General features: G+C 62.5%; 56 protein-coding genes and 1 tRNA gene (1 of these 57 running past the window's edge). 35 read left to right on the top strand and 22 right to left on the bottom strand.

Annotation, left to right across the window (positions count from 1 at the left end):
- Window positions 1-101 precede the first annotated feature (101 nt).
- Complete coding sequence (locus tag RCH14_RS09005) at window positions 102-2,078, top strand: hypothetical protein (protein ID WP_343025790.1); 1,977 nt, start codon at window positions 102-104, stop codon at window positions 2,076-2,078.
- A gap of 1 nt (window position 2,079) precedes the next feature.
- Here the strand turns inward: RCH14_RS09005 and RCH14_RS09000 are convergent, their stop codons facing one another.
- Entirely contained in the window at window positions 2,080-2,535 is a 456-nt protein-coding gene (locus RCH14_RS09000; protein WP_183554882.1) for an Lrp/AsnC ligand binding domain-containing protein, read from the bottom strand.
- Between the two features lie 213 nt (window positions 2,536-2,748).
- Here RCH14_RS09000 and putA point away from each other — a divergent pair, with 213 nt between their 5' ends.
- A complete protein-coding gene (putA, locus tag RCH14_RS08995) occupies window positions 2,749-6,420 on the top strand; it encodes a trifunctional transcriptional regulator/proline dehydrogenase/L-glutamate gamma-semialdehyde dehydrogenase (protein WP_343025789.1) in 3,672 nt (1,223 codons plus the stop codon).
- A gap of 128 nt (window positions 6,421-6,548) precedes the next feature.
- A complete protein-coding gene (gene ald / locus RCH14_RS08990) occupies window positions 6,549-7,664 on the top strand; it encodes an alanine dehydrogenase (RefSeq protein WP_343025788.1) in 1,116 nt (371 codons plus the stop codon).
- Here the strand turns inward: ald and RCH14_RS08985 are convergent.
- The gene (locus RCH14_RS08985) at window positions 7,661-8,428 is read right to left on the bottom strand and encodes a 5'-methylthioadenosine/adenosylhomocysteine nucleosidase (protein WP_343025787.1); all 768 of its coding nucleotides are present in this window, start codon (window positions 8,426-8,428) and stop codon (window positions 7,661-7,663) included. The two genes, ald and RCH14_RS08985, sit on opposite strands and share 4 nt — an antisense overlap.
- Before the next feature lie 1,157 nt (window positions 8,429-9,585).
- On the opposite strand from RCH14_RS08985, the gene RCH14_RS08980 reads away from it, so the two are divergent.
- The 18 genes from RCH14_RS08980 to RCH14_RS08895 all read left to right on the top strand — a co-directional run bounded on the left by RCH14_RS08980 (window position 9,586) and on the right by RCH14_RS08895 (window position 25,351).
- Complete coding sequence (locus RCH14_RS08980; RefSeq protein ID WP_343025786.1) at window positions 9,586-10,398, top strand: alpha/beta fold hydrolase; 813 nt, start codon at window positions 9,586-9,588, stop codon at window positions 10,396-10,398.
- Between the two features lie 65 nt (window positions 10,399-10,463).
- Window positions 10,464-11,234 carry a TSUP family transporter gene (locus RCH14_RS08975; protein ID WP_343025785.1) on the top strand — a complete coding sequence of 257 codons (771 nt, stop codon included), beginning with the start codon at window positions 10,464-10,466 and terminating at the stop codon, window positions 11,232-11,234.
- Window positions 11,235-11,433: 199 nt separating this feature from the next.
- The gene (gene mnmG / locus RCH14_RS08970; RefSeq protein WP_343025784.1) at window positions 11,434-13,365 is read left to right on the top strand and encodes a tRNA uridine-5-carboxymethylaminomethyl(34) synthesis enzyme MnmG; all 1,932 of its coding nucleotides are present in this window, start codon (window positions 11,434-11,436) and stop codon (window positions 13,363-13,365) included.
- Window positions 13,362-14,033 (top strand): 16S rRNA (guanine(527)-N(7))-methyltransferase RsmG, encoded by a 672-nt coding sequence (gene rsmG, locus RCH14_RS08965; protein ID WP_343025783.1) that lies wholly within the window; start codon window positions 13,362-13,364, stop codon window positions 14,031-14,033. Before mnmG ends, rsmG begins: the two co-directional genes overlap by 4 nt.
- Window positions 14,034-14,174: 141 nt before the next feature.
- A complete protein-coding gene (locus tag RCH14_RS08960; RefSeq protein ID WP_343025782.1) occupies window positions 14,175-14,945 on the top strand; it encodes an AAA family ATPase in 771 nt (256 codons plus the stop codon).
- Window positions 14,946-14,968: 23 nt separating this feature from the next.
- On the top strand, window positions 14,969-15,847 hold the full coding sequence (locus RCH14_RS08955) for a ParB/RepB/Spo0J family partition protein (protein WP_343025781.1): 879 nt from the start codon (window positions 14,969-14,971) through the stop codon (window positions 15,845-15,847).
- Between the two features lie 262 nt (window positions 15,848-16,109).
- Window positions 16,110-16,445: an ATP synthase subunit I gene (locus tag RCH14_RS08950; protein ID WP_343025780.1), complete on the top strand. Its 336-nt coding sequence runs from the start codon at window positions 16,110-16,112 to the stop codon at window positions 16,443-16,445.
- A gap of 1 nt (window position 16,446) precedes the next feature.
- Window positions 16,447-17,283, top strand: a complete 837-nt coding sequence (gene atpB, locus RCH14_RS08945; protein ID WP_343025779.1) for a F0F1 ATP synthase subunit A — start codon at window positions 16,447-16,449, stop codon at window positions 17,281-17,283.
- A gap of 87 nt (window positions 17,284-17,370) precedes the next feature.
- Window positions 17,371-17,616, top strand: a complete 246-nt coding sequence (gene atpE, locus RCH14_RS08940) for a F0F1 ATP synthase subunit C (RefSeq protein WP_183554857.1) — start codon at window positions 17,371-17,373, stop codon at window positions 17,614-17,616.
- Window positions 17,617-17,692: 76 nt separating this feature from the next.
- Complete coding sequence (locus RCH14_RS08935; RefSeq protein WP_183554855.1) at window positions 17,693-18,163, top strand: F0F1 ATP synthase subunit B; 471 nt, start codon at window positions 17,693-17,695, stop codon at window positions 18,161-18,163.
- A gap of 2 nt (window positions 18,164-18,165) precedes the next feature.
- Complete coding sequence (locus RCH14_RS08930) at window positions 18,166-18,699, top strand: F0F1 ATP synthase subunit delta (protein ID WP_343025778.1); 534 nt, start codon at window positions 18,166-18,168, stop codon at window positions 18,697-18,699.
- 77 nt (window positions 18,700-18,776) lie between these two features.
- A complete protein-coding gene (atpA, locus tag RCH14_RS08925) occupies window positions 18,777-20,318 on the top strand; it encodes a F0F1 ATP synthase subunit alpha (protein ID WP_343025777.1) in 1,542 nt (513 codons plus the stop codon).
- A gap of 56 nt (window positions 20,319-20,374) precedes the next feature.
- Window positions 20,375-21,250, top strand: a complete 876-nt coding sequence (atpG, locus tag RCH14_RS08920; protein ID WP_343025776.1) for a F0F1 ATP synthase subunit gamma — start codon at window positions 20,375-20,377, stop codon at window positions 21,248-21,250.
- 135 nt (window positions 21,251-21,385) lie between these two features.
- On the top strand, window positions 21,386-22,792 hold the full coding sequence (gene atpD, locus RCH14_RS08915) for a F0F1 ATP synthase subunit beta (RefSeq protein WP_343025775.1): 1,407 nt from the start codon (window positions 21,386-21,388) through the stop codon (window positions 22,790-22,792).
- 27 nt (window positions 22,793-22,819) lie between these two features.
- Entirely contained in the window at window positions 22,820-23,242 is a 423-nt protein-coding gene (locus RCH14_RS08910) for a F0F1 ATP synthase subunit epsilon (RefSeq protein WP_343025774.1), read from the top strand.
- Between the two features lie 302 nt (window positions 23,243-23,544).
- Complete coding sequence (locus RCH14_RS08905) at window positions 23,545-23,973, top strand: CoA-binding protein (protein WP_343025773.1); 429 nt, start codon at window positions 23,545-23,547, stop codon at window positions 23,971-23,973.
- A gap of 67 nt (window positions 23,974-24,040) precedes the next feature.
- A complete protein-coding gene (locus RCH14_RS08900) occupies window positions 24,041-24,634 on the top strand; it encodes a glutathione peroxidase (protein WP_343025772.1) in 594 nt (197 codons plus the stop codon).
- Between the two features lie 114 nt (window positions 24,635-24,748).
- On the top strand, window positions 24,749-25,351 hold the full coding sequence (locus tag RCH14_RS08895) for an OmpW family outer membrane protein (protein WP_343026027.1): 603 nt from the start codon (window positions 24,749-24,751) through the stop codon (window positions 25,349-25,351).
- Here the strand turns inward: RCH14_RS08895 and pabB are convergent.
- The 5 genes from pabB to argB form a co-directional block, all read right to left on the bottom strand.
- On the bottom strand, window positions 25,339-27,165 hold the full coding sequence (pabB, locus tag RCH14_RS08890; protein WP_343025771.1) for an aminodeoxychorismate synthase component I: 1,827 nt from the start codon (window positions 27,163-27,165) through the stop codon (window positions 25,339-25,341). The two genes, RCH14_RS08895 and pabB, sit on opposite strands and share 13 nt — an antisense overlap.
- A gap of 9 nt (window positions 27,166-27,174) precedes the next feature.
- Window positions 27,175-27,753 (bottom strand): nucleoid occlusion factor SlmA, encoded by a 579-nt coding sequence (gene slmA, locus RCH14_RS08885; protein ID WP_343025770.1) that lies wholly within the window; start codon window positions 27,751-27,753, stop codon window positions 27,175-27,177.
- A 25-nt stretch (window positions 27,754-27,778) separates the two neighbouring features.
- Complete coding sequence (locus RCH14_RS08880) at window positions 27,779-28,507, bottom strand: pyrimidine 5'-nucleotidase (RefSeq protein WP_343025769.1); 729 nt, start codon at window positions 28,505-28,507, stop codon at window positions 27,779-27,781.
- Between the two features lie 39 nt (window positions 28,508-28,546).
- A tRNA-Thr gene (locus RCH14_RS08875) sits at window positions 28,547-28,621 on the bottom strand.
- A 42-nt stretch (window positions 28,622-28,663) separates the two neighbouring features.
- Window positions 28,664-29,593 carry an acetylglutamate kinase gene (argB, locus tag RCH14_RS08870; RefSeq protein WP_183554827.1) on the bottom strand — a complete coding sequence of 310 codons (930 nt, stop codon included), beginning with the start codon at window positions 29,591-29,593 and terminating at the stop codon, window positions 28,664-28,666.
- Window positions 29,594-29,676: 83 nt separating this feature from the next.
- Between argB and RCH14_RS08865 the strand changes: the two genes are divergently transcribed.
- Window positions 29,677-29,955 carry a cysteine-rich CWC family protein gene (locus RCH14_RS08865; protein ID WP_343025768.1) on the top strand — a complete coding sequence of 93 codons (279 nt, stop codon included), beginning with the start codon at window positions 29,677-29,679 and terminating at the stop codon, window positions 29,953-29,955.
- A gap of 4 nt (window positions 29,956-29,959) precedes the next feature.
- Here the strand turns inward: RCH14_RS08865 and RCH14_RS08860 are convergent, their stop codons facing one another.
- Window positions 29,960-31,036 (bottom strand): PHB depolymerase family esterase, encoded by a 1,077-nt coding sequence (locus RCH14_RS08860; protein WP_343025767.1) that lies wholly within the window; start codon window positions 31,034-31,036, stop codon window positions 29,960-29,962.
- A 315-nt stretch (window positions 31,037-31,351) separates the two neighbouring features.
- Between RCH14_RS08860 and RCH14_RS08855 the strand changes: the two genes are divergently transcribed.
- Both RCH14_RS08855 and RCH14_RS08850 read left to right on the top strand, forming a co-directional pair.
- Window positions 31,352-31,546, top strand: coding sequence for a DUF1289 domain-containing protein (locus RCH14_RS08855; protein WP_343025766.1), 195 nt, complete (start codon window positions 31,352-31,354; stop codon window positions 31,544-31,546).
- 88 nt (window positions 31,547-31,634) lie between these two features.
- Window positions 31,635-32,588 carry a nitronate monooxygenase family protein gene (locus tag RCH14_RS08850; protein WP_343025765.1) on the top strand — a complete coding sequence of 318 codons (954 nt, stop codon included), beginning with the start codon at window positions 31,635-31,637 and terminating at the stop codon, window positions 32,586-32,588.
- Window positions 32,589-32,820: 232 nt separating this feature from the next.
- On the opposite strand, the gene RCH14_RS08845 is transcribed toward RCH14_RS08850, so the two are convergent.
- Window positions 32,821-33,417, bottom strand: coding sequence for a hypoxanthine-guanine phosphoribosyltransferase (locus RCH14_RS08845; protein ID WP_343025764.1), 597 nt, complete (start codon window positions 33,415-33,417; stop codon window positions 32,821-32,823).
- A 145-nt stretch (window positions 33,418-33,562) separates the two neighbouring features.
- Here RCH14_RS08845 and RCH14_RS08840 point away from each other — a divergent pair, with 145 nt between their 5' ends.
- From RCH14_RS08840 to RCH14_RS08805, 8 genes are all read left to right on the top strand, one after another.
- Window positions 33,563-35,416 (top strand): aminopeptidase P family protein, encoded by a 1,854-nt coding sequence (locus tag RCH14_RS08840; RefSeq protein WP_343025763.1) that lies wholly within the window; start codon window positions 33,563-33,565, stop codon window positions 35,414-35,416.
- Window position 35,417: 1 nt separating this feature from the next.
- A complete protein-coding gene (locus RCH14_RS08835) occupies window positions 35,418-35,684 on the top strand; it encodes a hypothetical protein (RefSeq protein ID WP_343025762.1) in 267 nt (88 codons plus the stop codon).
- Window positions 35,685-35,734: 50 nt separating this feature from the next.
- Window positions 35,735-36,313, top strand: coding sequence for a DUF924 family protein (locus tag RCH14_RS08830; RefSeq protein ID WP_343025761.1), 579 nt, complete (start codon window positions 35,735-35,737; stop codon window positions 36,311-36,313).
- Between the two features lie 25 nt (window positions 36,314-36,338).
- On the top strand, window positions 36,339-37,169 hold the full coding sequence (locus tag RCH14_RS08825) for a Rossmann-like and DUF2520 domain-containing protein (protein WP_343026026.1): 831 nt from the start codon (window positions 36,339-36,341) through the stop codon (window positions 37,167-37,169).
- A 43-nt stretch (window positions 37,170-37,212) separates the two neighbouring features.
- The gene (locus tag RCH14_RS08820) at window positions 37,213-37,590 is read left to right on the top strand and encodes an MAPEG family protein (protein WP_343025760.1); all 378 of its coding nucleotides are present in this window, start codon (window positions 37,213-37,215) and stop codon (window positions 37,588-37,590) included.
- 121 nt (window positions 37,591-37,711) lie between these two features.
- Complete coding sequence (locus RCH14_RS08815; protein WP_343025759.1) at window positions 37,712-38,074, top strand: hypothetical protein; 363 nt, start codon at window positions 37,712-37,714, stop codon at window positions 38,072-38,074.
- A gap of 57 nt (window positions 38,075-38,131) precedes the next feature.
- On the top strand, window positions 38,132-38,728 hold the full coding sequence (locus tag RCH14_RS08810) for an alpha-ketoglutarate-dependent dioxygenase AlkB (protein WP_343025758.1): 597 nt from the start codon (window positions 38,132-38,134) through the stop codon (window positions 38,726-38,728).
- A 178-nt stretch (window positions 38,729-38,906) separates the two neighbouring features.
- Window positions 38,907-39,479, top strand: coding sequence for a porin family protein (locus RCH14_RS08805; protein WP_343025757.1), 573 nt, complete (start codon window positions 38,907-38,909; stop codon window positions 39,477-39,479).
- Window positions 39,480-39,640: 161 nt separating this feature from the next.
- On the opposite strand, the gene ettA is transcribed toward RCH14_RS08805, so the two are convergent.
- Window positions 39,641-41,308, bottom strand: coding sequence for an energy-dependent translational throttle protein EttA (gene ettA / locus RCH14_RS08800; protein ID WP_343025756.1), 1,668 nt, complete (start codon window positions 41,306-41,308; stop codon window positions 39,641-39,643).
- 116 nt (window positions 41,309-41,424) lie between these two features.
- The gene (gene rarD, locus RCH14_RS08795; RefSeq protein ID WP_343025755.1) at window positions 41,425-42,306 is read right to left on the bottom strand and encodes an EamA family transporter RarD; all 882 of its coding nucleotides are present in this window, start codon (window positions 42,304-42,306) and stop codon (window positions 41,425-41,427) included.
- A 168-nt stretch (window positions 42,307-42,474) separates the two neighbouring features.
- Between rarD and RCH14_RS08790 the strand changes: the two genes are divergently transcribed.
- Together RCH14_RS08790 and RCH14_RS08785 are read left to right on the top strand one after the other, a co-directional pair.
- Window positions 42,475-44,352: a potassium transporter Kup gene (locus RCH14_RS08790; protein WP_343025754.1), complete on the top strand. Its 1,878-nt coding sequence runs from the start codon at window positions 42,475-42,477 to the stop codon at window positions 44,350-44,352.
- A gap of 139 nt (window positions 44,353-44,491) precedes the next feature.
- Window positions 44,492-44,923, top strand: coding sequence for an FKBP-type peptidyl-prolyl cis-trans isomerase (locus RCH14_RS08785; RefSeq protein WP_343025753.1), 432 nt, complete (start codon window positions 44,492-44,494; stop codon window positions 44,921-44,923).
- A 444-nt stretch (window positions 44,924-45,367) separates the two neighbouring features.
- On the opposite strand, the gene RCH14_RS08780 is transcribed toward RCH14_RS08785, so the two are convergent.
- From RCH14_RS08780 to RCH14_RS08740, 9 genes are all read right to left on the bottom strand, one after another.
- On the bottom strand, window positions 45,368-45,835 hold the full coding sequence (locus RCH14_RS08780) for a GNAT family N-acetyltransferase (protein WP_343025752.1): 468 nt from the start codon (window positions 45,833-45,835) through the stop codon (window positions 45,368-45,370).
- A 42-nt stretch (window positions 45,836-45,877) separates the two neighbouring features.
- Window positions 45,878-46,924, bottom strand: a complete 1,047-nt coding sequence (locus tag RCH14_RS08775; protein WP_343025751.1) for a histone deacetylase family protein — start codon at window positions 46,922-46,924, stop codon at window positions 45,878-45,880.
- A 52-nt stretch (window positions 46,925-46,976) separates the two neighbouring features.
- The gene (gshA, locus tag RCH14_RS08770; RefSeq protein WP_343025750.1) at window positions 46,977-48,572 is read right to left on the bottom strand and encodes a glutamate--cysteine ligase; all 1,596 of its coding nucleotides are present in this window, start codon (window positions 48,570-48,572) and stop codon (window positions 46,977-46,979) included.
- 78 nt (window positions 48,573-48,650) lie between these two features.
- Complete coding sequence (locus tag RCH14_RS08765; RefSeq protein ID WP_343025749.1) at window positions 48,651-50,675, bottom strand: DUF885 domain-containing protein; 2,025 nt, start codon at window positions 50,673-50,675, stop codon at window positions 48,651-48,653.
- Between the two features lie 58 nt (window positions 50,676-50,733).
- On the bottom strand, window positions 50,734-51,555 hold the full coding sequence (prmC, locus tag RCH14_RS08760) for a peptide chain release factor N(5)-glutamine methyltransferase (RefSeq protein WP_343025748.1): 822 nt from the start codon (window positions 51,553-51,555) through the stop codon (window positions 50,734-50,736).
- A complete protein-coding gene (locus RCH14_RS08755; RefSeq protein WP_343025747.1) occupies window positions 51,552-52,037 on the bottom strand; it encodes a disulfide bond formation protein B in 486 nt (161 codons plus the stop codon). Before RCH14_RS08755 ends, prmC begins: the two co-directional genes overlap by 4 nt.
- Window positions 52,038-52,165: 128 nt before the next feature.
- Window positions 52,166-53,242 carry a peptide chain release factor 1 gene (prfA, locus tag RCH14_RS08750; RefSeq protein WP_343025746.1) on the bottom strand — a complete coding sequence of 359 codons (1,077 nt, stop codon included), beginning with the start codon at window positions 53,240-53,242 and terminating at the stop codon, window positions 52,166-52,168.
- A gap of 110 nt (window positions 53,243-53,352) precedes the next feature.
- Entirely contained in the window at window positions 53,353-54,627 is a 1,275-nt protein-coding gene (gene hemA, locus RCH14_RS08745) for a glutamyl-tRNA reductase (protein WP_343025745.1), read from the bottom strand.
- 70 nt (window positions 54,628-54,697) lie between these two features.
- Window positions 54,698-55,387 (bottom strand): response regulator transcription factor, encoded by a 690-nt coding sequence (locus tag RCH14_RS08740; protein ID WP_332531809.1) that lies wholly within the window; start codon window positions 55,385-55,387, stop codon window positions 54,698-54,700.
- 230 nt (window positions 55,388-55,617) lie between these two features.
- On the opposite strand from RCH14_RS08740, the gene RCH14_RS08735 reads away from it, so the two are divergent.
- Window positions 55,618-56,181, top strand: a complete 564-nt coding sequence (locus RCH14_RS08735; RefSeq protein WP_343025744.1) for a hypothetical protein — start codon at window positions 55,618-55,620, stop codon at window positions 56,179-56,181.
- A 172-nt stretch (window positions 56,182-56,353) separates the two neighbouring features.
- Here RCH14_RS08735 and minE read toward each other — a convergent pair whose 3' ends face one another.
- Together minE and minD are read right to left on the bottom strand one after the other, a co-directional pair.
- Window positions 56,354-56,605, bottom strand: coding sequence for a cell division topological specificity factor MinE (gene minE / locus RCH14_RS08730; RefSeq protein ID WP_183554769.1), 252 nt, complete (start codon window positions 56,603-56,605; stop codon window positions 56,354-56,356).
- A 1-nt stretch (window position 56,606) separates the two neighbouring features.
- On the bottom strand, window positions 56,607-57,047 hold the 3' portion of the coding sequence (minD, locus tag RCH14_RS08725; protein WP_343025743.1) for a septum site-determining protein MinD. 375 nt of this gene lie beyond the right edge of the window; 441 of the gene's 816 nt are visible here — the last part of the coding sequence; its start codon lies off the right edge, out of view; it ends in the stop codon at window positions 56,607-56,609.

The following is a 57,047-nucleotide window of genomic DNA, read 5'->3' as shown; positions in this document are numbered from 1 at the left end:
GTGCATACCGCATCCGCGCATACATGGAGATGACGATGCGCAATTTATCGACGGGCCCAAACGGGGTGTCTGCGACGATGCTGTTGCTTGTGCTCATGCTCATGCTTGCACTATCCGGCAGCGCCAGAGCGGCTGTGGACGATGGCGCCACCGGTACCGAACGTGTTGGTGGTGATTTCTATAGGATCGTCAATCTCGCCGCACCGACGAGCTACATCGGCTTTGTCAACGCACATGGTCAGGCGGCATTCGAGTACCTGGGGCCGGACGATCGCACGCAGGTGGCGTTCTTCAATGGCGATCGCATTGTCGATATCAGTCCTCCAGGCAATGAACGTACGTTTGTCGGCGGTCTGAACGAACAAGGTGAGGTGATTTTCAACGCACGCTTTCTTGACGCGCAAAGCCCCGGCGGCTTGCGGTACCAGCCGTCGCGCTGGTCGGCCGCGCGGGGCGCGGTCGTGCTACCGTCGCTCAATGTGCGCGAATACTCGTCCCTGGACGCGATCAACGAGCATGGTCAGATCGCAGGTTTGTCCGCCACATCCAGCGACAACAGCAGTGTGCGGGCAGTGCGCTGGACGTCGGCAAATCGCCTGTCATCACTGCCTGGCGTCACCGGCTTCGTTCCAGGCGCTGCCTACGGCATCAACGATCTCGATGCCGTCGTCGGCTCGGGCAGCGCTGTCAATGGCGACACGACCACGCTGGTCTGGAACGCGGATGGCCGTCCCACGAATCTGGGAACCTTCGGGGCACGCAGTGCGTATGGTATCCGCATCAATAATCAGGGCGACATTCTCGGTTGGCGAATCGTCGACGCTGCAACCAGGGGCTTCTTCTTGTCGAGCCCCGGAAAACCCGCAGTCAGCATCAATGCCGCCTATCCCACGACACTCAATGAAGCGGGTGAGGTCATCGGCGCCGTGCGGGGCCCGACCACGAGCGAGTTTCGCGCCTTTCGTTACTCGCGTGCGCGCGGCTTTCTCACCCTGCATCCGGCCGGGATGTTCACATCAGAGGCCAACGCACTGAACGATGATGGCGTGAGCGTGGGCCTGGTTCGCTCCAGCATGCTCGACGCAGGCCGTGCGTATCGCTGGTCGCGTACGGGCGTGGCAACCGATCTCAATCTGCGCCTGCACAAACCGCCAACGGGCTTGGTGGTGACCGAAGGCCTTGGTATTGCAGCCAACGGTGACATCCTGGCCCAATCGAACGCCGGGCTGGTGTTCCTGCGCCGCGGTGGCGGCGGTACCGATGCGCCTGTGCTGGGTCCGATACAAATCCCGACGCCGCGCGAGAACGAACCTGCCAGGCTCACGCTGTCATTTCGCGACCGCAATGTCCGCGACACCCATACCGCCACCGTCGACTGGGGCGATGGCAGCGGGCCGCTGCCGGCGGTCGTGCGCGAGCGCAATGGCACCGGCACAGTTCTCGCTGAACACACGTTTGGCGTTGCAGGAGATTACCGCGCGAGCGTGATCGTCACCGATTCGGCGCGCAGGCGTACGACGATGTCTGCATTCGTCCGGGTTGGCGTCACCGACGGCGCGCAACTGGTGGGCGAAGGCATGCTCCAGTCGGGTGTGTCCGCTGGCAGCGGCTTCAATCCGCCTGCCGCCAGAACATCGTTCCGGCTGGCAGCGCCACTCACGCTCAAGACAGGGGTTGGTACGCCGTTCGTGTTTCGTCTGCTGGGCCGCACGTCATTCAAAGGTGAGACGCTCGATCGGATCGTGCTCGACGGCAACCGGGTCAGGCTGGAAGGGACGGGGCAACTGGACAATCGCCCGGGTTATCGCTTCGTGATCGATGCCGTCGCGGGTGAGGGCGCCGGGCCAGCCAGCGCCAGCAGGATGGCGGTGCGCATCGAAGAAGACAATGGAATGGGCGCGATGCACAAGGCAACGTTCGAAGCAGGCCGCGACGCCGCTACGCCGCAGGATAGCAATCAGGCCGCCAATCAGGCCGCCAACCAGGCCGCGCAAGCGCCGCCAGCCAGCATTCTGTACCGTGGCGCGCTACGCCTGACTGGTCAGACCAACAAGACCGGCCAGACCACGCAGCCCTGACTCAGCGAATCGGCAGCTTGGTGGAATTTTTCACTTCTTCCATCACCGCATAGGTGTGCGTCTCGCGCACACCTTTCTGCAGCAACGTCTTGCCCAGAAATTCGCGGTAGGCCGCCATGTCTTTCACGCGCGCCTTGACCAGATAGTCGAAGCCGCCGGCCACCATATGGCATTCGAGCACTTCGGGAATCATTTGCACGCTCTGCTTGAAGGCATCGAACACTTCCGGTGTGGTGCGGTCGAGCACGACTTCGATGAACACCAGCAGTGACACATCCAGCAACTGCGGATTGAGCTGGGCGGTATAACCCATGATGTACCCTGATTCGTGCAGCTTGCGCACACGCTCCAGGCAGGCGGCCGGCGACAGGTTCACGCGCGCTGCCAGTTCAACATTGCTGATGCGGCCGTCGTTTTGCAATTCAGCCAGAATCTTTTTGCTAATCTTGTCCAGCATGCTACATCTCCTTGTAAATTTTATTTGGTCAGATTGTCGCATCAAAAACTATCTATTGCCAGTATCGGTTAAATCCAGAATAAATCCAGAAGAAATCCTTCTACAATCGAATCATTTCCACCAAGTTCCAATCTGCGCCGGCTGTTGCGAACAGCACGGCGCTTTTGCTGTACGGTGGCCTTCGTTGTGTATTTTTCTTTTGACTAGATAGCCATGCAGATTGCTGCTTCCCCGGCCTCCACTTTCGTGCCGTTCGACGCCCTTCACGCTGAAATCAAGCGCGACCAGACTCCCCTGCGCGCCGCCATCACGGCCGCCTACCGCCGCGCTGAAACCGAGGCAGTGCAGTGGCTGCTGGCCCAGGGTTCCGGCGCCAGCCACGATGCCCAGGCCCTGGCGCACCGCCTGGTCGCCGCCGTGCGTGAAAAACGCACCCGCTCATCGGGCGTGGACGCCCTGATGCACGAATTTTCGCTGTCATCGGAAGAAGGCGTCGCGTTGATGTGTCTGGCCGAAGCGCTGCTGCGCATTCCGGACAGCGAAACGGCCGACCGCCTCATCGCCGACAAGATCAGCAAGGGCGACTGGCGCAAGCACCTGGGCGAGTCGCCGTCGCTGTTCGTCAACGCGGCCACCTGGGGCCTGCTCATTACCGGCAAGCTGGTCTCGACCAATAGCGAGCAGGGGTTGGGCTCGGCGCTCACGCGCATGATCGCCAAGGGTGGCGAACCGCTGATCCGCAAGGGCGTCGACATGGCGATGCGCATGCTGGGCAACCAGTTCGTCACCGGCCAGACCATCGACGAGGCACTCAAGAACAGCCGCGAGAACGAAACGCGCGGCTACCGCTATTCGTACGACATGCTGGGTGAAGCAGCGCTGACCGAGCTCGATGCGCAACATTACTACGCGTCGTACGAGCAGGCGATCCATGCGATCGGCACGGCCTCGAATGGCCGCGGCATCAAGGACGGACCGGGCATCTCGATCAAGCTCTCGGCGCTGCACCCGCGCTACAGCCGCGCACAATCGGCGCGCGTGATGGGCGAACTGCTGCCGCGCGTGCGCAGCCTCGTGCTGCTGGCCAAGCGCTACGACATCGGCATCAATATCGACGCCGAAGAAGCCGACCGCCTCGAGATCTCGCTCGATATGCTCGAGGTGCTGGCGTTCGATCCCGAGCTGGCCGGCTTCGAAGGCATCGGCCTGGTGGTACAGGCCTACCAGAAACGCTGCCCGTACGTCATCGATTATGTGATCGACCTGGCCAAACGCAGTGGGCGCAAATTCATGGTGCGACTGGTCAAGGGCGCCTATTGGGACGCCGAGATCAAGCGCGCCCAGGTCGACGGCATGCCCGGCTACCCGGTCTATACGCGCAAGGTCCACACCGACGTGTCTTACCTGATCTGCGCGCGCAAGCTGCTCGACGCGGCCGATATCCTGTACCCGCAGTTCGCCACCCACAACGCGCACACGCTGTCGGTCATTTATACCTGGGCGCGCCTGGGCAACATCAGCAACTACGAATTCCAGTGTCTGCACGGCATGGGCGAGACGCTGTACGACCAGGTCGTGGGCAGCAAGAACCTCGACAAGCCTTGCCGTATTTACGCGCCGGTCGGTTCGCACGAAACGCTGCTTGCCTACCTCGTGCGCCGCCTGCTGGAAAACGGCGCCAACTCGTCGTTCGTGAACCAGATCGTTGATGAGAGCGTTGCCATCAACACCCTGATCACCGATCCGTTCGAGCTCGCCCGCGCCAGCGGTGGCAAGCCGCATCCGGCAATCGCGCTGCCGGTGGACATGTTCGGCCACGAGCGCAAGAACTCCGCCGGCATGGACCTGGTCAACGAAGACATCCTGGGCGTACTGGCCGACGGCTTGTCGCAACGGCGACGTTACGTCGCCGCGCCCCTGACCGCCGCAAAGGTCGAGTCCGGTCCGCTCGCCAACGTGGTCAACCCGGCCCAGTCAGCCGATATTGTCGGCATGGTGCAGGAAGCCTTGCGCGCTGACGTCGACGCCGCGCTGGCAGCGGCCAGCGCCTTTGCCGGCGAGTGGGCCGCTACCAGCACGACCGAGCGCGCCGCGATCCTGGAACGCACGGCCGATCTGTTCGAGCACCATGGCGTCGAGCTGATGGCCCTGGCCGTGCGCGAAGCGGGCAAATCGCTGCCGAACGCGATTGCCGAACTGCGCGAAGCGGTCGACTTCCTGCGCTACTACGCAGTGCAGATCCGCGGTGCAGCAGATGGCCAATCGAATGCCCAGCCAAGCGCCGAGGCACTGGGGCCGGTCAGCTGCATCAGCCCATGGAACTTCCCGCTGGCGATCTTCACGGGTCAGGTCGCAGCCGCACTGGCCGCCGGCAACGTGGTGCTGGCCAAGCCGGCCGAGCAAACGCCGCTGATCGCCCACCGCGCGGTGGAACTGTTCCTCGAGGCCGGTACGCCGCGCGCCGCGCTGCAACTGCTGCCGGGCCGCGGCGAAGTGGTCGGCGCCGCACTCACGGCCGACAGCCGCATCAAGGGTGTGATCTTCACCGGGTCGACCGAAGTCGCTCAGCTGATCAACCGCACGCTGGCCAAACGCGCGGAACAGGAAGGCATCGACATTCCACTGGTGGCCGAAACGGGTGGTCAGAATGCGCTGATCGTCGACTCGTCGGCACTGCCCGAACAGGTAGTGGGCGATGTGTTGAGTTCGGCCTTCGATTCGGCCGGCCAGCGCTGCTCGGCACTGCGCGTGCTGTTCCTGCAGGAAGACATCGCCGACAAGACCATCAAGATGCTCAAGGGCGCGATGCAGGAACTGCGCGTAGGCAGCCCGGATCGTCTGGCGACCGATATCGGTCCGGTCATCGATGCAGAAGCGCAGCGCAACCTGCTGGCGCACATCGAACGCACGAAGGCCACGGCGCGCAGCCACTTTGCGCTCGAACTGCCCACCGCCATCACCAGCTGCGGCACCTTCGTGCCGCCGACGGTGCTTGAAATCGCGTCGCTGTCGGAACTCAAGCAAGAGGTGTTCGGCCCGGTCCTGCACATCGTGCGCTACCGCCGCGCCGACCTGCCAAAGGTGATCGCGTCGATCAATGCAACCGGCTTTGGCCTGACGCTGGGCGTGCACTCGCGCATCGATGAAACGATCGACTACATCGTCCACCATGCGCACGTCGGCAATATCTACGTGAACCGCAATATCGTCGGCGCAGTCGTCGGCGTGCAACCGTTCGGTGGCGAGGGCAAGTCCGGCACCGGTCCGAAAGCCGGCGGCCCGTTGTACATCAAGCGCCTGCAGCGCGGCGCAGCGCCCTTGATGGCCCACGTCCGTCAGCCGGACGCCGCGCTGGAAGCGCTGATCGGCTGGCTGCGCATGAGCAACCAGCAATCCGTGGTGGCGCTGGCCGAAGGCTATGCGCGCACATCCTTGAATGGCGTCTCGATCGACTTGCCGGGGCCGACCGGCGAGCGCAATCACCTGTCGTTCACGCCACGCGGCGTCGTGCTGTGTGCATCGGGCACGCCGGCAGGTCTGCTCAATCAAGTGGCAGCCACGCTGGCCACCGGCAACCGCGCACTGGTGCTGACCATGTCACCGGAGGCGATCCCGGCCAACCTGCCGCAGGCGGTCAAGGAGCGTGTGCGCTTCATCGGCAAAGATGAAGTGGATGCGGGTGAATTCGCAATCGCCCTGGTCGAATCGGGTCTGGCCGGCTCGCTGCGCACGCAGCTGGCGGCGCGCAGCGGCGCCATCGTCGGGGTGGTCGATACCGAACCACAGGCAGCAGTCGATCTGTGGCGCCTGGTGGCCGAACGCGCCGTCTGCATCAATACGACGGCGGCCGGTGGTAACGCCAGCCTGATGACGCTGGGCTTGTAAATCAACACCACATCGGCGACTTCGGTCGCCGATGTGCTTTTTGGCCCACACGCACTACCTGCTTCACCAACCAGCAGGAGCATCAAAAGAAGTTGCAGGGAACCACACCAACAACAAGGAGACTCACCATGCTTGTAGGCGTTCCAACCGAAATCAAGAACAACGAATACCGCGTCGGCCTCACGCCGGCGTCGGTCCATGAACTGGTGGTGCAAGGCCACCAGGTGCTCGTCCAGCAAGGCGCCGGCAGCGAGATCGGCTTGTCCGACGCGCAGTACGTCGCCGCCGGCGCCAGCATCGTGGCGAGCGCGCAAGAGGTGTTTGCGCGGGCCGCCATGATCGTCAAGGTCAAGGAGCCCCAGGCAGGCGAATGCACGATGCTGCGCGAAGGCCAGATCCTCTTCACTTATCTGCATCTGGCGCCCGATCCCGATCAAACGGCAGCACTGCTGCGCTCAGGGGCCATCTGCATCGCCTATGAGACCGTCACGGGCCCTGGCGGCGGCTTGCCGCTGCTCGCGCCGATGAGCGAAGTGGCCGGGCGCATGTCGATTCAGGCGGGCGCGGCGCACCTGGAGAAATCCAGGGGCGGCATGGGCCTGCTGCTGGGCGGAGTCCCGGGCGTGGCCGCGGGCCACATCGTCATCATCGGCGCCGGCGTGGTGGGCACCAATGCATTGCAGATGGCCGTGGGCACGGGCGCGCGAGTGACGGTGCTCGACAAGAACGTCGATCGCCTGCGACAGCTTGATCTGGTCTATGGCAACCGCATCGCCACGCTGCATTCCAACGTGCAGACACTCGAGGAAGCGGTGCTGTCGGCCGACCTGGTCATCGGCGGCGTGCTGGTCCCGGGCGCCGCAGCGCCAAAGCTCGTCACGCGCAGCATGGTGTCACGCATGAAGAAGGGCGCGGTCGTCGTCGATGTGGCGATCGACCAGGGCGGCTGCATTGAAACGTCGCACGCCACCACCCACGCCGATCCAACCTTCGTCGTCGACGGCGTGGTGCATTACTGCGTGGCGAACATGCCCGGTGCGGTGGCGCGCACATCCACGTTTGCACTCAACAACGCCACGATCGGTCACGCGCTGGCCTTGGCCAACAAGGGCTGGCGGCGCGCGCTGGCGGACGATCTCCACCTGCGCCATGGCCTGAATGTCTGCCAGGGCAAGGTCACGTTCGAGGCTGTGGCGCGCGCACTGGGCTACGACTACATACCGGCAGAATCGCTGCTGGACTAGAGCGGCGCCTGAGCCAGATCCCGGCACAGGCGCCGGGTGATGTGAAACGCGTATTGCGCGGCCACGGTTTTGACGAAGCCCATGAAGTCGTGCGCCGCATGTTCGTTGGCGTTATCCGAGATCGCGCGGATGACGGCGAACGGCACGTTCAATTCGTGACATACCTGCGCCACCGCAGCGCCTTCCATTTCCACCGCCACCAGGCCAGGCAGCGCGGCATTCATCGCATCGATCTGCGCGGCGTCCTGCACGAACTGGTCGCCGCTGGCAATCAGGCCACGATGTACGCGCGGTAGCGTCAAGCCGAATCTCTCTCGCTCGGCCTGGGTAATCGCGTGCGCCAGATCGTCTTCGAGAAATGCATGCGCGGCACTGGACACCCGCAGCGACAGCTGGGCGTCCGGCTGAAAATGTGTTTGCCCTGTCAATGGCACCTCAAAGCGCGGAAACAGGGGACTGGCGTCCATGTCGTGCTGGACAAGCGATTCGGCCACCACGATGTCGCCAACCCGGATCGTCACGTCCCCGGCGCCAGCCACGCCCGTGAACAGGATGTGCGTAACTCCGAACTTTTCCACAAGCGTTGTCGCTGTCATGGCAGCGGCAACCTTCCCAATTCGCGACAGGACGCACACGGCGTCGATTCCCCACAGCTGTCCGAGAAAGTACTCACGCCTGCCATGAATGAGCGTGGCGGGCCCTTGCAAGGCTTCCACGAGCCCTGCCTGTTCTTCGTGCAACGCGCTGATGATGCCTAAACGCATTTTTTTGCTGGGCCGTTGTGCATAAGCGGCGGATTGTACACAGCATTGCCGGGCGTTGGAGACAAATATCGTGGCCTTGATGTTCGTTCTGGAAAACCGGTTTTTTGCCGGCGAAGTTGTTTACTTATTTAATTAAGAGATATGTATACAAATTTAGTAGTAGTAAGTAAACGCGGGTTTTTCTGTGGATAAGGTTTGTTTACTCAACAGAATCAGCGTGTTAAGTGGCGTTTTTTGAGCGGGACAATCCTTGCGTGAGTCAGGCATGGATCGGGGACAAAAAATGGGAAGCATAAAAAAGCCTGGGTTCTGCACATCTGATCCTGTGGATATGCAGCAGCTTGTCCACAAGCGGTTTGGGGTTGGCGCTGTTTGACGCCGGTCTGCGCTGGTTCGCGCTGGTTTGCGTTGAACCAAAAGGTTGGGCCATCTTGGATATCCGGACGACGTGGATCCCACGGTCGCTCTTTTTTGAAAAACGTTTTTCAGGACGATCTGTCGTCGTGTTGCTGGTCAGCGATCTTGAGCGCGCAAGTTATGCAGCTTGTTTACTTAAAAGCTTGTATACAAAATAGTAGTAATAGTAAACGCGTCATATTCTGTGGATAAGCGCAGATTTTTCCACAACATCAACGGTTTACCTGGTCGCGAACTGGCTGGAGAACCATGGTGATCGTGGTGCAGCGAAGGTGGATAGAAATCCCGAACGTCGTTCAAAACAGGTTTGTGCACATTTCGCCCTGTGGATATGCAGCGGGTTCTCCACAGACCTGCGACGTCGTTTGCCAATATCAGATGCTGCTGATTTGCGACGGACGAATTTTTTTTTGAAAACAGGCATCTCAGGTTTACAACCAATAACTGTATACAACATTGATAGTAATAAGTAAGGGTAGCCACTTTCTGTGGACAACCCGGTTAACCAGAACAGAATCATCCACTTACGCTGCGCATAAGCCAGTGCACTAGTTGCCTGGCTTCCTGGTGGCAAATCTGGACAAGATTTTCGCTTGTGTACAAAAGCGTAGTTCTGCACAAACCATACCTGTGGATATCCATTTGCTTATCCACAGGGGGGCTCTGGACAGGCGTTTACGTTCTGGTAAGCTGTGTTTCATCGAGTCAGCGTCAAGGGGAAGCGCATGGAATTTGCGTCGTTGTACGCCAGGGTCAATGGCCTGAACATGCACTACGTGACAGCTGGCGAAGGCCCACCGGTCATCCTGCTTCACGGTTTTCCCGATACGCACGAGATCTGGCGCCGTCAGATTCCCGCGCTTGCTGAAGCGGGCTTTCGGGTCATTGCACCTGACCTGCGTGGCTACGGTAAAACCGACATGCCGCAAGACGTTGGCGCGTACGCCTTATCGTTCCTGGCCGATGATGTGCTGCAATTGATGGATGCGCTGGGAATCGAGAAGGCCGTCGTCGTCGGCCACGATTGGGGCGCATTGATCGGTTGGCACCTGGCCATGCATGCGCCGCAGCGTATTGTTCGATACGTCGCCTTGTCGGTTGGCCATCCCAAGGCAATCGCCGCATCAAGCCTGGGTCAGAAACTGCGCTTCTGGTACATGCTGGTATTCAAGACGCCCGTGGTCGCGGAAGCCTTGCTGAAAGCAGGGGACTGGGCTGCACTGCGAAAAATGATCCGCAGTCGCGAGCAGCAAGAGATCTGGATCGCGGCACTTGCGCCGGCAGGTCGCCTGACGGCAGCACTGAACTATTACCGCGCCAATTTCAAACTATCATCAGCGCGATCCTGGTCGCCAGTAAACGTGCCAGTCATGGGCGTTTGGAGTGAACATGATCCGGCGCTCGGTGAGCAACAGATGCTCGATTCGCGTGATCAATGTACTGCGGGTTTTCGTTATGAACGCATCGATGGTGTCGGTCATTGGTTGCAGCTCTCGGGCGCAGATCGCGTGAATGCGTTGCTGCTCGATTTCGTGAAGGCGCCGACGGCCTGATCGTCAGGTGAGTACGTACGGCATGCCGTAAAATTGCATCTCGTACATTCCTGCTGAATTCTTCCATGATTGATGTTGTCTGGCTCGGCGGCGCTGCGTTCGCCGCTGGCCTGGTCGATGCCGTTGTCGGTGGCGGCGGCCTGGTCCAGCTTCCCGCCATGTTCTCTTTGTTGCCAAAAGAAGTCCCGGCAACCATTCTCGGTACCAACAAGTTCGCAGCAATCTTCGGCACCGGTTCGGCGGCAGTGGAATACGCGCGTCGGGTTAAGGTAGCCTGGAGTACCGCCGCGCCGGCAGCTGCTGCCGCGTTTTTACTCTCCTTCGCCGGCGCCTGGACAGTGACGCGCGTACCCGCCGATTTCGTACGTGCTTTATTGCCGATCATTCTGGTCGCCGTGGCGGTCTACACCTTCAAGAAAAAAGATCTGGGTTCGGTGCACGCACCGTTGCACAGCGGTCTCGCCGAGCGATATTGGGCGATTGGGATCGGCGCCGCGATCGGGTTTTACGATGGTTTTTTTGGCCCTGGCACCGGCAGTTTCCTGATCTTCCTGTTCGTGCGGTTTTTCGGCTTTGATTTTCTCAGTGCTTCGGCCGCAGCCAAGATCGTCAACGTCGCCTGCAATTTTTCTGCGCTCATGTGGTTTGGTTACAGCGGCCATATTTTGTGGCAGCTCGGACTGTTGATGGCCGGTTGCCAGATTGCGGGGTCGTTGTCTGGTACGCGACTCGCGCTCAAGTATGGCAGCGGCTTCGTGCGCAAGGTGTTTCTGTTTGTCGTCAGCGCGTTGATTGTGAAGACCGCCTACGATGCGTTCACAAAGCTGGGTTGGTAGTTTGGATTGTTCCACGTGAAACAACACAAGCCGGCTTAGACCGGCTTTTGCTTTTGACGTTCCACGTGAAACAATCGCCTGGCCAGAGTGGGGCGGACGTTCCACGTGAAACAAATTCGTCGTTTTCTGGCGGTCGAAGAATCTGGCAGCGGAAAAGAATCTATAATCGCGCATTAGTCTCCTCGCCTCACATCCCATCATGCTATTTCCTACTGAATTCGATGTCATCGTTGTCGGCGGCGGCCATGCCGGCACCGAAGCTGCACTCGCGTCCGCACGCACCGGTCAAAAGACGCTGCTACTGACCCACAATATTGAAACCCTTGGCGCTATGTCTTGCAATCCGTCCATCGGTGGCATCGGCAAAGGGCACCTGGTCAAGGAAGTCGACGCCCTTGGCGGGGCGATGGCCATCGCAACGGATGAAGCGGGGATCCAGTTCCGGATCCTCAATTCCTCAAAGGGGCCGGCCGTGCGCGCGACCCGCGCGCAAGCCGACCGCGTCCTGTACAAGGCGGCGATCCGCTCGCGCCTGGAAAATCAGTCGAACCTGTGGCTGTTCCAGCAGGCAGTCGAAGATCTGATCGTCGAAGGTGACCGTGTCGTGGGTGCTGTCACGCAAGTGGGACTGAGCTTCCGCGCGCGCGCCGTCGTGCTGACGGCAGGTACTTTCCTTGATGGCAAAATCCACGTGGGCCTGCAGAATTATGCCGGCGGTCGCGCGGGCGATCCACCAGCGAATTCCTTGTCGGCACGCCTGAAGGAACTCAAGCTGCCGCAAGGCCGCCTGAAAACCGGCACGCCGCCACGCATCGATGGTCGCAGCATCGACTTCTCGCTGCTGACCGAGCAACCGGGCGACCTCGATCCGGTACCCGTCTTCTCGTACATGGGCAATGTGGCCATGCATCCAAAGCAGGTGCCATGCTGGGTCACGCACACCAATGAACGCACGCACGACATCATTCGGGCAGGTCTCGACCGCAGCCCGATGTACACCGGCGTGATCGAAGGTGTCGGCCCGCGTTATTGCCCATCGATCGAAGACAAGATTCACCGCTTCGCGACGAAAGAATCGCACCAGATCTTCCTGGAACCGGAAGGCTTGACGACCAATGAGTTCTATCCGAACGGGATCTCGACCAGCCTCCCATTCGACGTCCAGCTGGCACTCGTGCGCTCGATGCGCGGCATGGAAAACGCGTTTATTCTGCGGCCCGGTTATGCGATCGAATACGATTACTTCGACCCGCGTGGCTTGAAAGCGTCGCTGGAAACCAAGTCGATCAAGGGCCTGTTCTTCGCCGGCCAGATCAACGGCACCACCGGTTACGAAGAAGCGGCGGCCCAAGGTTTGCTCGCTGGCCTGAACGCCGCGCTGCAAACGCAGGGCAAGGATGCCTGGACGCCGGGTCGCTCCGAAGCGTACCTGGGCGTGCTGGTCGATGATTTGACCACGCAGGGCGTGGCCGAGCCGTACCGTATGTTCACCAGTCGCGCCGAATATCGTCTGTCGCTGCGCGAAGACAATGCCGACATGCGCCTGACCGAGATCGGTCGCAGCCTGGGTCTGGTCGACGACACCCGTTGGCAGGCGTTCGAGACCAAGCGCGAATCGGTCGCACGTGAACTGGAGCGTCTGCGCTCGGTGTGGGTGAATCCGCGCATTCTGGCGGCCGCCGAATCCGAACGCATCGTCGGCCAGCCGCTCGAGCGCGAATACAATCTGGCCGATCTGCTGCGCAGACCGGGCGTGAACTACGACACCCTGATGACGATGAGCGGTCTTGAAGGGCAGAGCCTGGCCGGCCCGGGTGTCGAGGACCCGGCCGTGAAAGAACAGGTCGAGATCCAATTGAAGTATTCCGGCTACATCGATCGGCAGGCGCGCGAAGTCGAGCGTCACGATCACTACGAAAACATGAAGCTGCCCGAGAACCTGAGCTATCTGGACATCGACGCGCTGTCGTTCGAAGTGCGCCAGAAACTCGACAAGCAGCGGCCCGAAACCCTTGGCCAGGCCTCCCGTATTTCGGGCGTCACACCTGCGGCGATTTCGCTGCTGCTGGTGACGCTGAAAAAGCGCGGCGCCAAAGGCTTTGCCATGACCGCAGTGGAGGTGGCGGAATGAAATACGCATTCGATCACGATGCACTGGCGGCGGTGCTGGACCAGGGCATCAAGGACATGACACTGGCCGTCACACACGAGCAACAAATCAAGCTGATGGGCTATCTGCAGCTGATGAACAAGTGGAACGGCGTCTACAACCTGACGTCGCTGCGCGATCCGCAGCAAATGGTCACGCACCATCTGCTCGACTCGCTCGCAGCCGTGCCGGCATTTGCCGGCGCACGCAATGTGCTGGACGTGGGGGCAGGGGGCGGTTTACCCGGCATCGTGCTGGCCATCGTGCGACCGGACATGAAGGTGTCGATGATCGACACGGTGCACAAGAAAACGGCGTTCCTGACCCAGGTGAAGGCAGAGCTGGGTTTAACCAACGTCAGCGTGCACACGATGAAGGTGCAAGACCTGACCGTGAGCGAGCAATTTGACGTGATCACATCGCGTGCGTTTGCCGACCTGTCCGACTTCGTGAACTGGTCAGGCCATCTTTTGGCCAAGGGCGGCAAATTCATCGCCTTGAAAGGCGTAGCGCCAAGCGAAGAACGCGAGCGGCTGCCGCAGGACTGGACCGTCGTGGATTTGCAGCCGTTGTGGGTGCCGAGACTGCAGGCTGAACGGCACCTGGTGTTTATCGAGCGCAGCAAACAACAAAACCAAACCGCACCATAAAATACCGTATAAACGATATTAAACATAATAACCGTACTAATCGTATAAACAGTTTATACCGTTAAAACAGTATAAATCATTAAAACGATCTTACGATATTAACGGTATGACACCTTGTTGTCGCATCCAGGAAAGGAAAAGATGGCGAAGATTTTTTGCGTTGCGAACCAGAAGGGTGGAGTAGGCAAGACCACCACCAGCGTCAACCTGTCAGCAGGCCTGGCCAAACTGAACCAGCGCGTGCTCCTGGTCGACCTCGACCCGCAGGGCAATGCCACGATGGGCGCTGGCATCAACAAGGCCGCGCTGGCAGCCTCGATCTACCAGGTACTGCTGGGTGAGTCCGATGTGGCCACGGCGCGCGTGCGCTCGGAATCAGGGCGCTTCGACGTGCTGCCCGCCAACCGCGAGCTGGCCGGTGCCGAAGTCGAGATGGTCGCGCTCGAGAATCGCGAGCGGCGTCTGAAGGAAGCACTGGCAGCGGTGGCCGACGACTATGATTTTATTCTGGTCGACTGCCCGCCTGCGCTGTCGCTGCTGACATTGAACGGCCTGTGCGCCGCCGACGGCGTGATCATTCCGATGCAGTGCGAATACTATGCGCTTGAGGGCTTGTCCGACCTGGTCAACACGATCAAGAAGGTACACGCCAACCTGAACACCGACTTGAAGATCATCGGTCTGCTGCGCGTGATGTTCGATCCGCGCATGACGCTGTCGCAGCAGGTCTCGGGTCAGCTCGAGCAGCATTTCGGCGACAAGGTCTTCAAGACGATCATTCCGCGCAATGTGCGGCTGGCCGAGGCGCCGTCGTACGGCATTCCCGGCGTGACGTTCGATCCGTCCTCAAAAGGCGCGCAGGCGTACATCGCCTTCGGCGCCGAGATGGTCCAGCGCATCAAGACCATGTAATCAATCAAAAAGCTGACAAAGAGATGGCAACCAAAAAACTCAAGGGACTGGGCCGCGGCCTCGACGCCCTGCTCGGCGGCGACCTGGACGCCGCACCGGCGCTGCCGAACACGCCGTCCGTGCTCGCTGTGACCCAGATCCAGGCCGGCAAGTACCAGCCCCGTACGCGCATGGACGAAGTGAGCCTGTCGGAGCTGGCTGCATCGATCAAGGCCCAGGGCATCATGCAACCGGTGCTGGTGCGCCCGTTGCCGCCGGGCAGCACGACGCCATACGAGATCATCGCCGGCGAACGGCGCTTCCGCGCTGCGCAAATGGCGGGCCTGGATGAAATCCCGGTGCTGGTGCGCGACGTTGACGACCAGGCTGCGGCCGCAATGGCACTGATCGAGAACATCCAGCGCGAAGACCTGAACCCGCTCGAAGAAGCGCAGGGTATCAACCGCCTGATTTCAGACTTCAATTTCACGCACGAGCAGGCAGCCGGCGCCGTGGGCCGCTCGCGCAGCGCGGTATCGAACCTGCTGCGCCTGATCAACCTCGCGCAGCCGGTGCAGACGATGCTGATGGCCGGCGACATCGACATGGGTCACGCCAGAGCCCTGCTGGCAGTCGACAGCGCCCACCAGATCACGCTGGCCAACCAGGTGATCGCCAAACGCCTGTCGGTGCGCGAAACCGAAAAACTCGTCTCACGCGCGCTCGACGAGCACAACGCGCCGGCGCAAGCTGCGCGTGCGAAAGACAAGTCGGGCGACATCGTGCGCCTGGAAGAAGAGCTGTCGGACAAGCTGGCCACGCCGGTCGTGTTCAAGATGGGCGCGAAGGGCAGGGGGCAGATGATCATCGATTTCGCCGACCTCGATATCCTCGAAGGCGTGCTGACGCGGCTGCGCGGCTGAGCGAGAACTGGCCTGCAGGCAGGGTACCCGGTGGCGCGCGGTATCCGCCAATGTGACAGACGGCGCATACACCATCTGGCGTTAAGTTGTTGAAAATAATGCGCTATCCACCAGCAACGTGTCACATTTTCGTCATCTTTACAGAGCAGTTATAAGTAGGGAATCGTTTGACTCACATCCGTATAACCACTTATAATTCCGGCGATTCATGTAATTACCACCACGTAGTACGTCCACTGCGCCAGCGAGAAGACCTAAAAATATGCTGCGCATCGTTTCCCTGCAGTTGATTGCAACAGTTCTCGTCGGCATCATCGCCGGACTACTGGGGGGATGGCCTGCGGCGTTTTCTGCGGTACTTGGCGGTTTGAGTTGCGTCGTGCCCAACGGAATCATGGCAGTGCGCCTGTTTGCCTCGTCAGCGAGTGGCACGGCGAACCCTGCGACATTTTTCATATGGGAATTTATAAAGATTGCATTAACGCTGGCGCTCCTGGGCGCGACGGCGTGGCTGTACCGCGATCTGAACTGGCTGGCATTGGTCGCCGGAATCATCGTGGCGCTGAAAAGTTACATATTCTTATTATTTAGGCAATGACATGGCGACTCCAACCGTAGACGGCGCAGCCCACGCGCCCACCGCATCAGAATATATCCGGCACCACCTGGGCCACCTGTCGACAGGCCAACAGAATGGCCCGGTCGATTTTTCGGTCATCAACCTGGACACCGTGTTCTGGTCGGTCGCCATGGGCATCGTCGGTTCGCTGATCCTGTGGAGCGCCGCGCGCAATGCCACCGCTGGCGTGCCGGGTCGTTTCCAGGCTGCCGTCGAGATGCTGTTCGAAATGGTCGACGATCAAGCCAAGTCGATCGTGCACGGTGACCGCAGCTTCATCGCGCCGGCCGCACTGACCGTGTTCGTCTGGGTCGCCCTGATGAACTGCCTGGACTTCCTGCCAGTCGACATGTTCTCGTCGGCGTTTGCCGCCCTGGGCGTCGAGCACCTGTTCCCGTATCACCGCGTCGTGCCGACCGCCGACATCAACGGCACCATCGGCATCTCGCTGGGCGTGCTGGTCCTGATGATCTACTACGGCATCAAGATCAAGGGCTTCGGCGGCTGGATCCACGAATTGCTGGCAGCACCGTTCGGCATCTGGATGGCGCCGTTCAACCTGCTTCTGAATATCATCGAATACGCAGCAAAAATGGTGTCGCTCGGTATGCGACTGTTCGGCAACATGTTTGCCGGTGAGCTGCTGTTCCTCTTGATCGCACTGTTGGGTGCATCGGCTACCGCATTCGGTGTCGTTGGCCACATCATTGCTGGTTCCATCTGGGCGATCTTCCACATCCTGATCGTATTCCTGCAGGCATTCATCTTCATGATGCTGACGCTGGTGTACCTCGGTCAGGCACACGAAGGCCACTGATCGGCGCCGCAAGCATCGAAACAGATAGTGGTTGTAAAGAAGTTGTAGTTTTTAATCTAGTTTTCAATTTAACTTTTGGAGTTACACATGACTGACCTTTCTTTTGTTGCACTGGCTTGCGGTTTGATCATCGGCCTGGGCGCTATCGGTGCTTGTATCGGTATCGCGATCATGGGCGGTAAATACCTGGAAGCTAGCGCACGTCAGCCAGAACTGATGAACACCCTGCAGACCAAGATGTTCCTGCTGGCTGGTCTGATCGACGCGGCATTCCTGATCGGTGTTGGTATCGCCATGCTGTTCGCGTTCGCTAACCCGTTCGTTCCAGTCTAAGACGCGCTTCTCGCTGTCTTGAAGGGCCGAACCAGTTCTGGTTCGGCATCCGTGTTTCTGTAAGAAGGAAAAAACCGTGAACATCAACTCAACGTTGTTTGTCCAGTTCGTGGTCTTCTTTATCCTGGCGATGTTCACGATGAAATTCGTGTGGCCGCCACTGATGAAGGCGCTCGATGAGCGCGCCGCGAAAATTGCAAGTGGCCTGGCTGCTGCAGACCGTGGCAAGGCCGATCTGGCTGCTGCTGAAAAGCGCGTCCAGACCGAGCTGGCTGGCGCCCGTGACGAAGTCCAGAAACGCATCAACGACGCTGAAAAGCGCGCTGCTGTGATTATCGAAGAAGCCAAGCGTACTGCCGCCGATGAAGGCGCGCGTATCGTTGCCGCCGCCAAGGCTGACGCCGAGCAGCAAGTCAACAGCGCACGCGAAGCACTGCGTGGTCAGGTTGCCGCCCTTGCGGTTGCCGGCGCTGAGCAGATTCTCAAGCGTGAAGTGAACGCAGCGGCCCACGCCGACCTGCTGTCGCAACTGTCGACCGAGCTCTGATCATGGCAGAACTCGCAACCGTCGCCCGCCCCTACGCCGAAGCGCTGTTCCGTGTCGCCCAAACCGGCGACATGAACGCGTACTCGGCCATCGCGTCGGAACTGGGCCAGATTGGCGCCAGTGCCGACGTGCAGACCTTCGCCAGCAACCCGATCGTCACGCACGCACAACTGGCGGACACGATTGCGTCCCTGGTCAAGTCGCCGCTGAATGCTGAAGCGAAGAACTTTATCGCGATGCTGGCCGAGAATGGCCGCATCAACCTGCTGCCCGAGATCAGCACCCAGTTTGCGCTCCTGAAAAACGCGAACGAGGGCGCTGCCGATGCGATGATCCATAGCGCGTTCGAGATCTCGGCCGACCAGCTGGCGCAGCTGGTCGCCACGCTGGAAAAGAAATTTGGCCGCAAGCTCAACCCAACGGTAACAGTGGATCCTTCGCTGATCGGTGGTGTGCGCGTGGTCGTCGGTGACGAAGTGCTCGATACCTCGGTACGCGCCAAGCTGCAACGGATGCACGTTGCGCTGGCCAACTAACCACGTATTGACTGGCACGCGCCGGCGTTCCCGCCCTTGCCCTACGCATCAAGAAACTATAATTGGAGTTAGCAAGCATGCAACTTAACCCATCTGAAATCAGCGAACTGATCAAGAGCCGGATCCAGGGCCTCGAAAGTTCGGCTGACGTTCGCAATCAAGGCACGGTGATCTCGGTCGCCGACGGTATCTGCCGCATCCATGGTCTGTCGGACGTGATGCAGGGCGAGATGCTGGAATTCCCAGGCAACACCTTCGGTCTGGCCATGAACCTCGAGCGCGACTCGGTCGGCTCGGTCATCCTGGGTGCTTACGAGCACATCTCGGAAGGCGACATCGTCAAGACCACCGGCCGCATTCTCGAAGTGCCGATCGGTCCTGAACTGTGCGGCCGCGTCGTCAATGCACTGGGCCAGCCGATCGACGGCAAGGGTCCTGTCAACGCCAAGCTGACCTCGCCAATCGAAAAGATTGCGCCAGGCGTTATCGCCCGTGAATCGGTGTCGCAGCCAATGCAGACCGGTATCAAATCGATCGACGCGATGGTGCCGATCGGCCGTGGTCAGCGTGAGCTGATCATTGGTGACCGCCAGACCGGTAAATCGGCTGTTGCAGTCGACGCGATCATCAACCAAAAAGGTCAGGGCGTGACCTGCGTGTACGTCGCGATCGGTCAGAAAGCATCGACCATCAAGAACATCGTGCGCTCGCTGGAAACCCACGGCGCGATGGAGTACACGATCGTTGTTGCCGCATCGGCGTCGGAATCGGCCGCCATGCAATACATCTCGGCCTACTCGGGCTGCGCGATGGGCGAATACTTCCGCGACCGCGGCGAAGACGCACTGATCGTGTATGACGATCTGTCGAAGCAGGCAGTTGCCTACCGCCAGATCTCGCTGCTGCTGCGCCGTCCACCAGGCCGCGAAGCGTACCCTGGCGACGTGTTCTACCTCCACAGCCGCCTGCTCGAGCGCGCAGCACGCGTCAACGCCGACTACGTGTCGAAGTTCACCAACGGCGCCGTGACCGGCAAGACCGGTTCGCTGACCGCACTGCCGATCATCGAAACGCAAGCTGGCGACGTCTCGGCATTCGTGCCGACCAACGTGATCTCGATTACTGACGGCCAGATCTTCCTGGAAACGTCGCTGTTCAACGCCGGTATCCGTCCTGCGATCAACGCCGGTATCTCGGTGTCGCGCGTCGGTGGCGCTGCCCAGACCAAGGTCATCAAGAGCCTGTCCGGCGGTATCCGTACCGACCTGGCCCAGTACCGTGAACTGGCTGCGTTCGCGCAGTTCGCTTCGGACCTGGACGAATCGACCCGCAAGCAGCTGGACCGCGGTGCGCGCGTGACCGAACTGCTCAAGCAGCCACAGTTCTCGCCACTGTCGACCTCGCTGATGGCCGCATCGCTGTTCGCCGTCAACAAGGGCTACCTGGACGATATCGAAGTCAAGAAAGTGCTGCCATTCGAGCACGGCCTGCACGCCTTCCTGAAGTCGGGCCATGCAGCGCTGCTGGCAAAGATCGACGAAACCAAGCAACTGGACAAAGAAGCCGAAGCAGCACTGGCCGCGGCCGTTGCTGATTTCAAGAAATCCGGCGCATATTAATCTGTGGGCCGGCATCGCCCGATGGCGATGCCGGTGCCTGGAAGGAGTAAGGACTCATGGCAGCAGGCAAAGAGATTCGTGGCAAGATCAAGAGCGTAGAAAATACGAAGAAGATCACCAAGGCGATGGAAATGGTCGCCGCATCGAAAATGCGCAAAGCGCAGGAACGTATGCGCGCCGCCCGTCCCTACAGTGACAAGGTTCGTAACATCACCGCCAATCTGGCCACTGCAAACCCGGAGTACACGCACGCATTCATGGCGCAAGCCAAGGACGTGCAGGCAAAGGCAGTTGGCTTCATCGTCGTCACGACCGACAAGGGTCTGTGCGGCGGCATGAACACCAACATCCTGCGCCAGGTCACGCTCAAGGCGCGCGAACAGGAACAAGCGGGCAACCGCGTCGAGGCAGTTGCCATTGGCAACAAGGGCCTGAGCTTCCTGAACCGCGTCGGCATGAAACTCGTGTCGCAGGCGACCCAGCTGGGCGATGCACCGCAACTGGACAAGCTGATCGGACCGGTCAAAGTGATGCTGGACGCGTACCAGGAAGGCAAGCTCGATGCTGTCTACCTGTGCTACACCAAGTTCATCAACACGATGAAACAGGAAACCGTGGTCGAGCAACTGCTTCCGCTGTCAGCCAATTCGCTGAAAGCCGATGCAGGCGCCACCAGCTGGGACTACATCTACGAACCGGAAGCACAGGTCGTCATCGACGAGCTGCTGGTGCGTTACGTGGAAGCACTGGTCTACCAGGCAGTGGCAGAAAACCTGGCGTCCGAGCAATCGGCACGCATGGTCGCAATGAAGGCCGCGAGCGATAACGCCGGCAGCGTCATCAGCGACCTGAAGCTGGTCTACAACAAGACCCGCCAGGCTGCGATTACCAAAGAACTCTCCGAGATCGTTTCAGGGGCTTCGGCAGTTTAAATACTTGCGGGAAAGAGCGGGCCGCGTAGGCTTAAGTGTGCGAAGCGATCTTCTCTGTCCCCAACTATCTATAACTGACTAGCTTCTCACGATTTACGCAAAAAAGAATTTAACTAAATATCTGAAGGAACGAACATGGCTGATGGCAAAATCGTTCAGTGTATCGGCGCAGTGGTTGACGTGGAATTTCCACGTAATGCCATGCCGAAAGTGTACGACGCACTGAAAATGGAAGGCTCGGATCTGACCCTGGAAGTCCAGCAACAGCTGGGCGACGGCGTGGTCCGTACCATTGCTCTGGGCAGCTCCGACGGCATGCGCCGCGGCATGATGATCCAGAACACCGGCAAGCCAATCATGGTCCCGGTCGGCACCCCGACCCTGGGTCGCATCATGGACGTGCTGGGCAACCCGATCGACGAATGCGGTCCGGTCAGCCACGAGCGCATGGCGTCGATCCACCGTGACGCGCCAGCCTACGACGAACTGTCGCCATCGACCGACCTGCTGGAAACCGGCATCAAGGTCATCGATCTGGTCTGCCCGTTCGCCAAAGGCGGTAAAGTCGGCCTGTTCGGCGGCGCCGGCGTCGGCAAGACCGTCAACATGATGGAACTGATCAACAACATCGCCAAGGCACACGCGGGTCTGTCCGTGTTCGCCGGGGTGGGTGAGCGTACCCGTGAAGGTAACGACTTCTACCACGAGATGGCCGATGCCAAAGTCGTCGACCTGGAAAACCCTGCCAACTCGAAAGTGGCAATGGTCTACGGTCAGATGAACGAACCACCAGGCAACCGTCTGCGCGTCGCGCTGACCGGTCTGACCATGGCCGAAGCGTTCCGTGACGAAGGCAAGGACGTTCTGTTCTTCGTCGACAATATCTACCGCTACACGCTGGCCGGTACCGAAGTCTCGGCACTGCTGGGTCGTATGCCATCGGCAGTGGGCTACCAGCCTACGCTGGCCGAAGAGATGGGCCGTCTGCAAGAGCGCATCACCTCGACCAAAACCGGTTCGATCACGTCGATCCAGGCCGTCTACGTCCCTGCGGATGACTTGACCGACCCATCGCCAGCAACCACCTTTGCTCACCTGGATTCGACCGTCGTTCTGTCGCGTGACATCGCTTCGCTGGGTATCTACCCTGCAGTCGATCCACTCGATTCGACCTCGCGCCAGCTGGACCCGCTCGTCGTCGGTGAAGAGCACTACGCCACCGCGCGCGCTGTGCAGAACACGCTGCAGCGCTACAAGGAACTGCGTGACATCATCGCGATTCTGGGCATGGACGAACTGGCACCGGAAGACAAACTGGTCGTGGCACGCGCGCGTAAGATGCAGCGTTTCCTGTCGCAGCCATTCCACGTCGCTGAAGTCTTCACCGGCGCGCCGGGCAAGTACGTTTCGCTGAAAGACACGATCAAGGGCTTCAAGATGATCGATTCGGGCGAACTGGATCACCTGCCGGAGCAAGCGTTCTACATGGTCGGCACGATCGAAGAAGCTATCGAGAAAGCCAAGAAACTGGCTGCTGGTTAAGTCGCTTTCTTCCACTGAAAGACACACATGGCAAACACATTTCAAGTCGACGTCGTCTCGGCCGAAGAGCAGATCTTCTCCGGCCAGGCCGAATTCGTCGCGTTGCCGGGTGAAGCGGGTGAGCTGGGTATCTACCCGAAGCACACCCCGTTGATCACGCGCATCCGCCCGGGCGCCGTGCGCATCCAGGTTTCCGGCGGTGGTGAAGAGTTCGTCTTCGTCGCCGGTGGTATCCTCGAAGTGCAGCCGAACGGCGTGACCGTGCTGGCCGACACCGCGATCCGCGGCGCCGACCTGGACGAAGCGAAGGCAACGTCCGCGAAGAAGCAGGCTGAAGACCTGATGCTGAATCAGGAGTCGAAGATCGACTACGCAAAAGCCCAGGCCGAAATGGCCGCAGCGATTGCGCAGTTGGCGGCAATTCAGCGTCTGCGTTCGAAAGGCCGTTGAGCTTGGTACAAGCTCGGCAACAAAAAAGGCAGCCTGCGGGCTGCCTTTTTTTTCGTCTGCGTCCTGCGTCACCGCTCCACCCATTCAATGTTGTGACTGGCGTAGCGTGGGCGGGTTTCCCGCCCACGCGTTCAACCGACCTTGGTATGCCAAGGAGCGGCATTGGTTTGAACGCGTGGACGGCGTAGCCGTCCACCCTACGTCGGTGTACGTGACAGCCGCGAGCCGTTATGGCCACGGTGCCAGGGTAGATAAGGCAAACCTGCTAAGCTGATCGCCATCCCAACGACCGGCCTGCCACCATGCGCACCATCGCCCAGATCCTCGAAAAAAGCACCACCATCGCCATCGTCGGCCTGTCGAACAGGCCGGACCGGGCCAGCCACGAAGTGGGCGCCTACCTGCAGGGGCACGGCTACCGCATCCTGCCAGTAAACCCGAGCTATGCCGGCGCGACGATCCTCGGCGAGCCTGTCTTCGCCACGCTGCAGGATGCTGCCGCGTCGCTCGCAGATAGCGGCCAGCGCATCGACATCGTCGATTGCTTTCGCAAGTCGGAAGACATCGGCCCGATCGCGCGCGATGCGATCGCGGTGGGGGCAGGGTGCCTGTGGATGCAGCTCGAGATCGAGAACCAGGTTGCCGCCGATCTGGCGCGCGCCGCCGGCCTGGATGTGGTGATGAACCACTGCCTCAAGATCGAGCATCGCAGCCTGCAGCCAAGCGTCTGAAAAGCGGCGCGCAGTGCTGCTGCCCGCGCTACAATCGCTGCTACCTCCACCTCGTCAATACCACGCCATGATCAAGACCATTGCCCTGCTGCTCGCCGCCACCGCCGCCGTCAGCGTCATCCCGCCCGCGAGTGCGCAGGCCGCGCCTGCTGCCTCAGCGCCGGCATTGAGCAAGAACCCGGCCGCCTGCCCGGCAGTGCTCAAGCACAGCTTCAAGCGCCTGCAGGATGAAGCGCCGCAAGACCTCTGCCAGTACAGCGGCAAGGTGGTGCTGGTGGTGAACACGGCCAGCTACTGCGGCTTTACCAAGCAGTACGAAGGCCTGGAAAAGATCTACGCCAAGTATGGCAGCCGTGGCCTGGTGATCCTGGGCTTCCCGTCGAACGACTTCGGCCAGCAGGAACCGGGCAACGCGAAAGAGATCGCGGACCTCTGCTACAACACCTACGGCGTGAAGTTCCCGATGTTCGCCAAGACCTCGGTCAAGGGACCGGATGCCAACCCGCTGCACGCGCAGCTGATCAAGGCAACCGGCAAGGAACCGAAGTGGAACTTCACCAAGTACCTGATCGGGCGCGACGGTAAAGTGCTCGAGTATTTCCCGAGCAAGGTCACGCCGGAAGACCCGCAACTGGTCGGTATGATCGAGAAAGCGCTTTAACCTTACTGGTAACATGGTCATTTTGATGTGGATCAACGTTTTTTGGGGTCCACATCAATAAGCTTACTTTCGTGGCAGTAATTTAAAAACGAAAGGTAAGAACAAATGACAACGATGTTGAAATCGGTCGTAGTAGCCGTGATTGCCGTGGCGTCCGCGCAGGCGCTGGCCCAGGAATCGCCATGGCTGGTGCGTGCACGCGCCGTCCAGATGGAGCCAGACAACAAATCGAGCCCGGTTGGCGGTGTGGGCGCAGCGGACACGATCAAGGTCAGCAACAAGACCATCCCCGAGCTGGACATCAGCTACTTCTTCACGCCAAACTTCGCGGCGGAACTGATCCTGACCTATCCGCAGAGGCACAATGTGATGCTGGCCGGCACCCGGATCGGCAGCTTCAAGCACCTGCCGCCCACGCTCAGCGCGCAATATCATTTTGCACCTGGCGCCACGTTCAATCCGTACCTGGGCGTGGGCGTGAACTACACGCGCATCTCGAGCGTCAAGCTGCTCAATGGCGCGGCTGACCTGGAAAACGACAGCGTCGGCCTGTCGCTGCAGGCTGGCGTCGATTTTCGCCTGGACCAGCATTGGTCGATCAACGCCGACATCAAGCGCATCAACATCCGCAGCGAAGTGATCGTCGGCGGCGCCAATATCAGCCACCTGAAAGTCGATCCGATGCTGTTTGGCCTGGGCGTCGGTTACCGCTTCTGAACAAGCACCGCGCGCAGCGGCCCGCGCAGCGCGTTGCAGACGACGATGTCGTCGGCCGCTTCGAGCATCGCGCGCGTGACCACGCCTTCGCGCGCATGCCATGCGGGCGCTGCCAGCAGCACGCCCCGCATCACACCCGGCAGCACGCCACAGCTTAAGGGCGGCGTGATCCATGCGTCACCCACGCGCACGAACACATTGCTGCGCCCACCTTCCGTCAATTCACCGCGCTCGTTGAAGAACAGCGCATCGAACGCGCCGCGCGCTTCGGCCGCCTGCCAGGCCGCGTCGTAGCGGCTGCGCCGGCTCGTCTTGTGACGCAGGAAGACGTCGCTGCTGGCCGTCGGGTCGTCGGCCAGCACCACCATGACCGGCTCTTGCAGCGGCGCCAGCACGCCGGACGTGATCGTCAGCGCGCCGGCCGCATCGACGGCCAGCCGCATGCGGTAGACATCGTCGGTCGGCAGCGCTGCGCAGGCGGTGTCCAGGGCAGAATGCGCGGCACCCCGGTCGAACGGGACACCGAAATAGCGGCACGAAGCGCACAAGCGCTCGAGGTGCTGTTCGACGTGCCGGCAACCATGGTCGCGCGAGGCGCGCAGCGTTTCAAACAGCGTGACGTCGTTGGCCAGCCCGGTCAGGAAGCCTGCTTTCAACTGGCACTCCGCGAATTCGTCATGCGCTTCGCTGTCGTGGACGATCCCGGCGCCCACGCCCAGTTCGCCGCGTCGTACGCCGTTTTCTGGCGCTGCCAGCGCCAGCGTGCGGATCGGCACCGACAGGCAAAAGTCGCCGAACGTGCGGCCTGTTGGCGCCGGATCGAACCAGCCGATCGCGCCGGTGTAGACGCCGCGCGCATCGGGTTCGAGCTCGTGGATGATCTCCATCGCGCGGCGCTTGGGCGCGCCCGTGATCGAGCCGCACGGATACAGCGCGTCAAACACATCCACCAGCGCCGCATCGGCCTTCAGGCGCGCCTGCACCGTGGACGTCATCTGCAGCACGGCGCCATAACGCTGCACGTCGAACAGCACGGGGGTCTGCACGCTACCGGTGACGGCCACGCGGCCCAGGTCATTGCGTAGCAGGTCGACGATCATCAGGTTTTCGGCGCGGTTCTTGGTGTCCTGCGCCAGCTCGCGCGCACGCGTGGCATCGATGTCCGCATCGCCGCTGGCGCGCGCCGTGCCCTTCATGGGCCGCGCCTGCAGCACGCCATCGGCGTGGCGCACGAACAGCTCGGGCGAGAACGACAGCAGCGCGCCACCATCCGGCAGCCCCACCAGCGCGCCATACGGCACCGGCTGGCGCGCGCGCAGGCGCGCATACAGGGCAACCAGCGGGCCGAAGGCGTCGAAGCGCAAGCGATAGGTGTAGTTGACCTGGTAGGTGTCGCCCGCTTCGATCAGTGCGCGGATGCGGGCGATGGCATCGACGAACTGCGCCTCGTCGACATTGGCCGTGATGCCGGCCACACCGGCGGGATGGTCCGTACCCGCACTGCGCGTGGCGAGCCACGATGCGACCTGCTCGCCCGTCAGATGGTCGCACTGCGAAAACAGCAGCACCTGCGCCAGCGGTCCGTTCACCGGGCGCGCCGGCAGGTGCTGCAGGTGCGCGCCAAGTTCGTACGTCAGCAGCGGCACCGCGTACAGGCCGCGCTGCAGCGCCGCCTGCAGGGCCGCCAGCAGCGGCGCCCAGCCGCTGGCGTCATCACAGGTCAGCGTGCCGGCATGGCCGCTGTAGAGCCGCGAGCGGGCTTCGTGCGTGGCGCGCGCATCGTCGAGCAGTGCAAAGACTTCACCAGTATCCATCCCCGGATTTTACGCTGCCAGCAGCAACGACAGGTGCAGCGCCGTGCCTTCCATGGGGTTGACCTTGAAGCCGCTCTTGGCAAAGCGGTGCCAGCGGCCGGTGACGTAATTCATCAACAGGCTCGCGCGCCCGGCGACGTCGGCTTCCTGACCGTGGCCCTGGGTGACGGCCACGCGCAAGGCGCCCTTGAGCGCCAACTCGACCTTGTCGTAAAACGCGTTCATGCGGTGCTGCAGGCGTTCGTCTTCGTTCACCAGCGCGTCGCCGATCAGCACGCGCGTCATGCCCGGATTGTTTGCCGCAAAACCGAGCAGCATCTGCACGATCGCCTGCGCCTGATCCAGGCCGCCTTCTTCGTGTTCGCTGATCTGGTTGATCACGCCGAAGACCGAGGTCTCGATGAACTCGATCAAGCCCTCGTACATTTGCGCCTTGCTGGCAAAGTGGCGGTACAGCGCCGCTTCGGAGACACCCAGGCGCGCGGCCAGGGCGGCAGTGGTGATTTTCTCGCCCTTGGGCTGCTCGAGCATCGCGGCCAGGGCCTGAAGGATTTGCAGCTTGCGCTGGCCGGGCTTCGTGCTTGCCATGGGATCCCTAGGAGTGGTTGATCGATTAACGCAGCCTCGACAGCCGCGCAGGAAGTTGCCGCACGGATTTTACTTTGACATTGACGTAGCCGGGGCATTTCAATGTCCTCGGCAGGGGAGCGGTGCCGATCGGATCGCTGACACGCAGGTATTGCGTGACCCAGACGGTACGCAGGCCCAGCTGGCGCGCGGTGCGCAGGTTGGCCAGCGTGTCTTCGACCAGGATGCAGCGCTGCGCCGCCACGCCATGCTTGCGCAAGAGGCGGCGCAGCATCAGCTTGGACGGCTTGGGCCGCAGCTGGCGGTGCACGTGCATGTGCTCGATCGCCACGTGGTGCGAGAAATGGTTGTGCAGCTTCAGGCGACGCACGATCTCGGTCGAGTACGAATTCGGTGCATTGGTCAGCAGGATCTTGCGACCGGGCAGGCGGCGCAGCAGGCGGCCCAGGCCGCGCTCGAAGCGCATCACGTCGGCCAGCGGGCCGATGTCATGCGTCTGGCGCAGGAAGTCGGTCGGGCACACCTGGTGATGGCGGATCATGCCGAGCAGGGTGGCGCCGTAGCGCTTCCAGTACCCGACGCGCGCGGCATCGATCATCGCTTGCGTGGCGGTCTCGCCGTTCTGGCTCAGTACGCGCGCAATATAGGTGTTCATGTTGGCGCTGATCGCCGGAAAAATCGCGTGCGATGCGTCGTGCAGGGTGTTGTCGAGGTCGAATAACCAGACAGGTGCGCGGGGTAGGGAAGTGGCCACGGTGCGAGGCGTTGGTACAGCAGAGGGGAGGTGAAGCGATGGTGCCCTTTACGTGGATTGAACACGTGGCCTCTCCCTTACCAAGGGAGTGCTCTACCACTGAGCTAAAAGGGCGGTACCGGTTTTTCTGTGGCGATTGTTTCCGCCACAAAAAATTTAATGAGACCGGATCATAGTGCCAAAAGCCTGTTCGGTCAAGACTTCGAGCAGCAATGAGTGTTCGATCCTGCCATCGATGATGTGCACGGTGTTCACGCCCGATTTGGCAGCGTCGAGAGCCGATGAAATCTTGGGCAGCATGCCGCCCGAAATCGTACCGTCGGCGAACATCTCGTCGATCTCGCGCGCCGACAGGTCGGTAACGAGATTGCCCGATTTATCTTGCACACCGGCGATGTTGGTCATCATGATCAGCTTTTCGGCCTTCAGGATTTCGGCGATCTTGCCGGCGACGACGTCGGCATTGATGTTGTAGGCCTGGCCGTCCTGGCCAAAGCCGATCGGCGAAATGATCGGGATGAACGCGTCGTCCTGCAGCGCCTTGACGACGGCCGGGTTGATGGCGTCGATCTCGCCGACGAAACCGATGTCGAGGAACTCGCCCGGCTTTTCCTTGTCAGGCATGGCCATGCGGCGTGCGCGGATCAGGCCCCCATCCTTGCCGGTCAGGCCCACGGCCTGGCCACCGTAGTGGTTGATCAGCATGACGATGTCTTGCTGGACTTCGCCGCCCAGCACCCACTCCACCACTTCCATGGTTTCTTCGTCGGTGATGCGCATGCCCTGCACGAACGTGCCTTGCTTGCCGATTTTTTTCAGCGCGTTGTCGATCTGCGGGCCACCGCCATGCACCACGACCGGGTTCATGCCGACCAGCTTGAGCAGGATGACGTCACGTGCGAAGCCGTGCTTCAGGCGTTCGTCGGTCATGGCATTGCCACCGTATTTGATGACGATGGTTTTGCCGTGGAAATTACGGATGTACGGAAGCGCTTCGGCCAGGATCTGCGCCTTGATCGCCGGGGAGACGCCCGCGAGGTCGTTTGGTTGGTCGTCGGTGGTCAGGCTGGTCACTTGAGCGTTCATGGAGAGTCCGAAATAATTGTCGCGAGATTTTACAGCCAAATGCCGTAAAAACAGCGTAAACCTTGTGGGGAGTGGGCGATGTTATGTTGTATTTTATAGCAGCACCCACCACTCTACTCCTGCCATGCCATTCCCGCCGTTCGCCATCCATCTTCAAGGCTGTTCAGACCATGAATAGTTGCACGCGCTGCGGCGCTTCGTTCAGCTGCGCGATGGCCGATGGTGACAGCGCGCCGTGCTGGTGCATGGCGTTGCCGCCGGCGGTGGCGGTGCCGCAGGAAGCGGTTGGCTGCTGGTGTCCGGCATGTCTGCGCGCCCACATTGCCGCGCAGAGCCACCCCGCATCGGCAGCGCCGCCCTGACGGCTCAGCGCTGGGTACGGAAAAAGCGCATCATTTCACGGCTGGCATCGGGCCCCTTGCCGTCGGTATAGCTGCCGCTTGCATCGCCGCCGGACCAGGCATGGCCGGCGCCATGCACCAGCCAGTGCTCGGCCTGCACGGTGCCATCGGTGGCCGGATACAGCGTGCGCGTGTAGGCGTAGCCGTCCGGCACATTGCCCGGTTCGGTCGTGCCCGGCTGCGGCACGTGGCGTGCGCCTTGCGCGACCACTTCTTCGCCGTTGGCCGGGTGCACCGTCGTATCGCGGTCGCCATGGAAGACGATGACCGGCAGTGGCTGGTTCTCGGGCTGGCTGCGCCGGAAGTCGCCCTTCATCGCCGCCAGGGCCGATGACAGGTCGTTGGCCGACGCGAACGGCAAGCCGGAGTGCACGCCGACGGCAGCGTACAGGTCGGGATACAGCGTGCCCATGATGGTGGCCATCGCGCCGCCGGCGGACAGGCCGGCCACATACACTTGCTCGGTATCGACGCTGTAGGTGTCGATGATCGCCTGCGTCATGCCGGCGATGAGCGACGGTTCGCCTTCATCGCGACGCTGGTCGACGGCATTGAACCAGTTCCAGCAGCGCGACGGGTTGGCGCTTTTGCTTTGCGCCGGGTACAGCACCAGGCAGCCGACCTCTTCGGCCAGCACGTTCATCCCGGTGCCGGCGGCGAAGTCGTCCGGGTCCTGCGTACAGCCGTGCAGCATCACCACCAGCGGCGCGGGGCCACCTGTGTAGCTGCCCGGGACGTACAGCTTGTAGTCGCGCGTGCCGGCGTCGTTCGTGTGGCTGCCGGCGATGAAGGTGCCGGTCAGGGACGCGGTGGCTGCAGCCACCGCGTCTTCGCGCGTGGCGGCGGGTGCGGGTTCCGGCGCGGATTCCGGAGGCGTCACCGTGAGCGTGAAGTCACGTATCTGTTGACGGGCAACCCGGTGAAACGCGTTGACGTTGCTCATTGCTTGCCGCGCTGCTGCGCCAGGGGTCACCGGACCCGAGCGCCATAGCGTTCGGGTAGCGCTGCGCATTTGCGCCAGCATGAGTCGGTTGAGTTTCATGGCATTCCTTTTTTGTGCACCGCACCAATTTCAGGCCATGAGCTTACACGAACCTTGCCGACGTTGCCGAACGGCCCTTGTATATCCTGTTGTCTTAGATACGGAACATTGATCTTTGTGAGCACATCACGCGCCAACGCGTGCTTAACCGCAGGTTTCCGCGTACTCGACTGATGGTGTGATGCCTGCGCACCCGTTTTTCGTGGGCACCTCGCGCAATGTGGCGTTGCCCCAGCATAGTAAAAGACGGGCAACACGCGGCGCTGGGCTGCCAGCCGCGCGATAATGCGACTTTATTTTTCACCACTGCGAACGATGGCTCCCGAACTGCAAACCCCCGTACCGTCGCCCTGTATCGATATCTGCCAGATGGTCCCGGAAACCGGCCTGTGCCAGGGTTGCCTGCGCACCATCGATGAAATCGTCGCCTGGGGCACGGCCACGGACGACGCCAAGCGCGCGATCTGGGCCGAGATCCGGCGCCGCGAGAGCGAGATCGACTGGCAGTAACGATCGTTTAGAGGCAGGAATCTAGCACGGTCGTACTTTTTTCAGGGCTATAATCAGGCCCATCCTTCATCCACCACCGAGAGCTTCCATGACGATGCCCGCCGCGCTGCAAGACCTGTCCCTTCCTGTCATCGCTTCGCCGATGTTCATTGCCAGCGGGCCCGCGCTGGTGGCGGCCCAGTGCAAGGCCGGCATCGTCGGCTCGTTCCCTGCATTGAATGCCCGTCCGGCCGAGATGCTCGACGTCTGGCTGACCGACCTGCAGCGCGAACTGGCCGACTACGCGGCGGCCAATCCGGGCAAGAAAGTCGGTCCGATCGCCGTCAACCAGATTGTCCACCAGTCGAACGACCGGCTGGCGCATGACGTCGAAGTCTGCGTCAAGCACCAGGTGCCGATCATCATTTCGTCGCTGCGCGCGCCGCCCAGCGAGATGATGGATGCGGTGCATTCGTACGGCGGCATCGTGCTGCACGATATCGTCTCGATCCGCCATGCCGAAAAGGCGCTGGAAGCGGGCGTCGATGGCCTGATCCTGGTGGCGGCTGGCGCTGGCGGGCATGCAGGCGCCCTGTCGCCGTTCGCGCTGGTCGGCGAAATCCGCAAGATGTTCAAGGGACCAATCGCCCTGTCCGGTTCGATTGCCACCGGCGACGCGATCCTGGCCGCGCAGGCGATGGGCGCCGACTTTGCCTACATCGGTTCGCGCTGGCTGGCGACCAAAGAGTCAAACGTCAGCGACGACTACCGCGATGCGATCGTCGAATCGACGGCGGCCGACGTCGTCTACACGAACCTGTTTACGGGCGTGCACGGCAACTACCTGAAAAAATCGATCGTCGCGGCCGGGCTGGACCCGGACAACCTGCCCGAATCGGACAAGAGCAAGATGAGCTTTGGTTCGGGCAGCGCCAAGGCCTGGCGCGACATCTGGGGCGCGGGGCAGGGCGTGGGCCTGATGGACGACGTGCCGACGGTGGCCGACATGGTCGCGCGCTTGAGCGCCGAATACATGGCGGCGCGCGCGCGCCTGGCGCTCTGAATACATGAGGGACCTGCCTGCCTAACGCTTCAATGCCTGGCGCCGCGCATCCGGGTTAACGTAGGGTGGACGAGTCCCCCGTCCACGCGTTCAAACCAGGCTGGCGCAGAGATTTGTCGTAGCGAAGGGACGCCGTTGGTTGAACGCGTGGAAGGCGTAGCCTTCCACCCTACGGCATCGGCATCCGCATCGGCATCGACACTAACATCGGCCGACACCGGCGTCGTCCGGCTCAGGCTGCCGGCGGCTCGGGCTGTTTCAAATCCTCGGGCCGGATCGTCCACAGGCCCGGCAGGTTGCGCCAGTAGCCGTACACGTCCATCCCGAAGCCGACGACGAACTTGTTCGGCAAGCTCAAGCCGATCAGGTCGGCCGTGATCGGCTTGGCGCGGCCCAGGTCCTTGTCGGCAAACACCACGACCATCACTTCGGCCGCGCCCATGTCCAGCAGGCGCGCTTTGACGTGGGCCAGCGTCTCGCCTTCGTCGAGGATGTCGTCGACCAGCAGGATCGTGCGGCCGGCCACGTTCTGGCGCGGGATCACCTTCCACACCAGTTCGCCGCCCCGATCATCGGCGCCGTAGCGGCTGACGTGGATGTAGTCGAAGTCGAGCGGGAAGGCCAGTTGCGGCAGCAGGGTGCCGGTGAACACGACCGCGCCGCCCATCACGCCCAGCACGAGCGGGAATTCGGTGGCGCCCGGCGCGGCAAAGCGCGCATTGAGCTGGTCGGCGACGCCCGTGACAGCGGCCTGAACTTCAGTCGGCGTGACGATCTGCGTGGCGTTCGCCAACAGCGCGCTCGCGCGCTCATGATGGAAATCGAGCATGGGTCTCTATGTCTGGTGGATGCCGCGCCATTATGCGTGATCCCCGGGCAGGAGGGCGTTCCGGTTGGCGCTGCCCCGCGTCTGTCGGCGGCGCCAAATGGGGCGTATCATACGCAGCTTGGAAAACAAATCGACGCCTCTGCCCATGTCCGACGCCACCGAACAAGCCCGCTCTTCTTCTGACTCTTCCGCCGACTTCCAGACCGTCCGCGCCGACCGGCTCGCGCAGCTGCGCGCAGCCATGGCGCGTCACGGCATCGATGCCGTCATCGTGCCGTCGAGCGACCCGCACCTGTCGGAATACCTGCCCGGTCACTGGAAGGGCCGCGAATGGCTGTCCGGCTTCACCGGCTCGGTCGGCACCTTCATCGCCACTGCCAACTTCGCCGGCGTCTGGACCGATGGCCGCTACTTCACGCAGGCCGAAACCGAACTGGCCGGCAGCGAGATCGCGCTGATGAAGATCCCGGGCGCGGCCAGCCAGCTGCATGTCGACTGGCTTGCCGCCAACCTGGCCGCCGGCCAGAGCGCCGCCGTCGATGCGCGCGTGCTGGGCCTGGCCGGCGCGCGCCTGCTGGCCGACGCACTGCAGGCCAAGGGCGTCGTGCTGCGCACCGATCTCGATCTGCTGGCCGATGTCTGGCACGAGCGCCCGGCGCTGCCGGCCGACGCCGTGTTCGAGCACCTGCCGCCGTTTGCCACCGCCACCCGCGCCGACAAGCTGCACGCCACGCGCGCGGCAATGCAAGCGCATGGCGCCGGTTTCCATTTCGTCTCGACGCTCGACGACATCGCTTACCTGTTCAACCTGCGCGGCGCCGACGTCAGTTTCAATCCCGTGTTCCTGGCCCACGCACTGATCGGCCGCGGCGACGCCACGCTGTTCGTCAGCGAAGGCAAGGTGCCGCCTGAGGTGCGTGCGCGCCTGGAAGCCGACGACGTGCACCTGGCGCCGTACGAGAACGCCGTGCATGCACTCGAAGCGCTGCCCGAAGGCGCGACGCTGCTGCTCGATCCGCGCCGCGTCACGGCCGGCATGCGCGCGAGCGTGGCCAGTGGCGTGAACGTGGTCGAGGCGATCAACCCGACCACGTTTGCCAAGTCGCGCAAGCTCGAGAGCGAGGCTGTCAACGTGCGCGCCACGATGGAGCAGGATGGCGCCGCGCTATGCGAATTCTTCGCCGCGCTCGAGCCGCTGCTGGCGGATGCACAGCGCAGTGCGCTCAACGAAGTCGACATCGACACGCGCATCACCGCCGCGCGCGCGCGCCGCCCGCACTTCGTCAGTGCGAGTTTTTCGACCATCGCCGGCTTTAATAGCAATGGCGCGATCATGCATTACCGCGCTGAAGCAGCCACCTGCGCCGTCATCGAAGGCGACGGCCTGCTGCTGATCGACTCGGGCGGCCAGTACCTGGGCGGCACCACCGACATCACGCGCGTGATCCCGGTCGGCACGCCAAGCGCCGACCAACGACGCGACTACACGCTGGTGCTGAAAGGCCTGATCGCGCTGTCGAGCGCCCACTTCCCGCGCGGCACCCGCGCACCGCTGCTCGACGCCATCGCCCGCGCCCCGATCTGGGCTGCCGGCATCGACTACGGCCATGGCACCGGCCACGGCGTCGGTTACTTCCTGAACGTGCACGAAGGCCCGCAGACGATTTCGCCGGCCGTGCCGCCGGACCCGCATACCGCGATGGAGCCGGGCATGATCACGTCGATCGAACCGGGCATCTATCGCCCGGGCCGCTGGGGCATTCGCATCGAGAACCTGGTGCTCAACGTGGCCGCGAACAAGACCGAATTCGGCGAGTACCTGGCCTTCGAAACGCTGACCCTGTGCCCGATCGACACCCGTTGCCTCGATCGTTCCCTGCTGCGCCCCGACGACATCGCTTGGCTCAACGACTACCACGCCACCGTGCGTGCGCGCCTGACGCCCCATGTCGACGGCGCCGCGTTCGAGTGGCTCATGCTGCGCACGGAGGCAATCTGACATGGCAAGTTCCCGTTCCACGCGCGCCAGCAGCGCGGTCGACCGTCTCAAGCAGCGCACCGGTAATGCCCTGTACTCGATGGCGCGCACCGGCGATGGCCACTTCTACCTCTCCGAAGCGCCCGGCAGCCCGCCGCTGTGCGCCCCGATGGAGCTCGACGACTTCGTCACGTTCGTCAAGGGCCTGGGGCCGCAGGAGCAGCCGCGCATGAGCAAGAACGACATCGCGTTCGAAAAGCAGCTGGTGCGCAAGAAACCGCCGGCCTGAGCGCGGCGTACCGGCCTGCTTCACCATCACAATATCAACGGAATTCATCCATGCACGCTCAAGAAGTTCTCGATTTCTGGTTCCTGCCAGCTTCCGATCCTGACCACGGCAAGGCGCGCCCCGAGTGGTACCGCAAGGACCCTGCATTCGACGCCGTCATCCGCGAGCGCTTCGGCGCCGCGATCACGCACGCGATTGCGGGCGGCCTGCGCGAGTGGGACGAGCAGGGCGCGCGCGGCGTGCTGGCACGCATCCTGGTGCTCGACCAGTTTACGCGCAACGTTTATCGCGGCGCGCCGGAATCGTTCGCCGGCGATGTGCTGGCATTGAGCGCGGCGCGCCAGATGGTCGACGCCGGCGAGCACATGGCGCTCGCGCCCATCGAGCGCCAGTTCGTCTATATGCCGTTCGAGCATGCCGAAGACGCCGGCATGCAGCAGCTCGCGGTCGACCAGTTCACTGCGCTGGCCGCCGACCACGAGGGCTTTGGCGAAGTGCTCGACTATGCGCACCGCCACCGCGGCGTGATCGCGCGCTTTGGCCGCTTCCCGCACCGTAATCCGATCCTGGGCCGTGCCTCGACACCCGAAGAACTCGACTACCTGAGCCAGCCCGGCGCCGGTTTCTGACGTGACATCGACGCTGACCCCGACCCTGACCCCGACGCTCAACCTGGTCGGCGCCGGCCACGTCGGGCGCGTGCTGGGCCGTCTGTTCGCCGCCAGCGGTGCGTTCGCGCTGCAGGATGTGCTGACCCGTTCGCCCGCAAGCGCGCAGGCGGCGGTGGCGTTCATCGGTGCCGGCCATGCCTGCACCGATGCTGCGCAGCTGCGCCCGGCGCAAGCCTGGTTGCTGGCGGTGAGCGACGATCAGATCGAGCCGGTCGCCGCGCAGCTGGCGCAGACGCACGACCTGACTGGCACCGTGGTGTTCCACTGCAGCGGTGCAAAAGCCTCGGCTGCGCTGCAGGCGGTGCGTGCCGGCGGCGCGCTGGTGGCCAGCGTGCACCCGATCCGCAGCTTCGCCGATCCGGCGCGCGTGGCACGTGAGTTCGCCGGCACTTTCTGCGGCATCGAGGGTGATGCGGCGGCGCTGGCGCTGCTTGGCCCCGCGTTCGAGGCCATCGGCGCGCGCCTCGTGCCGATCGATGGCGCGGCCAAGACGGTCTACCACGCAGCCGCCGTGTTCGCGTCGAACTACCTGACCACGGTGCTCGATGCGGCGCTGCGCGCGTATCAGGCGGCCGGCATCCCCGAAGCGGTGGCGCGCGAACTGGCGCAACCGCTGGCCACCGAGACGCTCGCCAACGTATTTCGCCTCGGTCCGGCCGCCGCGCTCAGCGGTCCCGTTGCGCGCGGCGACCTGGCCACCGTGGCGCGGCAAGAGCAGGCGCTGCTGGACTGGGATGACGCGACGGGGCGCCTGTACGGTGCGCTGGTCCCGCTGACGACCGATCTGGCGCGCCGCAAGCATGGTGGCAACTGAGCCACGACGATCTTTTCACTGACGCCAATCACAAAGGAACGCCATGTTCTTCACCGCCTGGGCCACGCTGGCCGTTCTTGGTGTCTATTTCTGGACCTGGGGCAATGCTGCACGTGCCCGCATCCAGTTCAAGGTGCCCGCGCCATCGATGGACGGGCCCGCAGAATTCCTGCGCGCCCATCGCGTCCAGATGAATACGCTGGAAATGCTGCCGCTGGTGCTCGTGCCCCTGTGGTTGTGCGCCATGTTCCTGGGTGACGTCTGGGCTGCTGCCGGTGGCTTGTTGTGGTGCGTGGGCCGGATACTGTATGCGCTGGGTTATTACCGCGATCCTGCCAAACGCGAAATTGGCTTCATCGTGAGCATGCTTGCCAGCGCTGTATTGATTGGCGCCACAGTTTTCGGTCTGGTCATGCGGTAAACCGGACAAACCGAAAACTTTGATCGACAAAGTTCCCATATGGAAATATGCTGGCAGACTGATTAACTGAAAGCGATCTGCGAACTATCTTGCGGGTCACTACCGTGCCAGGAGCACCGTGATGCTGTTTTTGAAAAGTACAACCGCCACCAAGGCGCCTGGAATTTACGAAGTGGACATCGCGGCCAAGCCCCCGGGCAAGACCTTCGGTGTGTTCCTTGCCACCGATCCGGACAATCCGCCGCATACCGTGCTTGCCGGCCTGGACGAGCTGGGTTTTCAGAGCGTCCATCAGCAGAACTATGTCCACCGCGACAAGGGCAAGGTGCTGGAACTGCATTTCCAGAAAGATGGTACCGACCTGTTCAAGGGCTGGAAATCGGACGAGTGCAGCGCCAGTCTGGCGGCGCTCGATGCCTTGTTCGGCAACGTCGGTATCAAGATCGAACCACGCGTCATGAGCCTGGCAGAAGCCTACGCATAAGCCATGCGAGAATGGGCCCCATGGTGGCTTTCACCGTGCCTGGCGTGATGATTCTCGATGGATTTATTTGCACCGCAAGCGGGCCTGCTCCCGCTGCCGCTCGACGATGGTGAACTGGGCTGGATGGCCCAGTTGCCGCTGCCCTGGTCCAATGCCGACGTCTTCGCGCGCCTGCTGGCCGAGACCGATTGGCGCGAAGAAACCGTCATCGCCTACGGCAAGCGGCATCTGCAACCCCGGCTCAGTGCCTGGTATGGCGAGAAAGCCTATGCCTATTCCGGCCTGCTTCTGCAGCCGACGCCGTTCACACCGCTTCTCACAGTCCTGCGCGATGCCGTAGAGGCCGCGACCGGGCACACCTTCAACAGCGTTCTGCTGAATTATTATCGCAATGAGCGTGACAGCATGGGCATGCACAGCGACGATGAGCCCGAACTGGGCCCGCGCCCCGCGATCGCGTCACTCAGTTTTGGCGAGGCACGCACCTTCATCCTGAAACATAAACACAATAAACAAACGGTTCGGCTGGCCTTGACCGATGGCAGCCTGCTGTTGATGGCCGGCGAGACGCAACGATACTGGTTGCATGGGATCAATAAGATGACAAAATCGTTACAAGCTAGAATCAATCTAACTTTCAGGAAAATCGTCTAAATAGTAAGAAAAATCGTTTATCTAACGGCAGATATTACTTACTGACGGGTCATTTAGTTACACTTGCTTACAGTTCTTACGGAATCGCGACGGACTTGACCTTTCGACAGTGTTATCTTGACCCCATCGCGATTCATTGTGAATCACGAACTAGATGAACAAAAAGAGGAATTTAGAGATGAAAAAGCTGATCGTCGCCCTGCTCGCCACCACCGCCGCTGTGTCGGCTGTCCAGGCCCAAGAATTCACGCCGCGCGCCTACGTTGGCGCCGGCGTTGTTGCTACCGATTATGAATCCCGCGTTCCAGGCGCAAGCCGCGCTGACATCGACACCATCAAGGCATCGGCCAAGCTGTTCGGCGGCTACGAGTTCACCCCGAACTGGGCTGTTGAAGTTGGTCACACCGATTTCCGTAGCGCCGACATCTACTACAGCCTGGGCGCGGTCAACGCCAGCGGCCAGGTCGATGGTCGTTCGACCTACGTCGCAGCCAAGTTCAGCTCGCCGCTGACCGAAAAGCTGGTCGGTTACGCCAAGCTGGGCGTGTCGCATGACGTCAATGAACTGTCGGCAATCAACACGTCGCTGAGCCGTCGTGACAGCGACAACAACGCCTACGGCGCCCTGGGTGTTCAGTACAACATCAACCAGGATGTGGCCGTGATCGCCGAATACGAGCGTTTCGGTGGCACCCGTGACTTCGGCGTGCGTCCAAACGCACTGACCGTCGGCGCGAAATATTCGTTCTAAGCAGAATGTAGTGTGAAAAAAAGGCCCTTCGGGGCCTTTTTTCATGGGCGCTGCCATTGCGTAGGGTGGACGGCTCTGCCTTCCACGCGTTCAAATCAACGTGATTTAGTATCGTTGAACGCATGGACGGGAAACCCGTCCACCCTACATGCAACCGACGATCAGGTCGTCAGCGGCTTGTAGCGGATGCGCTTCGGCTTGGCGCCTTCTTCACCCAGACGCTTCTTCTTGTCGGCTTCGTATTCCTGATAGTTACCGTCAAAGAAGGTCACTTGGGAATCGCCCTCGAAGGCCAGGATGTGGGTCGCGATGCGATCCAGGAACCAGCGATCGTGGGAAATGACCATGACACTACCGGCGAACTCGAGCAACGCATCTTCCAGCGCGCGCAGGGTTTCGACGTCCAGATCGTTTGACGGTTCATCGAGCAGCAACACGTTACCGCCTTGCAGCAGCGTTTTGGCCAGGTGCAGGCGACCGCGCTCACCACCGGACAGATTGCCGACGATCTTTTGCTGATCCGAGCCCTTGAAGTTGAAGCGGCCCAGGTAGGCGCGCGACGGCATCTCGAAGCGGCCGACGCTGAGCATGTCGGCGCCGCCCGAGACGTCCTCGAACACGCTCTTGGCATTGGCCAGTTCGTCGCGGTGCTGGTCGACAATCGACACGCGCGCGGTCTGGCCGATCGCCACTTCGCCGCTGTCCGGCTGTTCTTTGCCGGTGATCATCTTGAACAGCGTCGACTTACCGGCACCGTTCGGGCCGATGATGCCGACGATCGCGCCTGGTGGCACGGTAAACGACAGGTTGTCGATCAAGAGGCGGTCGCCGAAGGCTTTCGAGACGTTCTTGAATTCGATGACTTCATTGCCCAGGCGCTCGGCCACGGGAATGAAGATCTCTTGCGTCTCGTTGCGCTGCTGGTATTCGTACTCGGACAGTTCGTTAAAGCGCGCCAGGCGGGCTTTCGACTTGGCCTGACGTGCCTTCGGATTCTGGCGCGACCATTCGAGTTCTTTGGCCAGTGCTTTCTGACGGGCCGATTCGGTCGATTCTTCCTGCTTCAGGCGCGCCTGCTTCTGGTCCAGCCACGACGAGTAATTGCCCTTCCATGGAATGCCGCTGCCGCGGTCCAGTTCCAGGATCCACTCGGCGGCATTGTCGAGGAAGTAGCGGTCGTGGGTGATGCCGACCACGGTGCCCGGGAAGCGCAGCAGGAATTGCTCGAGCCACTCGACCGATTCAGCATCGAGGTGGTTGGTCGGCTCGTCCAGCAGCAGCATGTCGGGCTTGGAGAGCAGCAGCTTGCACAGCGCCACGCGGCGCTTTTCACCGCCCGACAGCACGGCAATTTTGGCATCCCACGGCGGCAGGCGCAGCGCGTCGGCGGCCATTTCCAGTTGCAGGTTCAGGTTGCCGCCATCGGACGACGAGATGATCGCTTCCAGGCGCTCTTGCTCCTTGGCCAGCGCGTCGAAATCAGCGTCTTCTTCGGCGTAGGCTGCGTAGACGGCTTCGAGCTTGGCTTGCGCTTCGAACGCTTCGCCCAGGCCCGATTCGACCTCTTGGCGTACGGTTTTTTCGGGGTCGAGCTGCGGTTCCTGCGGCAGGTAGCCGATGTTCAGGCCCGGCATCGGACGGGCTTCGCCCTGGATGTCGGTGTCGATGCCGGCCATGATTTTCAGCAGGGTCGATTTGCCCGAGCCGTTCAGGCCCAGCACGCCGATCTTGGCACCCGGGAAGAAGGACAGGGAAATGTCCTTCAGAATCTGGCGTTTCGGTGGGACGATTTTGCCCACGCGGTTCATGGTATAGACGTAATTGGCCATGCTTGTACTCTGGTGTTGTTCGAGGTGCACAGGATACGACAGAACCCGCACCCGACACAGTATTTCTTGGCAAATCTGCCTCGCATGCGGCCCGTACGCGCCCCGGATCTGTCGCTTCAAGCCTTGGCGGCAACGGGCTGCCGGCGCAGCAATCCTTCCCCGGCAAACAGCGCCAGCGCACTCCAGATCAGCACGAAGCCAACCAGGCGATCGGCACTGAATGCCTCTTTGAACAGCCACACGCCAAGCAGGAATTGCAGCGTCGGCGACAGATACTGCAACAGGCCCAGGATCGACAGCGGGATCTTGCGCGCGCCAGTGGCGAACAGCAGCAGCGGGATCGCCGTGAGCGGGCCAGCCATGATCAACAGCCAGCGCGTGGAATCCGACGCCGTATTGATGAACACGTTCTGGCCCTGCACCGTCAGCCAGATCATGTAGCCAGCTGCCAACGGAAACAGCACGATGGTCTCGAACGACAGTCCCTCGAGTGGGCCGAGCGCGGCCGTCTTGCGCAGCAAGCCATAGCCGCCGAACGACAGCGCCAGGAACAGCGCGATCCACGGCACCGTACCGGCCTGCCAGGTCAGCCAGGCCACGCCCAGCGCCGCCACGCCGATGGCGGCCCACTGCAGCGGGCGCATGCGTTCTTTCAGGATCAGGTAACCCAGCACGATATTGACCAGGGGATTGATGAAGTAGCCGAGGCTCGCCTCGATCACATGGTGGTTCATCACCGACCAGATATACACGAGCCAGTTGGCGCTGAGCAGCAGGGCCGACAGCACGAAACTGAAGAACACGCGCGGCTGACGCACGACCTGCAGCCATTTCCAGTCGCGCCGCAGCAACAGCAGGATCAAGAGAAAGGCCAGCGACCACAGCATGCGGTGGGCCAGGATCTGCAACGGCGGCACCTCGCCCAGGGCGTGGAAATAAATGGGGAACAGGCCCCAGCAGAAGAAGGCCAGGGCCGCGTAAATGATACCGGAACGCATGGGGAGGAGGGGCGAGGTTGCAGGGCCGACATTATCACTGAATACCTGGCACGCTGCTGGTGCGCCCGCGGTTTTGCACAGGTGTATGATGCACAACCAAATCTTCTTGCAATTCCAATCACTTCAATTTACGGTGCGCCGCACCAATACAACAGCGATGGTGAACTCTTGACCTCAGATAACAAGAAAAGCAGCCTGGCGGCCCTTACCCTGGCAGCGGTCGGCATCGTGTACGGCGACATCGGCACCAGCCCGCTGTACACGTTGCGCGCGGTGTTCGATGAAGACCACGGCTTGCCGCTCAATACGCCGAATATTCTCGGCATCATTTCACTGATTTTCTGGGCCCTGACCATCATCGTCTCGCTCAAGTACGTGATCCTGGTGCTGCGTGCGCACAATCGCGGCGAGGGCGGCATCATGGCCTTGATGGCGCTGGCCACCAGTTCGATACCGCGTAGCTCGAAATGGAGTTTCCCGCTGCTGGCCATCGGCGTCATTGGCGCCACGATGTTCTATGGCGATAGCGTGATCACGCCCGCGATTTCGGTGCTCGGCGCAATCGAGGGGATCGAGGTCGCCGCGCCCGGCATGTCGCAGTATGTCGTGCCGCTGGCGGTGGTGGTGCTGGTGGCCCTGTACAGCGTGCAGCGCCATGGTACGGCCGGTATCGGCCGCTTCTTCGGGCCCGTGATGGCGCTCTGGTTCCTGGTGCTGGCCGCGATGGGCATCGTCAATATCATTGACGCACCGGTGATCCTGAACGCGCTCAATCCGTGGCATGCGCTGCGCTTCATGCTGGAAAATAAAATGCTGGCGTTCATCGCGCTGGGCGCGGTGGTGCTGGCCATTACCGGCGCTGAGGCGTTGTACGCCGACATGGGGCACTTTGGCGCCAAGCCGATCCGCTGGGCCTGGTTTTTGATCGCGTATCCGGCGCTGACCCTGAACTATCTGGGCCAGGGCGGCCTGTTGATCATCCAGCCAGAGGCGGTGGAAAATCCGTTCTATTACCAGCTTGGCAGCTGGAGCGTGATTCCCCTCGTGATCCTGTCGACGATGGCGGCCGTGATCGCCTCGCAGGCGACGATCTCGGGTACCTATTCGATGACCAAGCAAGCCATTGCCCTGGGGCTGCTGCCGCGCATGCGCATCATGCACACGTCGGAAAGCGAGATCGGCCAGATCTATATCCCGGCCGTCAACTGGCTGCAACTGGTGGTGGTGCTGATGGCCGTGATCGGCTTCGGCTCATCCGACGAGCTGGCCGGCGCCTACGGCATTGCGGTGACCGCAACCATGATGGCGACGACGATCCTGACCTTCTTCGTCACACGTTACCGCTGGCACTTGCCGCTGTGGATGTGCCTGATAGCGACCGGCTTCTTCCTGGTGATCGACATCATGCTGTTTGCCGCCACGACGACGAAACTGTTCCACGGTGGCTGGTTCCCGCTGCTGATGGGCGGCGTACTGCTGACCCTGATGCTGACCTGGAAACGCGGCCGCGAACTGGTCTTCCACAACCTGCAAAAGCATGCGATTCCGCTGGAAGCGTTCATGGAGTCGTTGTTCGTGGCGCCGCCGACACGCGTGCCCGGCACGGCCGTCTTCTTGCGCGGCGAGAGCGATGGCGTACCGCATGCGATGCTGCACAACCTGTCGCACAACAAGGTGCTGCATGAACGCGTCGTGTTCCTCACGGTGCACATGCGCGAAGAGCCGTGGGTGCCGAGGGAAGAACAGATCGACATCGTCGACCTGGGCCACAACTGCTACCAGCTCAACATCCATTACGGCTTCAAGGACGAAGCCGATATTCCGGACATCATGCAGCGCAGCGCCGCACTGGGCCTGGAATTCGAAATGATGGAAACGTCGTTCTTCATCGCGCGCCAGACCGTGATCTCGGCCCCGGGCGGCGGCATGGCGCCATGGCGCGAGCACCTGTACGTGGCGATGTCGCGCAATGCCCGCAGCGCGGCCGACTATTACCAGATCCGGACCAACCGCGTGATCGAGCTGGGCACGCAAATCGAGATTTGATGTTCAGGAATTTGCTTAAATACAATTTTTAGACAAAGTCCGGACAGTTTCATGTGACTGATTCGATAAGGTACGAGCATTGGTCATACCCAATTTCTCGTACCTGTCTCGTAGCCCTTTTTTCAGTCAAGGATGTCCCATGATGAAGTTTCCCCTGATCGCCGCCTTTGCCGCCATGCTCGCCCTGAGCGCCTGCGGCGGTGGCAGCGATGATTCGCCCGCCAAGCCAGCCGTGAGCAGCCCTGCTGCCCTGACCAAGACCGACAACGTCGTTGGTACCGGCGCCGAAGCCGTCACCGGCAAGCGCGTTACCGTTGCCTATACGCTGTGGCTGTACAGCGCGACGGCGAGCGACTTCAAGGGCACGCGCCAGGAAGCCAGCGAATTTGCGTTCACCGTGGGCAGCCGCGATACCATCACCGGCTTCGACCAGGGTGTAACCGGCATGAAGGTCGGCGGCAAGCGCACGATCCTGATTCCATCGGCACTGGCCTACGGCGCTGCCGGCCGCGGACCGATCCCGGCGAATGCGGGGCTGGTGTTCGAAGTGACGCTGAACAAGGTCGAGTAAGCCACTCCAGGTCGTAGGGTGGGCGGGTTTCCCGCCCACGCGTTCCACGCCCTTTCGCACAGCACGGCACGAACGTGGTTTCGCGGTTTGTCGACTAGCCGTGCCCGAGTCGTCGTCTGTGTGGCGTCCAAGCCCGATGCGGCGCACACGGCTGATCCGGCGCACGGGCCGGCGTTTGTCCATCGGCGATGCTCGGGACTTTGCCGCCACGAGCCCGCCATGCCGCCTTTCCTGCCGATTCTCGGCGCGTTACCATTCCTTGTTCTGCCCTCATCTGGCGCCGCCATGCCCGTACCGGGCCTGGTGGCGCCTGCCTGCGTGGTTGCCACAACCAGGCCCATGGGACACCACGAACCACCGGCTTGGCTGCTGCTGGCCGGTGCCGTCATCCTGCTTGGCGCCGGCCGTTTGGCGGCATCCTGAACGGCGTGCCGCGTGCCGCATTTAGCGCAGCATGTCGATGTGCATGATCCCGTCTTCGTCATACGGCGCCGACACCGTCTCGAAGCCGAAGCTCGCGTAGAAGCGCTCCAGGTATTGCTGGGCGCCGATGCGTATGCGGTGGCCCGGGTGCAGCGCGTCGGCATGGGCGATGCCCTGCTCGAGCAGCGCGCGGCCGGCGCCGCTGCCGCGTGCGGCCGGCGTCGTGATGACGCGGCCGATGGACATCTCGTCGTACTTCGCGCCCGGCGCCAGCACGCGCAGGTAGGCGGCCAGCTGGCGCTTGCCGTCCACGTCGCGCCAGCCGAGCAGGTGGTGCGCCTCGAGGTCGTAGCCGTCGATGTCCGGGTACAGGCAGGTCTGCTCGAGGATGAAGACGTTCTGGCGCGCGGCCAGCACGTCATACAGGTCGAACGGGGTCAGGTCGGCGAAGCGGGAGAATTGCCAGTCGATGGTGCTGGGGGAGGTCATGGGCAGATGAGGATGAATGAAGAAAAATGTGGCAGGAGCGCGTTATTCGGCCGCGGTCTCGAACCCTTCGAGCACGTTGACGGTATGGATGCCCAGCTCCGGGCTCATGGCGCCGCCTTCGAAAATGAACACGGTCGGTAAACCCAGATGCGCGATGCGCTCGCCGATGCGCAGGAAGTCGCCGCCCTGCAGGTTGAAGCGCGGGTCGTTGCCATGGGCGGAGGTATCGACGCCCAGCGAGACCACGAGCGCCTGCGGGCGCGTCATGGCAATCTTCAGGCACGCTGTTTCCAGCGCCGCAAACCAGGTGGCGCTGCTGCTGCCCGGTGCGAGTGGCAGGTTCATCGTGTGCCCCAGGCCTGCGCCGCTGCCGGTTTCGTCGGCGTGGCCCAAGTAGAACGGGTACTCGACGCGCGGATCGGCGTGGATCGAGATGAACAGCACGTCGCTGCAGCCATAGAAGATGCTCTGGGTGCCGTTGCCGTGGTGGTAGTCGAGGTCGAGGATGGCGACGCGCTCGCGCCCGTCGTCGAGCAGGTGCTGCGCTGCCAGCGCGGCATTGTTCAGAAAGCACGCACCGCCGAAGAAATCGCTGCCGGCGTGGTGGCCGGGCGGGCGCGTCAGCGCAAAGGTGCCGCGCTCGCCGCGCTGCAATGCGTGGGCGGCATTGACGGCGCAATCGGCGCCGGTCTTGGCCGCGACCCAGGTGCCACCGGTCAGCGGCGTGCCGCAATCCATCGAGTACAGGCCAAGGCGGGCGCAGAAATTCTCGGGTTCGATGTCGCTGCGCAGCGTGCGCACCGGCCACACGGCAGGAAAGGCATCCTTGCCGGCGTTGCCCGGATCGAGCGCGAGCCACTCGTTCCAGGCCGTGCGCAAGAAGTGCAGGTAGCGCGGACTATGCACGCGCTCGAGTGTCATCAGGGGCACACCATGTGGCGTGACGATGGCGCCCAGACCGCGCCGCTCGTATTCCGCCAGCACCAGGCTCACGCGCTCGGGCTTTTCCGAACACGGCACCAGCGCGCCGCGCCCGATCTCGGCGCGGCCGTCATGCTGGGCATGGTGTTCGTTATAAAACGTGAGCAAGTGGTCCTCGTGCGTCGGTGCAGGTGAGGCAGGTGGGGCGGGCTCTGCAGCCTCAGTTATCGCAGCACAGTGTACTGCTGTTGTACGCCGCAACGAAGGCGTCGAAGCTGCCGGTATCGGTTTGCTCGATGATCATCTGGTCGGTGATCGAGACCGCCGCCATCTCGTCGAACAGCCCTTCTTCGGCCGGCATCAGCGGGCTGTCGCGGAACGACGCCGCGTGCAGCGTGCTCTGCTGCAGGCCGAATGCCGCAGCCGAGCCCAGGGCGCGAATTTCGTCCAGCACGCGCGCCGATGGCGTCAGCGCCGGATCCTCGATCTTGGCTTTCTGGCGGCCCAGCGAGGCGGCGTGCACGTCGCCCTCGTTATGCCCGTCGTCGAGCAGCGCGGCCACGGGCCGGATGCGTTCGATCAGCTCGAGCGCCCAGGTCGTAAGCGGCACGTCGAGGCCGTCGCGCGTGAGCGTCAGGCCGGGCCGGCGGCCTTCCTTGACCGTGCGCGCGAAATTACGCGCATGCATGGCGCTGTCATGGTCGCTGATCAAAGGGCTTTCCTCGAGGGCGCAGAATAGCAGGAACGCGTCCAGGAAACGGCCTGTTTCGAGCGAGATGCCAACCGGCTCGTACGGATCGACGTCCATGCAGCGCACCTCGATGTACTGCACGCCGCGGTTGCACAGGGCCTGCACCGGACGCTCGCCGGTGCGGATCACGCGCTTGGGCCGGATGGTCGAGTAGTACTCGTTCTCGATCTGCAGCACGTTGGTCGACAGCTGGATCCATTCGCCATCTTTCTTGGTGCCCAGTTCCTGGTACGGCGGATACGGGCGATTGACCGCGTCCATCAGGCTGGTGACGTAGCTTTCCAGGCTGTTCTCGTGCGGGCGCAGGCCCGACTGTGCATCGTTCTGATAACCGAGGTCGCTCATGCGCAGGCTGGTCGCGTACGGCAGGTACAGCGTGTCGTTCGACAGCGTCTCGAGCGTGTGCGCACGGCCGCGCAGGAAGCTCGTGGTCAACGCCGGCGTCGCGCCGAACAGGTACATCAGCAACCACGAGTAACGACGGAAGTTGCGCACCATCGCGATATAGCTTTCGGACTGGAAATCGCGCAGCGCGTGACGGCGTTCTTCAACGATGCCTTCGTCCTGGGCAAACACCTGCCACAGCTTTTCCGGCAGCGAGTAGTTGTAGTGAATGCCCGCGATGCACTGCATCGCCTTGCCATAGCGCAGCGCCAGGCCGCGCCGGTACACGTGCTTGAGCTGGCCGATATTCGAGGTGCCGTAGTACGCGATCTCGATCTCTTCTTCGGGCGGCAATTCGCCCGGCATCGACACGCCCCACAGCATCTCGTCGCCCAGCTTGGTGTACGCATGGCGGTGGATTGCATCGAGGCGGTGCAGCGCCAGCGAGATATCGTGCTCGACCGGCGTGATGAATTCCATCAGTGCTTCAGCGTAGTCGGTGGTGATGCTGGGGTGCGTCAGTGCCGAACCGAGGGCAGGTGAATGCGGGGTGCGCGCGAGCTGGCCGGCAGCATCCACGCGCAGCGTTTCGCGCTCGATGCCGCGCAGGCCCTGGCCCAGCAAAGCGCGGTGTTCGTCGTCGCCCAGCAGGGCCAGACGGCGGTTGAATTGGTTCGACACGGTGTTTCCTTTCTTATACTGCCTGTTTCGGTTGGTGCAGAGATTAACCGAAAATCGGACTCCACGTTCGGGCGCTCATCATTCGCGCCAGGGCGGTGCCCGGTATGACGGCACCGCGGGCGGCGGGGCGGTTTTGGCGGGCGGTACGAAATCGGGCGCCGGGCCCGGTTCGAGCCCCGGCGGCACTTCGCCATCAAAGGTGAAGTCAAATTCGAACACCGGTTCAAGCACCGGGACAACCGATTCGAATTCGGCATTGAACGTGTCGTCCGGCGCCGTTTCCAGCATCGGCGCCGAGACCGGCGTATCCGGGGCCGCGATCCAGCGCTCGACCTGGCGTTCCAGCTCATTCAAAGGCAGCGCGCCGTTGCCCAGTACCGCGTCATGGAAACGCCGCGCGTCGAACCTGGCGCCCAGCGCCGCGCGTGCCTTGTTGCGCAGCGCCAGGATGCGCAGCTGGCCGATCTTGTAGCTCAGCGCCTGCGCCGGGCGGGCGATATAACGATCGACCTCGGCCTCATTGTCCGCCGGCGGGTTGGCCGTGTTCGCGGCCAGAAAATCGATTGCCTGCTGGCGCGACCAGCCCAGCGTGTGGATGCCGGTATCGACCACCAGCCGCGCGGCGCGAAACATCTCTTCGTTCAGGTGACCGAACAGTGAGAACGGGTCCTTGAACAGGCCCAGCTCCGGGCCCAGGCCTTCGGCGTAGGTCGCCCAGCCTTCGCCGAACGCGTCGTACCAGCCGTCACGGCGAAACGCCGGTAGTGCCAGTTCCTGCGCGCGTGCCACCTGCAGATGGTGGCCAGGCACCGCTTCGTGCAGCGCGATGGTGTCGACCTGCCACATCGGCCGTGCGTCCAGCCGCACCGTGTCGACCACCAGCGCGGCGCTGCGCTGGGCGCTGCCGGCCTCGTAGTAGGCGGCCGGCTGGCCGGTGGTGCTTGCGCCCATCGGCTTGACGACGATGCCGGCCGCCGGCACGCTCGTGACCACGCGGCCCAGGCGTGCCTGGGCCAGCGCCAGCGTACGCCGGTAGCGGTCGAGCAGGGCGTTCGGGTCGGTGAAATACAGCCGCCGGTCGCTCCGTGCGAACACGATGAACTCCGCAAAGCCGCCGCGAAAACCGGTGCGCGGAATCACGGCCTCGATCGCGGCGCGCAGGCGAGCGACTTCCTGCACACCCAGCGCGTGCACCTGGGCCGGCGTGAGCGTCGTACTGGTGCTGGTGCGTACCAGGTGGGCATACCAGTCGGCGCCGCCGGCCTGCTGGCTCGCGCCGATCGTCGCGCGCGCGCCCGGCAGATAGTCCTGGCGCAGGAATGTTTCGAGCGTGCGCAGGCTGGGCGCGACGGTATTGGCCAGCGCGGCGGCGCCCGCGGCGCGCAAGGCATCGCGCGTTTCGGGTGCGATCGATGCGGGGATGCGCTTGAACGGCGCGCCGAGCGGACCATCTTGCAGGCCCTCGCGCAGCGCGCGCAACGCGTCCGGTACCGGCGCCAGCGCCGCCTTTGGTGTCGTCCAGCCGGCTTGCCGACCGGCGCGCAGTTGCTCGATCAGACCATCGACGTGGGCCGGCAGCGCTTGCAGGCGTGCCAGGTAAGTCTGGTAGTCGGCGTCGCTCGTGAACGGCATCTGCGCCACCATACGCGGCAGTCGCACGTGCAGGCCATCGTAGGCGGTGATCGGTTGCGGATCGAACGGCGTCAAGGCGGCGCCTGCCAGGAAGCGTTGCTTGTCGGCGCTGAACAGATCGAGCGATAGCTGGTCCTGGCTCGTCAGCGCGCTGCGTTCGATCGCGCGGGCCGCGGCCAGCATGGCGCGTTCGTGCTCGATGGCCTGCGCGCGCGCGGCCAGCGAGGTGTCGGTGAGATAAGCGTTGTAGCGGTGCTCGCCCAGGGCCGTGGCGCGTTCGGGCGCATGCCGCAGTTGCCATTGCCAGTCGCGCTCGAACAGCTGGGCCGCCTGCGTTGCCGGCGTCTCGGTCGGGGTGGCCGGCTGCACGGTGGCGGCAACCGTCGCCATCGCGGGCAATGGCGCAGGCGCGGGCACGGCGGCGCAGAGGGGCGGCACGAGCAAGGCAAGTGATGCGAACAGGACGCGCATGCAGTCTCCGGTAACAGGACTAGTCATTTTAGCAAGTCCAGTGCCGGGCCGGCGCGCCTTACGCGCCGCGCCGGCCACCGCTGACGCGCTCGATACCGGCCAGGTCGCGCCAGCTTTGCACGTCGCCGTACCCGCGCGAGTCCAGCAGTGCGCGCACGGCGTCGGCCTGGTCGTAGCCGTGTTCGAGCAGCAGCCAGCCGCCGGCGTCCAGGTGCGCGCCGGCGCCATCGACGATCTGGCGCAGGTCGGACAGGCCGTCGGCGTGGTCGGTCAGCGCGTCCACCGGTTCGAAGCGCAGATCGCCTTCGCTCAGGTGCGCGTCGCCGGCCACGATGTACGGCGGATTCGAGGCAATGAGCTCGAAACGTTCATCACCCAATCCGGCAAACCAGTCACTGCGCACGAAGCGCACGCGCGCGCCGTTGGCAGCGGCGTTCATGCGCGCAATCGCCAGGGCGTCGTCGCTGACGTCCAGGGCGGTGACGGTCAGGTCGGGCCGGGTGTGGGCCACGGCGACCGCAATGGCGCCGCTACCGGTGCCCATGTCGAGCAGGCGCGCTTGCGGCGCCAGGCGCTCGAGCGCGAGTTCGACCAGCAGTTCGGTGTCGGGCCGCGGAATCAGTACGGCCGGCGTGACCTTGAACGGCAGCCCAAAAAATTCGCGTTCACCGGTGATATAGGCGATCGGTTCGCCAGCCAGGCGCCGTTCGACGAGGCCACTGAGCAGCATCGCTTCGTCGCTGGTCAGGACGCGCTCGGATTGCGTGATCAGCGCCACGCGCGGCAGGCTCAATGCATGGCACAGCAGGATGCGGTTTTCCAGCGCATCGAGCGGCAGCGCCAGGCGCGCCTGGGCCAGGGTGACGCCGGCTTGGATCATGCGTTGGCGCGGCGCAGCTGGCGCACCAGGACCCAGCCCAGCAGCACGGTGAGGATCACGAACCAGACAGCCGACCACTGCGGGATCGCCAGGCCCAGCACCTTGTCGGTCGCGCCTTCGCACAGGCCATCGGCGCGGAACAGCCACGGCAGGTATTCGGCCGTCGGGATCTTGTTGAGCATGGTTTCCATCGGATCGATGCCGCACGAGAAGCCCGGGTTGGCGATCACATACAGGTGCTTGCCGACCGTGATCAAGCCACCGACGGCAGCCAGCAGCGCGACGACGACGCTGCCGCTGATCTTGCCGGTAAAGGCGCCGACGAGGGCGGCCAGGCCGATGCCGAGGAAGAAATACCGCTGGATCACGCACAGCGGGCAAGGCCGCATTTCCAGGCTGTGTTGCAGATAGAGGGCAAAGCCGACCAGCGCAAAACTGATGAAGGAGATGATGAACAGGGCCTGGCGGTTGGTAGGTTGCATGATGGGTGGTTTTCTCGGCGAAGGACGGGAAGAGACGCGATCGTGGGCGGTGGATCGGGAGCGCCCATTTTCGCACAAACGTTATCAAGGGCTTCCCGCTATTTTCAATCTGGCAACTTAAAGCGGCCTTAGTCGCCCAGCGCCGCCAGTTGCTCGGCCTGATGCTCCGACGCCAGCGCATTGGTCAGGTCGCTCAGGTCGCCATCCATGATGAAATCGAGCTTGTACAGCGTCAGGTTGATGCGGTGGTCGGTCAGCCGTCCCTGCGGGAAGTTATACGTGCGAATCCGTTCGCTGCGGTCGCCCGAACCGATCAGGCTCTTGCGCGTGGCCGCTTCTTTCGATTGCTGCGCGCGCAGCTGGGCGTCTTTCAGGCGCGCGGCCAGCACTTTCATTGCCTGCGCCTTGTTCTTGTGCTGGCTGCGGTCATCCTGGCATTCGACCACCAGGCCGGTCGGCAGGTGGGTGATGCGCACGGCCGAATCGGTCTTGTTGATGTGCTGCCCGCCGGCGCCCGAGGCGCGGTAGGTGTCGATGCGCAGGTCGGCCGGGTTGATGTCGACATCTTCGACTTCATCGGCCTCGGGCATCACCGCCACCGTGCAGGCCGACGTGTGGATGCGGCCCTGCGTCTCGGTGGCCGGCACGCGTTGCACGCGGTGGCCGCCCGATTCGAATTTCAGCTTCGAATAGGCGCCGTTGCCCACGACGCGCACGATCACCTCGCGGTAGCCGCCCAGGTCCGAGGTGGACTCGGACACCATCTCGACCTGCCAGCGATTGCGCTCGGCAAAGCGCGTGTACATGCGCAGCAGGTCGCCCGCGAACAGCGCCGATTCGTCGCCGCCCGTACCGGCGCGGATCTCGAGGAAGATATTGCGCTCGTCGTTGGCGTCCTTCGGCAGCAGCATCTTTTGCAGTTCCTGCTCGAGCTCTGCCATGCGCACCTTGGCCGCTTCGATTTCTTCCTGCGCGAAGTCCTTCATTTCCGGGTCCTGCAGCATCTCTTGCGCTTCGGCGGTATTGGCCAGCGCGCTTTCGTACTGGCGGTACACGGCCACCAGCGGCGAGAGTTCGGCGTGCTCGCGCGTCATCTTGCGGTAGCTGTCCATATTGGCGGTGACGCCTTCGGTCATCAACAGTTCGTCCAGCTCGACCAGGCGGTTGGCAAGTTGGTCCAGCTTGGAGAGCATGGAAGGTTTCATGGGCGGTATCGGGGATGTAAGGAATCGGGCAGGCCGCGGATTGCGACCGGGTTGCAGCAGAGATGCGCCAGGCATGGCGCGGGCGGGCAGGCCGCCACAGAACAGGTGCGCTAACGGCGACCGCGAAACAGCTGCGGCAGCAGGCTGGCCAGGCGCGCGCGTTCGTCGCCCTGGGCATGGTGCAGGGCCTGTTGCGGGCCATGCAGGAACTTGGCGGTCAGGCCGCGCGACAAGGCTTCGAGCACGGCGTCGGCATCGTCGCCGCGTGCCAGCATGCGCCGCGCGCGTTCGAGTTCGGCCAGGCGCAGCACCTCGCTCGACTCGTGCAGGTCGCGGATCACCGGCACCACGGCGCGATCGCCCACCCAGTGCATGAACGATTCGACGCGCGTTTCGATGATGGCTTCGGCCTGGCGCACGGCGGCCTGGCGGCTTTCCATGCCGGTCTGCACCACCTGGGCCAGGTCGTCGACCGTGTACAGGAACACGTCGTCCAGGCGCGCGACTTCGGGCTCGATATCGCGCGGCACGGCCAGGTCGACCATGAACATCGGGCGATGGCGGCGCGCCTTGACGGCCCGCTCGACCATGCCCAGGCCAATCAGCGGCAGCGTCGAGGCGGTGCACGAAATCACGATGTCGAAGCCGTGCAGGCAGTCGGGCAGCTCGGCCAGGCCGATCGCGCGTCCGTTGTAGCGGCTGGCGAGCAGCGCGCCGCGCTCCATGCTGCGGTTGGCGATGGTGACCGATTTCGGGTTTTGCGCCGAGAAGTGCGCCGCGCACAGTTCGATCATTTCGCCGGCGCCGATGAACAGCACGTGCTGGTCGGCGATGCGGTCGAAGATGCGGTGCGCCAGGCGCACGGCGGCGGCGGCCATCGACACGCTGTGCGCGCCGATCTCGGTGCTCGAGCGCACTTCCTTGGCCACGGCGAAGGTGCGCTGGAACATCTGGTGCAGATAGGTGCCCAGGCCGCCGGCTTCGTCGGCGGTGCGCACGGCGTCCTTCATCTGGCCCAGGATCTGCGGCTCGCCCAGCACCATCGAGTCGAGCCCCGACGCGACGCGAAACGCGTGGCGCACGGCGTCGTCCTGCGGCAGCAGGTACAGGTGGGGACGCAGCTCGGCGTAGTTCAGCGCATGGTAATGGGCCAGAAATTGCGCCGACGCGTCGAGCGGGTCGGGCAGGCTGGTGGCCGCGTACAGCTCGCTGCGGTTGCAGGTCGACAGGATCGCCGCTTCTTCATTGCCCGTAGAGCCATTGCGCGCGAACCAGCCGCGCGCCGACTGCACCGCCGTGCCGATCTGGTCGGGGGCGAGCGCCAGCTGCTCGCGCAGCGAGACCGGTGCGGTCGTGTGGTTCAGGCCAACGGCGAGGAGTTGCATTCTGGGGAGGGTAGAGGGTGAATGACTGGGGTCATTATACCCTCATGGGGCCAGGGCTTCAGATGCCGGGTCAGGCGCCCAGTTTTTCCAGGCGGTAACCGTAGCTATAGACGGGCACCAGGCGAAAGCCGTTTTCGGGGCGCAGATGCAGTTTATTGCGCACCCGCGACACGTGCGTGTCCATTGTGCGTGACGGCACATCGTTGTCGCGGACCCAGACCGACTCGTGGATATAGGCGCGCGAGAGCGGACGGCCGATGTTACGGAAGAACAGCAGCGCCAGCGAAAATTCCTTCTGCGTCACGTCGATCACGGAGCCATCCTTGAGCAGGCGGCCCGGGCGCGTCTCGAAGGTGTACGGGCCAAACTGCAGCTGCTCGGCGCTGTTCTGCGACGGATAGGCGCGGCGCAGCAGGGCGGACACGCGCGAAACCAGTTCGCCGCGACGCAGCGGCTTGATCAGGTAGTCGTCGGCGCCCGCGTTGACGCCGGCGATGATGTCGTCTTCCGCGTTATTGCCGACCAAGAACATCGTCGGCGCCTGCGAGGCCAGCTTTTCCTTGGCGCGGCGCAACACTTCGGCGCCATCCATATCCGGAACGTTCCAGTCCATCACGAGCATGTCGGCGCTATCCTTGCGCAGTTGCGCGAGCAGATCGCGGGCGCTGTCGAACGATTGGCAGTTGTGGCCGGCAGCACTGAGGACTTGGCAAATCAGGTCGGCTTGCGGGCGGTCTTGCTCCAGAACAGCGATCTTCATGATGAGACAAATGTGAAAGTTTACACTGTAGGAAGATTCCTACAAGGTTAAAAACGAATATATCAGACTTTTACAAAATAGTGCTAAATGTAAATACCGTTTTTTCGCATCTTGTTGCAACTGTTGTGTTAAGGGGACCACGTACGGCGTCTTGTCATAGGGGTACACTGGATTTCAAATGAAATCTGAATAACGAAAAGGGTGTGATTATGTTGTTTCGACGCAAAGATGTGACTGTTCCTGAAGACCGTGTGCCCGTCAGTGGTCCGGAAGTCGAGGCGACGCGCCTGCGTTGTCTTGCGCTGGTCAAAAAACGCGCTGCGATGTCGGCGGCCGTTGCGGCGGTGCCAATCCCAGGCCTGGATCTTTTGGCCGATATTACCGGTTTTGCGTCTCTGGTCGATGAGGTCAACGCCGAATTCGGCCTGACCCAGAAGCAGATTGAGCGCCTGAACCCGCGTCTGCGCATCATTGCCTATAAAGCAGCGGCGTCGGTCGGCGGCATGTTGGTCGGCAAACTGGTCACGCGTGGCGTGGTACTGCGCCTGTTCCAGCGCGTGGCAGGCCGGGTGGCTGTCAAGTCGAGCGCGAAGATGGTGCCGATTGCCGGCCAGATCGCATCGGCTGTCATCGGCTACACGCTGTTCAAGCGGATGGGCGCGCAGCACGTGGAAGCCTGCGTGGCCGTGGCGCGCGAGCTCGAGAATGCCGGCATCGACCATAACGTGGCCGAGGACGACGATGCCGTGGGCGCGACGAGCGGCACGGCGAAGGCGCCGCTGCTGGTGATGTAACGCTGGCCGGAGGTGTTGAACGCGTGGACGGGAAACCCGTCCACCCTACAGCGGACGTAGGGTGGGCGGCTACGCCGCCCACGCGTTCAATGAACCTGTCCTCGCCACGAAAGACGACCGTCCAAAACAAAGCCCGCTCGAAGCGGGCTTTGTCGATCACGGGTGTGCACGTTCAGTTATCCGGCAGCACCACGTTCACATCCAGCACTTCCAGGTTGCCCTGGCGGTCGAGCGACACCTTGATGTCGTCCGGATTGACCTTGACGTACTTCGAGATCACCGCGATCAGCTCCTGGTGCAGGGCCGGCAGGAAGTCCGGACCGGCACGGTTGGTGCGTTCGCGCGCGATGATGATCTGCAGGCGTTCCTTGGCAGCTGTCGCGCTCTTCTTTTTTTCGGGGAAGAGAAAGGATAGCAGTGCCATCTCACTTGGCTCCGAAGATACGCTGGAACAACCCTGGCTTTTCGTAGCTGGTAAAGCGCAGCGGGCGTTCTTCGCCAAGGAAGCGTGCGACCACGTCTTCATAGGCCTCGGCCACGTCGGTTCCCTTGAAGTGAATCGCCGGGTTGCCCTGGTTCGATGCGTGCAGCACCGATTCGGATTCCGGAATGATGCCGATCAGCGGAATGCGCAGGATTTCCTGGACGTCTTGATACGACAGCATTTCGTCGGCGTCGACGCGCTTTGGCGAATAGCGGGTGATCAGGAGGTGTTCCTTGACCGGTTCCGAGCCGCTCTGGGCGCGGCGCGATTTGGCTTGCAGGATGCCCAGGATGCGGTCCGAGTCGCGCACCGACGAGACTTCGGGGTTCGTCACGACGATGGCTTCGTCGGCGAACGTCAGCGCCATCAGCGCGCCGTGCTC

This window comes from Massilia sp. MP_M2 (assembly GCF_039123635.1).
Classification (GTDB): Bacteria; Pseudomonadota; Gammaproteobacteria; order Burkholderiales; family Burkholderiaceae_D; genus Telluria.
This window is presented reverse-complemented; position numbering and strand designations above follow the sequence as displayed.

Coding starts and splice junctions, on each gene's coding strand:
- RCH14_RS09005 (WP_343025790.1), top strand. CDS start 102: ATGCTTGCACTATCCGGCAGCGCCAGAGCGGCTGTGGACGATGGCGCC.
- RCH14_RS09000 (WP_183554882.1), bottom strand. CDS start 2,535: ATGCTGGACAAGATTAGCAAAAAGATTCTGGCTGAATTGCAAAACGAC.
- putA (WP_343025789.1), top strand. CDS start 2,749: ATGCAGATTGCTGCTTCCCCGGCCTCCACTTTCGTGCCGTTCGACGCC.
- ald (WP_343025788.1), top strand. CDS start 6,549: ATGCTTGTAGGCGTTCCAACCGAAATCAAGAACAACGAATACCGCGTC.
- RCH14_RS08985 (WP_343025787.1), bottom strand. CDS start 8,428: ATGCGTTTAGGCATCATCAGCGCGTTGCACGAAGAACAGGCAGGGCTC.
- RCH14_RS08975 (WP_343025785.1), top strand. CDS start 10,464: ATGATTGATGTTGTCTGGCTCGGCGGCGCTGCGTTCGCCGCTGGCCTG.
- mnmG (WP_343025784.1), top strand. CDS start 11,434: ATGCTATTTCCTACTGAATTCGATGTCATCGTTGTCGGCGGCGGCCAT.
- rsmG (WP_343025783.1), top strand. CDS start 13,362: ATGAAATACGCATTCGATCACGATGCACTGGCGGCGGTGCTGGACCAG.
- RCH14_RS08960 (WP_343025782.1), top strand. CDS start 14,175: ATGGCGAAGATTTTTTGCGTTGCGAACCAGAAGGGTGGAGTAGGCAAG.
- RCH14_RS08955 (WP_343025781.1), top strand. CDS start 14,969: ATGGCAACCAAAAAACTCAAGGGACTGGGCCGCGGCCTCGACGCCCTG.
- RCH14_RS08950 (WP_343025780.1), top strand. CDS start 16,110: ATGCTGCGCATCGTTTCCCTGCAGTTGATTGCAACAGTTCTCGTCGGC.
- atpB (WP_343025779.1), top strand. CDS start 16,447: ATGGCGACTCCAACCGTAGACGGCGCAGCCCACGCGCCCACCGCATCA.
- atpE (WP_183554857.1), top strand. CDS start 17,371: ATGACTGACCTTTCTTTTGTTGCACTGGCTTGCGGTTTGATCATCGGC.
- RCH14_RS08930 (WP_343025778.1), top strand. CDS start 18,166: ATGGCAGAACTCGCAACCGTCGCCCGCCCCTACGCCGAAGCGCTGTTC.
- atpA (WP_343025777.1), top strand. CDS start 18,777: ATGCAACTTAACCCATCTGAAATCAGCGAACTGATCAAGAGCCGGATC.
- atpG (WP_343025776.1), top strand. CDS start 20,375: ATGGCAGCAGGCAAAGAGATTCGTGGCAAGATCAAGAGCGTAGAAAAT.
- atpD (WP_343025775.1), top strand. CDS start 21,386: ATGGCTGATGGCAAAATCGTTCAGTGTATCGGCGCAGTGGTTGACGTG.
- RCH14_RS08910 (WP_343025774.1), top strand. CDS start 22,820: ATGGCAAACACATTTCAAGTCGACGTCGTCTCGGCCGAAGAGCAGATC.
- RCH14_RS08905 (WP_343025773.1), top strand. CDS start 23,545: ATGCGCACCATCGCCCAGATCCTCGAAAAAAGCACCACCATCGCCATC.
- RCH14_RS08900 (WP_343025772.1), top strand. CDS start 24,041: ATGATCAAGACCATTGCCCTGCTGCTCGCCGCCACCGCCGCCGTCAGC.
- RCH14_RS08895 (WP_343026027.1), top strand. CDS start 24,749: ATGTTGAAATCGGTCGTAGTAGCCGTGATTGCCGTGGCGTCCGCGCAG.
- pabB (WP_343025771.1), bottom strand. CDS start 27,165: ATGGATACTGGTGAAGTCTTTGCACTGCTCGACGATGCGCGCGCCACG.
- slmA (WP_343025770.1), bottom strand. CDS start 27,753: ATGGCAAGCACGAAGCCCGGCCAGCGCAAGCTGCAAATCCTTCAGGCC.
- argB (WP_183554827.1), bottom strand. CDS start 29,593: ATGAACGCTCAAGTGACCAGCCTGACCACCGACGACCAACCAAACGAC.
- RCH14_RS08865 (WP_343025768.1), top strand. CDS start 29,677: ATGTTGTATTTTATAGCAGCACCCACCACTCTACTCCTGCCATGCCAT.
- RCH14_RS08860 (WP_343025767.1), bottom strand. CDS start 31,036: ATGAAACTCAACCGACTCATGCTGGCGCAAATGCGCAGCGCTACCCGA.
- RCH14_RS08855 (WP_343025766.1), top strand. CDS start 31,352: ATGGCTCCCGAACTGCAAACCCCCGTACCGTCGCCCTGTATCGATATC.
- RCH14_RS08850 (WP_343025765.1), top strand. CDS start 31,635: ATGACGATGCCCGCCGCGCTGCAAGACCTGTCCCTTCCTGTCATCGCT.
- RCH14_RS08845 (WP_343025764.1), bottom strand. CDS start 33,417: ATGCTCGATTTCCATCATGAGCGCGCGAGCGCGCTGTTGGCGAACGCC.
- RCH14_RS08840 (WP_343025763.1), top strand. CDS start 33,563: ATGTCCGACGCCACCGAACAAGCCCGCTCTTCTTCTGACTCTTCCGCC.
- RCH14_RS08835 (WP_343025762.1), top strand. CDS start 35,418: ATGGCAAGTTCCCGTTCCACGCGCGCCAGCAGCGCGGTCGACCGTCTC.
- RCH14_RS08830 (WP_343025761.1), top strand. CDS start 35,735: ATGCACGCTCAAGAAGTTCTCGATTTCTGGTTCCTGCCAGCTTCCGAT.
- RCH14_RS08820 (WP_343025760.1), top strand. CDS start 37,213: ATGTTCTTCACCGCCTGGGCCACGCTGGCCGTTCTTGGTGTCTATTTC.
- RCH14_RS08815 (WP_343025759.1), top strand. CDS start 37,712: ATGCTGTTTTTGAAAAGTACAACCGCCACCAAGGCGCCTGGAATTTAC.
- RCH14_RS08810 (WP_343025758.1), top strand. CDS start 38,132: ATGGATTTATTTGCACCGCAAGCGGGCCTGCTCCCGCTGCCGCTCGAC.
- RCH14_RS08805 (WP_343025757.1), top strand. CDS start 38,907: ATGAAAAAGCTGATCGTCGCCCTGCTCGCCACCACCGCCGCTGTGTCG.
- ettA (WP_343025756.1), bottom strand. CDS start 41,308: ATGGCCAATTACGTCTATACCATGAACCGCGTGGGCAAAATCGTCCCA.
- rarD (WP_343025755.1), bottom strand. CDS start 42,306: ATGCGTTCCGGTATCATTTACGCGGCCCTGGCCTTCTTCTGCTGGGGC.
- RCH14_RS08785 (WP_343025753.1), top strand. CDS start 44,492: ATGATGAAGTTTCCCCTGATCGCCGCCTTTGCCGCCATGCTCGCCCTG.
- RCH14_RS08780 (WP_343025752.1), bottom strand. CDS start 45,835: ATGACCTCCCCCAGCACCATCGACTGGCAATTCTCCCGCTTCGCCGAC.
- RCH14_RS08765 (WP_343025749.1), bottom strand. CDS start 50,675: ATGCGCGTCCTGTTCGCATCACTTGCCTTGCTCGTGCCGCCCCTCTGC.
- prmC (WP_343025748.1), bottom strand. CDS start 51,555: ATGATCCAAGCCGGCGTCACCCTGGCCCAGGCGCGCCTGGCGCTGCCG.
- RCH14_RS08755 (WP_343025747.1), bottom strand. CDS start 52,037: ATGCAACCTACCAACCGCCAGGCCCTGTTCATCATCTCCTTCATCAGT.
- prfA (WP_343025746.1), bottom strand. CDS start 53,242: ATGAAACCTTCCATGCTCTCCAAGCTGGACCAACTTGCCAACCGCCTG.
- hemA (WP_343025745.1), bottom strand. CDS start 54,627: ATGCAACTCCTCGCCGTTGGCCTGAACCACACGACCGCACCGGTCTCG.
- RCH14_RS08740 (WP_332531809.1), bottom strand. CDS start 55,387: ATGAAGATCGCTGTTCTGGAGCAAGACCGCCCGCAAGCCGACCTGATT.
- minE (WP_183554769.1), bottom strand. CDS start 56,605: ATGGCACTGCTATCCTTTCTCTTCCCCGAAAAAAAGAAGAGCGCGACA.